General features: G+C 34.1%; 48 protein-coding genes, 1 tRNA gene and 1 rRNA gene (1 of these 50 running past the window's edge). 33 read left to right on the forward strand and 17 right to left on the reverse strand.

What is annotated here, in order from left to right:
- A 5S ribosomal RNA gene (gene rrf, locus BMY39_RS10045) occupies positions 1-92 on the forward strand; the annotation flags it as partial.
- 139 nt (positions 93-231) lie between these two features.
- Entirely contained in the window at positions 232-3,045 is a 2,814-nt protein-coding gene (locus BMY39_RS10050) for a T9SS type B sorting domain-containing protein (protein ID WP_092579244.1), read from the forward strand.
- 9 nt (positions 3,046-3,054) lie between these two features.
- Here the strand turns inward: BMY39_RS10050 and BMY39_RS10055 are convergent, their stop codons facing one another.
- The gene (locus tag BMY39_RS10055; RefSeq protein ID WP_092579246.1) at positions 3,055-4,197 is read right to left on the reverse strand and encodes an acyl-CoA dehydrogenase; all 1,143 of its coding nucleotides are present in this window, start codon (positions 4,195-4,197) and stop codon (positions 3,055-3,057) included.
- Positions 4,198-4,291: 94 nt separating this feature from the next.
- Between BMY39_RS10055 and BMY39_RS10060 the strand changes: the two genes are divergently transcribed.
- The 10 genes from BMY39_RS10060 (at position 4,292) to BMY39_RS10105 (ending at position 14,384) form a co-directional block, all read left to right on the forward strand.
- Positions 4,292-5,356 carry an anhydro-N-acetylmuramic acid kinase gene (locus BMY39_RS10060; protein ID WP_092579248.1) on the forward strand — a complete coding sequence of 355 codons (1,065 nt, stop codon included), beginning with the start codon at positions 4,292-4,294 and terminating at the stop codon, positions 5,354-5,356.
- 152 nt (positions 5,357-5,508) lie between these two features.
- On the forward strand, positions 5,509-6,735 hold the full coding sequence (locus BMY39_RS10065; protein ID WP_092579250.1) for a Glu/Leu/Phe/Val dehydrogenase dimerization domain-containing protein: 1,227 nt from the start codon (positions 5,509-5,511) through the stop codon (positions 6,733-6,735).
- 10 nt (positions 6,736-6,745) lie between these two features.
- On the forward strand, positions 6,746-8,137 hold the full coding sequence (gene nhaD, locus BMY39_RS10070) for a sodium:proton antiporter NhaD (RefSeq protein ID WP_092579252.1): 1,392 nt from the start codon (positions 6,746-6,748) through the stop codon (positions 8,135-8,137).
- Positions 8,138-8,288: 151 nt separating this feature from the next.
- Positions 8,289-8,987 carry a MotA/TolQ/ExbB proton channel family protein gene (locus BMY39_RS10075; RefSeq protein WP_092579254.1) on the forward strand — a complete coding sequence of 233 codons (699 nt, stop codon included), beginning with the start codon at positions 8,289-8,291 and terminating at the stop codon, positions 8,985-8,987.
- Between the two features lies 1 nt (position 8,988).
- Positions 8,989-9,384, forward strand: coding sequence for an ExbD/TolR family protein (locus BMY39_RS10080; RefSeq protein ID WP_092579256.1), 396 nt, complete (start codon positions 8,989-8,991; stop codon positions 9,382-9,384).
- A gap of 42 nt (positions 9,385-9,426) precedes the next feature.
- Positions 9,427-10,275 (forward strand): energy transducer TonB, encoded by an 849-nt coding sequence (locus BMY39_RS10085; protein WP_092579258.1) that lies wholly within the window; start codon positions 9,427-9,429, stop codon positions 10,273-10,275.
- Positions 10,276-10,278: 3 nt separating this feature from the next.
- Positions 10,279-11,496 (forward strand): bifunctional folylpolyglutamate synthase/dihydrofolate synthase, encoded by a 1,218-nt coding sequence (locus tag BMY39_RS10090; RefSeq protein ID WP_092579260.1) that lies wholly within the window; start codon positions 10,279-10,281, stop codon positions 11,494-11,496.
- Between the two features lie 63 nt (positions 11,497-11,559).
- A tRNA-Val gene (locus BMY39_RS10095) sits at positions 11,560-11,634 on the forward strand.
- A gap of 258 nt (positions 11,635-11,892) precedes the next feature.
- The gene (locus tag BMY39_RS10100; protein ID WP_092579262.1) at positions 11,893-12,663 is read left to right on the forward strand and encodes a helix-turn-helix domain-containing protein; all 771 of its coding nucleotides are present in this window, start codon (positions 11,893-11,895) and stop codon (positions 12,661-12,663) included.
- A 371-nt stretch (positions 12,664-13,034) separates the two neighbouring features.
- A complete protein-coding gene (locus BMY39_RS10105) occupies positions 13,035-14,384 on the forward strand; it encodes a DUF5723 family protein (protein ID WP_092579264.1) in 1,350 nt (449 codons plus the stop codon).
- Here BMY39_RS10105 and BMY39_RS10110 read toward each other — a convergent pair.
- On the reverse strand, positions 14,381-15,658 hold the full coding sequence (locus BMY39_RS10110; RefSeq protein ID WP_092579266.1) for a UDP-N-acetylmuramoyl-tripeptide--D-alanyl-D-alanine ligase: 1,278 nt from the start codon (positions 15,656-15,658) through the stop codon (positions 14,381-14,383). The two genes, BMY39_RS10105 and BMY39_RS10110, sit on opposite strands and share 4 nt — an antisense overlap.
- A 73-nt stretch (positions 15,659-15,731) precedes the next feature.
- Positions 15,732-17,405, reverse strand: a complete 1,674-nt coding sequence (gldJ, locus tag BMY39_RS10115) for a gliding motility lipoprotein GldJ (protein ID WP_092580241.1) — start codon at positions 17,403-17,405, stop codon at positions 15,732-15,734.
- Between the two features lie 266 nt (positions 17,406-17,671).
- On the opposite strand from gldJ, the gene porU reads away from it, so the two are divergent.
- The 11 genes from porU (at position 17,672) to BMY39_RS15255 (ending at position 31,895) form a co-directional block, all read left to right on the forward strand.
- Complete coding sequence (gene porU, locus BMY39_RS10120; protein WP_092579268.1) at positions 17,672-21,559, forward strand: type IX secretion system sortase PorU; 3,888 nt, start codon at positions 17,672-17,674, stop codon at positions 21,557-21,559.
- A 34-nt stretch (positions 21,560-21,593) separates the two neighbouring features.
- Positions 21,594-22,835: a type IX secretion system outer membrane channel protein PorV gene (gene porV, locus BMY39_RS10125; protein ID WP_092579270.1), complete on the forward strand. Its 1,242-nt coding sequence runs from the start codon at positions 21,594-21,596 to the stop codon at positions 22,833-22,835.
- A 102-nt stretch (positions 22,836-22,937) separates the two neighbouring features.
- Positions 22,938-23,420 carry a cytidine deaminase gene (gene cdd, locus BMY39_RS10130; RefSeq protein WP_092579272.1) on the forward strand — a complete coding sequence of 161 codons (483 nt, stop codon included), beginning with the start codon at positions 22,938-22,940 and terminating at the stop codon, positions 23,418-23,420.
- Between the two features lie 174 nt (positions 23,421-23,594).
- Complete coding sequence (pdhA, locus tag BMY39_RS10135) at positions 23,595-24,593, forward strand: pyruvate dehydrogenase (acetyl-transferring) E1 component subunit alpha (RefSeq protein WP_092579274.1); 999 nt, start codon at positions 23,595-23,597, stop codon at positions 24,591-24,593.
- A gap of 3 nt (positions 24,594-24,596) precedes the next feature.
- Positions 24,597-26,240: a pyruvate dehydrogenase complex dihydrolipoamide acetyltransferase gene (locus BMY39_RS10140; RefSeq protein ID WP_092579276.1), complete on the forward strand. Its 1,644-nt coding sequence runs from the start codon at positions 24,597-24,599 to the stop codon at positions 26,238-26,240.
- A 95-nt stretch (positions 26,241-26,335) separates the two neighbouring features.
- Positions 26,336-27,322, forward strand: a complete 987-nt coding sequence (locus BMY39_RS10145) for a M20/M25/M40 family metallo-hydrolase (protein WP_092579278.1) — start codon at positions 26,336-26,338, stop codon at positions 27,320-27,322.
- Positions 27,315-27,998 (forward strand): SDR family NAD(P)-dependent oxidoreductase, encoded by a 684-nt coding sequence (locus BMY39_RS10150; protein ID WP_092579280.1) that lies wholly within the window; start codon positions 27,315-27,317, stop codon positions 27,996-27,998. Before BMY39_RS10145 ends, BMY39_RS10150 begins: the two co-directional genes overlap by 8 nt.
- 237 nt (positions 27,999-28,235) lie before the next feature.
- Positions 28,236-30,197 carry a T9SS type B sorting domain-containing protein gene (locus tag BMY39_RS10155; protein WP_092579282.1) on the forward strand — a complete coding sequence of 654 codons (1,962 nt, stop codon included), beginning with the start codon at positions 28,236-28,238 and terminating at the stop codon, positions 30,195-30,197.
- A 4-nt stretch (positions 30,198-30,201) separates the two neighbouring features.
- A complete protein-coding gene (locus BMY39_RS10160; RefSeq protein ID WP_092579284.1) occupies positions 30,202-30,843 on the forward strand; it encodes an HAD family hydrolase in 642 nt (213 codons plus the stop codon).
- 117 nt (positions 30,844-30,960) lie between these two features.
- On the forward strand, positions 30,961-31,605 hold the full coding sequence (locus BMY39_RS10165; protein WP_245738250.1) for a glycosyltransferase family 2 protein: 645 nt from the start codon (positions 30,961-30,963) through the stop codon (positions 31,603-31,605).
- Entirely contained in the window at positions 31,599-31,895 is a 297-nt protein-coding gene (locus tag BMY39_RS15255; protein ID WP_245738252.1) for a hypothetical protein, read from the forward strand. Before BMY39_RS10165 ends, BMY39_RS15255 begins: the two co-directional genes overlap by 7 nt.
- Before the next feature lie 2 nt (positions 31,896-31,897).
- Here BMY39_RS15255 and BMY39_RS10170 read toward each other — a convergent pair whose 3' ends face one another.
- On the reverse strand, positions 31,898-33,373 hold the full coding sequence (locus BMY39_RS10170; RefSeq protein ID WP_092579286.1) for a glucosyltransferase domain-containing protein: 1,476 nt from the start codon (positions 33,371-33,373) through the stop codon (positions 31,898-31,900).
- Positions 33,370-34,146 (reverse strand): class I SAM-dependent methyltransferase, encoded by a 777-nt coding sequence (locus BMY39_RS15095; RefSeq protein ID WP_177176584.1) that lies wholly within the window; start codon positions 34,144-34,146, stop codon positions 33,370-33,372. The genes BMY39_RS10170 and BMY39_RS15095 overlap by 4 nt, the downstream gene beginning before the upstream one ends.
- A gap of 93 nt (positions 34,147-34,239) precedes the next feature.
- Between BMY39_RS15095 and BMY39_RS10180 the strand changes: the two genes are divergently transcribed.
- The 3 genes from BMY39_RS10180 to BMY39_RS10190 all read left to right on the forward strand — a co-directional run bounded on the left by BMY39_RS10180 (position 34,240) and on the right by BMY39_RS10190 (position 37,453).
- Complete coding sequence (locus BMY39_RS10180) at positions 34,240-34,848, forward strand: SprT-like domain-containing protein (protein ID WP_092579290.1); 609 nt, start codon at positions 34,240-34,242, stop codon at positions 34,846-34,848.
- On the forward strand, positions 34,841-35,920 hold the full coding sequence (locus tag BMY39_RS10185; RefSeq protein ID WP_092580243.1) for a mannose-1-phosphate guanylyltransferase: 1,080 nt from the start codon (positions 34,841-34,843) through the stop codon (positions 35,918-35,920). Before BMY39_RS10180 ends, BMY39_RS10185 begins: the two co-directional genes overlap by 8 nt.
- Before the next feature lie 66 nt (positions 35,921-35,986).
- Entirely contained in the window at positions 35,987-37,453 is a 1,467-nt protein-coding gene (locus BMY39_RS10190; protein WP_092579292.1) for a DUF389 domain-containing protein, read from the forward strand.
- A gap of 43 nt (positions 37,454-37,496) precedes the next feature.
- Here BMY39_RS10190 and BMY39_RS10195 read toward each other — a convergent pair whose 3' ends face one another.
- Positions 37,497-38,264 (reverse strand): ABC transporter ATP-binding protein, encoded by a 768-nt coding sequence (locus tag BMY39_RS10195; RefSeq protein ID WP_092579294.1) that lies wholly within the window; start codon positions 38,262-38,264, stop codon positions 37,497-37,499.
- Positions 38,264-39,001, reverse strand: coding sequence for an MlaE family ABC transporter permease (locus BMY39_RS10200; RefSeq protein WP_092579296.1), 738 nt, complete (start codon positions 38,999-39,001; stop codon positions 38,264-38,266). Before BMY39_RS10200 ends, BMY39_RS10195 begins: the two co-directional genes overlap by 1 nt.
- 109 nt (positions 39,002-39,110) lie before the next feature.
- Here BMY39_RS10200 and pafA point away from each other — a divergent pair, with 109 nt between their 5' ends.
- Both pafA and BMY39_RS10210 read left to right on the forward strand, forming a co-directional pair.
- Positions 39,111-40,733, forward strand: coding sequence for an alkaline phosphatase PafA (pafA, locus tag BMY39_RS10205; protein ID WP_092579298.1), 1,623 nt, complete (start codon positions 39,111-39,113; stop codon positions 40,731-40,733).
- Entirely contained in the window at positions 40,733-41,542 is an 810-nt protein-coding gene (locus BMY39_RS10210; RefSeq protein WP_092579300.1) for a DNA/RNA non-specific endonuclease, read from the forward strand. The genes pafA and BMY39_RS10210 overlap by 1 nt, the downstream gene beginning before the upstream one ends.
- A 135-nt stretch (positions 41,543-41,677) precedes the next feature.
- Here the strand turns inward: BMY39_RS10210 and BMY39_RS10215 are convergent, their stop codons facing one another.
- From BMY39_RS10215 to gcvP, 4 genes are all read right to left on the reverse strand, one after another.
- A complete protein-coding gene (locus BMY39_RS10215; RefSeq protein WP_092579302.1) occupies positions 41,678-42,535 on the reverse strand; it encodes a glycosyltransferase family 2 protein in 858 nt (285 codons plus the stop codon).
- A 2-nt stretch (positions 42,536-42,537) separates the two neighbouring features.
- Positions 42,538-43,059: a class I SAM-dependent methyltransferase gene (locus BMY39_RS10220; protein ID WP_092579304.1), complete on the reverse strand. Its 522-nt coding sequence runs from the start codon at positions 43,057-43,059 to the stop codon at positions 42,538-42,540.
- 2 nt (positions 43,060-43,061) lie between these two features.
- Positions 43,062-44,120: a 3-oxoacyl-ACP synthase III family protein gene (locus BMY39_RS10225; RefSeq protein WP_092579306.1), complete on the reverse strand. Its 1,059-nt coding sequence runs from the start codon at positions 44,118-44,120 to the stop codon at positions 43,062-43,064.
- Between the two features lie 102 nt (positions 44,121-44,222).
- Positions 44,223-47,072, reverse strand: coding sequence for an aminomethyl-transferring glycine dehydrogenase (gene gcvP / locus BMY39_RS10230; RefSeq protein ID WP_092579308.1), 2,850 nt, complete (start codon positions 47,070-47,072; stop codon positions 44,223-44,225).
- Positions 47,073-47,178: 106 nt separating this feature from the next.
- On the opposite strand from gcvP, the gene BMY39_RS10235 reads away from it, so the two are divergent.
- A complete protein-coding gene (locus BMY39_RS10235) occupies positions 47,179-48,027 on the forward strand; it encodes a UbiA prenyltransferase family protein (protein WP_245738253.1) in 849 nt (282 codons plus the stop codon).
- Here BMY39_RS10235 and BMY39_RS10240 read toward each other — a convergent pair.
- The 5 genes from BMY39_RS10240 to BMY39_RS10260 form a co-directional block, all read right to left on the reverse strand.
- Complete coding sequence (locus tag BMY39_RS10240; RefSeq protein WP_092579310.1) at positions 48,020-48,280, reverse strand: hypothetical protein; 261 nt, start codon at positions 48,278-48,280, stop codon at positions 48,020-48,022. The genes BMY39_RS10235 and BMY39_RS10240 overlap by 8 nt on opposite strands.
- A 2-nt stretch (positions 48,281-48,282) precedes the next feature.
- Positions 48,283-48,834 (reverse strand): sigma-70 family RNA polymerase sigma factor, encoded by a 552-nt coding sequence (locus BMY39_RS10245; protein ID WP_092579312.1) that lies wholly within the window; start codon positions 48,832-48,834, stop codon positions 48,283-48,285.
- A 141-nt stretch (positions 48,835-48,975) separates the two neighbouring features.
- Complete coding sequence (locus tag BMY39_RS10250; protein ID WP_092579314.1) at positions 48,976-51,012, reverse strand: M3 family metallopeptidase; 2,037 nt, start codon at positions 51,010-51,012, stop codon at positions 48,976-48,978.
- 154 nt (positions 51,013-51,166) lie between these two features.
- Positions 51,167-51,649, reverse strand: coding sequence for a 5-(carboxyamino)imidazole ribonucleotide mutase (gene purE, locus BMY39_RS10255; protein WP_092579316.1), 483 nt, complete (start codon positions 51,647-51,649; stop codon positions 51,167-51,169).
- A gap of 83 nt (positions 51,650-51,732) precedes the next feature.
- Entirely contained in the window at positions 51,733-52,887 is a 1,155-nt protein-coding gene (locus BMY39_RS10260; RefSeq protein ID WP_092579318.1) for a 5-(carboxyamino)imidazole ribonucleotide synthase, read from the reverse strand.
- Positions 52,888-53,016: 129 nt separating this feature from the next.
- Between BMY39_RS10260 and BMY39_RS10265 the strand changes: the two genes are divergently transcribed.
- The 3 genes from BMY39_RS10265 (at position 53,017) to BMY39_RS10275 (ending at position 56,190) form a co-directional block, all read left to right on the forward strand.
- Positions 53,017-54,132, forward strand: a complete 1,116-nt coding sequence (locus BMY39_RS10265; RefSeq protein WP_092579320.1) for an adenylate kinase — start codon at positions 53,017-53,019, stop codon at positions 54,130-54,132.
- 58 nt (positions 54,133-54,190) lie between these two features.
- Positions 54,191-55,189, forward strand: coding sequence for a GTPase ObgE (obgE, locus tag BMY39_RS10270; protein ID WP_092579322.1), 999 nt, complete (start codon positions 54,191-54,193; stop codon positions 55,187-55,189).
- A 278-nt stretch (positions 55,190-55,467) separates the two neighbouring features.
- The gene (locus BMY39_RS10275) at positions 55,468-56,190 is read left to right on the forward strand and encodes an ion transporter (RefSeq protein ID WP_092579323.1); all 723 of its coding nucleotides are present in this window, start codon (positions 55,468-55,470) and stop codon (positions 56,188-56,190) included.
- Here the strand turns inward: BMY39_RS10275 and BMY39_RS10280 are convergent.
- Positions 56,187-57,296, reverse strand: coding sequence for an alpha/beta hydrolase family protein (locus BMY39_RS10280; RefSeq protein ID WP_177176585.1), 1,110 nt, complete (start codon positions 57,294-57,296; stop codon positions 56,187-56,189). The two genes, BMY39_RS10275 and BMY39_RS10280, sit on opposite strands and share 4 nt — an antisense overlap.
- A gap of 63 nt (positions 57,297-57,359) precedes the next feature.
- On the opposite strand from BMY39_RS10280, the gene BMY39_RS10285 reads away from it, so the two are divergent.
- Positions 57,360-57,671: the 5' portion of a DUF4136 domain-containing protein gene (locus tag BMY39_RS10285; RefSeq protein WP_092579327.1), read on the forward strand. It continues 213 nt past the right edge of the window; the window shows 312 of its 525 coding nt (coding positions 1-312); it begins with the start codon at positions 57,360-57,362; the stop codon falls past the right edge of the window.

The raw sequence follows: 57,671 nt of genomic DNA on the forward strand, positions 1-57,671 counted from the left end.
ACGGGGCTCACCTCTTACCATTCCGAACAGAGAAGTTAAGCCCGTTAGCGCCGATGGTACTGCACTTGTGGAAGAGTAGGTCGCCGCCTTTTTTGAATCCCTTCATTAATCTTTAATGAAGGGATTTTTTTATTGAAGTAACTTAGCAAAGCAATTACTAACCTTTAGTTAAAACACCTGACTAAACACTGCAGAATCATTAAATTTGTTCAAAGAATAGGTGTTATTGCTATGAATTACCTTTTTATAAAGGCATACGAAGTATATTTAAAAGATTTGAGAGTCTTTTCATGTCTACGTAGAGAACTATTATTACTTTTTACTTTTTCTGTACTTAATAACACTACACACTTATTGGCGCAAAACAATACCAATCACTGGTATTTTGGAGAGAATGCAGGATTACTTTTTGATTTTCAGAATGATCCACAAGTACTTACTGATGGTGCCATGATTGCACAAAATCCTTGTGCAACTATGTCTGATAAAGATGGAAGCCTTTTATTTTATACAAACGGAACCAATATTTGGAATCGTAATCATAATATAATGGTCAACGGGGCTCTCGTTGGGACACTTGGTACTGGAGGACCAATTATTACGGAGCCTAATATTCTACTTAATGTTATAATTATTCCTGTTACTGATAATCCTGAATTATATTATGTGTTTACAATTACAACGGCTGATGGCTTGAGATATTCAATAGTTGACATGAGTCAGGGTAATGGCTTAGGCGAAGTTACTGTAAAAAATAGAACATTATTACCCGACGGGGGTATAGGAAAACTAACAGCAGTTCATCATTCAGATGGTAAATCTATTTGGTTAATGACCACTAAAAAGAATGAAGATGATGAATTTACTTCGTTTTATTGTTACAAAATAAATACAAATGGCGATATTGGAAGTCCCATAATCACAAATAATGTCTTTTATGAGGGTCTACAGGAAGGCCAAATGAAGTTTTCACCTGACGGAACGAAATTAGCGTGTGCCAATTATAGACCTCAATCTCTTAACAATCATTTATCAGTTTTTGATTTTAATTCGGAAACAGGAGTGGTAAGTTACAAAAGAAATTTGTTAACTTCTTTTGTGTTTTTTGAAGTGGTATCAGCTTTTGGTGTTGAGTTCTCGAATGATTCTAAATTTTTATACGCTACGCTAATTCGTCAGGGTATGTACGTTGAGAACTCTAATGAGTTTCAACCGGAAACTCTCAGAAAAAATTTGCTGTACCAATATGATCTCTCAAATTTCAATCCCCAGCAGAATTGGTTCTCTATTCATGAAGAAATTAACGCATTAACGGCAGCTGGATTACAACTTGCAAAAAATGGCAAAATATATAGGGCCTTAACCATCAAAGACATTCAAGGGATTTCGAATCTAGGAGTTGTTAATAGTCCAGAGCTTTTTGAGGTAGAGGCTAATTATGTTAATAATGCTATCAACTTGGGCTCAACTAAGTCACGGCTTGGACTTCCTACATTTATTCAATCTTATTTTAGAACTCGGATACTTGCAGAAAATGCGTGCCTAGGAGAAGGTATTCCTATGGAAATTGATACCTATGGAGAAATTACAGATGCCATATGGGACTTTGGTGATGGCACTACATCAAATATTGTTAATCCAGAGCATGTATATACTACGGCAGGGAATTATAAAGTAGAGGCAACAATTACTGTAAATAATTGTCCTATAACCATTACCAAAGATTTGAAGATATATGAACTGCCTAACTTGATAGAAAACCAAGAGTTAGTTCAATGTGACGTGGATACGGATGGGATCTCATTATTCAATTTAAATACCATAAAAAATAAAATTACGGATCCTTTGTTCAATGGAGAATTAGTGTTTTTTGAAAACAAAGCAGATGCAGAGTTGAATATACAGCCTATTGTAAATTCTGAAAGTTACACTAATACAATACCAAATCAAGAGGTGTTTGTTAGAGTTACGAACGAAAATGGATGTTTTGAAATTACCTCCTTTTTTATATCAGCAGTTTATGTTGATTTGGGAAATATTACAGAAATGTATGCTTGCGATAGTTCGGATTTAAATCAAAATGATGGATCAGGAGTTTTTCCATTGGGCTTTAAGAAGCAAGACATTCGTCAAGAAGTTAATTTATCCTTGTCTACAGACTTAAAATATTATCCTTCAATAGAAGATGCACTAACGGAACAAAATGAAATAACAGCTCGTTTTTTGACGTCTGAGTCTACGACAATTTGGGTTAGAGCGCAAGAGGAAAATTTAGCTTGTAGTGGGATATCTTTTTTTAAATTAATAGTAAATTCCTCACCAAAAATCAATATTGAAAACGAGTATTTAATTTGCGGTAATCAACCTATAGTATTATCAGGAGATGCTTCTAATGACAGGTATGAATGGATAAATATTGATACTGGAGATTTGATATCGACGCAAAGAGAGTTAAGTCTAAGCCAACAAGGATCTTATCAGCATGTAGCATATAAAAGCGAGAATGGAATAGAGTGTTCGAATACCTTCGATTTTAAAATAAATAGGACTCAACAACCAACTATCAATAATATTGGAGTAAGTAAAATATCTAAAAACACCCATTTAGTTACTGTTCAGATTAATGGCAGAGGTAGTTATGAATTCTCTATTGATGACATTAATTATTATCAAGGTCAAGGTTCTTTTAGTTTTGAAAATATTCCTGCTGGTAAGTATACAGTGTTTGTTAGGGATGTAAATCAATGTGAACCAACAATTCAGGAGGATTTGTATATTTTAGGATATCCAAGTTTCTTTACGCCGAATAATGACGGTATAAATGATTTTTGGACAGTAAAAGGATTATCAGGAATTGAGCTAGAAACAATTATAGTTAAAATTTATGACAGATTCGGTAAAATGATTGCTTACTTGAACAAAGAAAATAATTATAGATGGGATGGCACTTATAATGGTTTTGTTGTGCCACAAAGTGATTATTGGTATGAGGCTATTTTTGAGAATGGAAAAATTAATCGTGGACACTTCACATTAAAAAGGTAATCCTTTAATTTAGTCCCTCAAAATACTCCTAGAAATTACAATTTTTTGGATTTCAGAGGTGCCTTCGTAAATTTGAGTGATTTTTGCATCCCGCATTAAACGCTCCACATGATATTCTTTTACAAAACCATTACCACCATGAATTTGGACGGCTTCTACGGTTTGCTCCATGGCTACTTTAGAGGCATATAATTTTGCCATGGCACTTGATTTATCATAATTGTTACCTGCATCTTTATCGGTAGCGGCTTTCATTACTAGCATTCTGGCAGCTTCAATTTCGGTATACATATCAGCTAATTTGAAAGCTATGGCTTGATGATTGCAAATTTCAGTACCAAAGGCTTTTCGTTGCTTGGAATACTTGATAGCTAATTCATAGGCGCCTTGGGCAATACCTAATGCTTGCGCAGCAATACCAATACGACCTCCAGAAAGAGTTTTCATTGCGAATCTAAACCCAGATCCGTTAACGCCTATTCTATTCTCTTTTGGCACTTTTACATCATTAAATTGTAGTGTATGGGTATCACTTCCACGAATGCCCAATTTATCTTCTTTAGGCCCAACATGAAAACCTTCCATACCTTTTTCTACAATAAAAGCATTTATACCATGAGAGCCTTTATCTCGATCGGTTTGAGCTATTACAAGGTACGTATCAGCTCTACCTCCACTAGTAATCCAGTTTTTTGTACCGTTTAATATATAGTGGTCACCTTTATCTATCGCTGTTGTTCTTTGAGACGTGGCATCACTACCGGCTTCAGGTTCGCTTAGGCAAAATGCACCAACATGTTCGCCAGTGGCCAACTTGGTTAAATATTTTTGTTTTTGCTCTTCTGTACCGTAGGCCTCCAAACCATAACACACCAACGAATTATTTACCGAAACAATTACCGATGCCGAAGCGTCAATTTTAGATAATTCCTCCATAATAAGAACATACGAGATGGTATCCATGCCACTTCCACCATATTTAGGATCAACCATTATACCCATAAACCCAAGGTCTCCCATTTTCTTAACTAACTCATTCGGAAATTCTTGTTTATTATCTCTTTCAATTACTCCAGGAAGCAATTCGGTTTGGGCAAAATCGCGAGCGGCGTCACGAATCATTTTATGTTCTTCAGAAAGGTTAAAATTCATAATTCGTAATTAAAATGTTATTTTGATAAAAAATGTTTACAAATATAGCTTTTTAGTGTGAATTTTTCAATACAGATTATTAAATTTACATTCTATGTTAAAAGATGAATATTATGTAATTGGTGTGATGTCTGGGACCTCTTTGGATGGGCTCGACTTAGTATATGCTCAATTTAAAAGAGGAAGTAAATGGATATTTAATATAATTCATGCCGAAACAGTTTCTTATAATGGGTTTTGGATTGAAACATTAAAGGGTTTGGTAGATAAAACTACTGCCGAATTGGAAGCTATTGATGACAATTACACATTATTTTTAGCTAAAAAGATACAGGGTTTTATTAAAAAGCATGGTATAACTAATTTAGATGCCATATGCTCTCATGGTCATACGGCACTGCATGAGCCCGAGAAACAGTTTACATATCAAATAGGAAATAGAGCTATAATTTCTAAGTTACTGAATCGAAAAGTGGTATGTGATTTTAGAGTGCAAGATGTTGAGCTTGGTGGACAGGGTGCACCGCTGGTACCCATCGGCGATAAATTGTTGTTTTCTGAATACGATTTTTGTTTGAATTTAGGTGGATTTTCAAATATTTCTCTCGATTTTGAAGATAAACGGATTGCCTACGATATCTGCCCTGTAAATATTGTTTTAAATTGTTATATCAATCGGCTAGGTTTTGATTATGATGACCAAGGTAAAAAAGCTTCTATGGGAAGTATTAATAAAGATTTGTTAGTATTATTAAATCAGCTAGAGTTTTATCGTCTGCCCCCACCCAAATCGCTTGGCTTGGAATGGGTAAAATCTAACATATTTCCGTTAATAGAAAAGTATGGAATGGAAGTACAAGATATATTACATACGTTTTGTGAGCATATTGCAATACAGCTCTCAAAGGAGATTAATAAAAAGAATAATGCTTCGGTTTTGGTTACTGGAGGAGGCGTTTATAATACTTATTTAATGGAAAGATTACAGTTATATTCTACCAACAAAATTACTGTTCCAGATAAAACATTAATTGAATTTAAAGAAGCTCTAATATTTGCTTTTTTAGGTGTACTAAAACTTCGCAACGAGGTAAATTGTTTAAAAAGTGTTACAGGAGCTTTAAAAAATCACTCTTCAGGTGTAATTTTTTACCCTTAAATTAATATAAAATTAATCTTCTAAGGTCTCATAGTTTTTTATATTTGTTAGAATAATTTTAAATCACTTTATCATGACTCAACTTTAGCTGCACATTTTTGTTCACAAGAATTGTTACATGTGTTAGTTTAAAATGAATCAAATAAATAAAGATGAAAGAATTATTAGATAAGTTTGAAAATAGAGAACCAGAAATTGTTTTTAATTGGAAAGATTCTGAAACTGAAGCTGAAGGTTGGGTAGTTATAAACTCCTTAAGAGGTGGTGCTGCCGGTGGAGGTACAAGAATGCGTAAAGGCTTAGACATGAATGAGGTTTTGTCTCTTGCAAAGACCATGGAAATAAAATTTACAGTTTCCGGACCGCCCATAGGAGGTGCAAAATCTGGTATAAATTTTGACCCTAAGGATCCACGAAAAAAAGGAGTTTTAGAGCGTTGGTATAGAGCTGTTTCACCACTTTTGAAAAGTTATTATGGTACCGGAGGCGATTTGAATATAGATGAAACAAATGAAGTAATTCCTATTACAGAAGAAAGTGGTGTTTGGCATCCGCAAGAAGGCGTTTTTAATGGGTATTTTAAACCTACAGAAGCGGATAAAATAAATAGAATAGGTCAACTTCGTCAAGGTGTAATTAAAGTTATTGAGAATCCAGAGTATTCTCCAGATGTTTCAAAAAAATATAAAGTTGCCGATATGATTACTGGCTTTGGGGTAGCTGAAGCCGCAAAACATTACTACGATATTTATGGTGGTTCTATTAAAGGAAAACGCGCGATAGTTCAAGGTTTTGGAAATGTAGGTGCAGCAGCAGCATTTTACCTGTCCCAGATGGGTGCAAAGGTTGTAGGCATTATTGATATTGTTGGTGGAGTAATTAATGAAAAAGGTTTTACGTTTAATGACATAAGTCATATGTTTCTTGCTAAAAAAGGTAATATATTGCACGCTGAAAATTTGATTCCTTTTGAAGAAATAAACAAACGAATTTGGGGGTTGCAAACCGAGGTCTTTGCACCTTGCGCCGCTTCTAGATTAATAACAATTCATCAAATAGATGAAATGATTGATAGTGGTTTAGAAGTAATTTCATGTGGTGCCAATGTGCCTTTTGCAGATAAGGAGATATTTTTTGGTCCTATAATGGAGCATACCGATTATAAAGTAAGTTTAATTCCAGATTTTATATCTAATTGTGGTATGGCTAGAGTTTTTGCTTATTTTATGGAACGTAAAGTACAAATGACAGATGAAGCCATTTTTAATGATACATCTGAAACAATAAAAAAAGCTTTAGAAAAAATTTACAAGAAAAGTAAATCTAAAACAGGAATAAGCGCTACAGCATTTGAAATAGCGCTAAACGAACTCGTATAAAAATTAATTTATGGAAGCAGCAATTATTTTGGTATTTGTTATGGGCTATTTGGCCATAACCTTAGAGCATAGTATAAAAATTGACAAGTTAATACCAGCTTTGGTGATGATGGCTATATGTTGGGCACTAATCGCTTTAGGTTTAGAAAGCTTCCCGCAATGGTTCGATTCTGGTAAACATATGTTACTTGAAAATTTTGGGACATTTAGGCATGAAGAAAAGATGCACTTAATGGAAGAAACTCTACTGCATCATCTTGGAAAAACCGCCGAAATACTAGTGTTCCTGTTGGGAGCAATGACCATCGTTGAAATTATTGATTATTTTGATGGCTTCGCTACTATAAAAGGATTTATTAGGACTAAAAAGAAAACCAAAATTCTATGGATATTTTCAGTATTGGCGTTCATTTTATCTGCAATTATTGATAACCTTACAGCAACTATTGTGTTAATTTCTATTCTTCAAAAAATTGTAAAAGACAGAAATATTCGTATATGGTATGCTGGTTTAATAATTATTGCTGCAAATGCAGGTGGTGCTTGGTCTCCTATAGGAGATGTTACAACAACCATGCTTTGGATTGGTAAAAAAGTAACTACAGGTCATTTAATAGGCTATTTGTTTGTGCCTTCGTTATTGTGTATGGTAGTTCCATCATTAATTGCATCCTTTTTACCAGTATTCAAAGGAGAATTAAATATAGTTGAAGATAAAGAGAAAACGAAATCCAGATTTAGTGGTACTATGCTTTATTTAGGTTTGGGAGCCATTGTTTTTGTGCCGATTTTTAAAATGATTACACACTTGCCGCCTTATGTAGGAATGATGTTGTCCTTAGGTGTAGTTGCAACTTTCGCTGAAATTTACAGCAGTTCTAAATTTAGTATGACTGATTTTGACAGTACTGAAAGTGAAATGCATGCACATCATAGCCCTGTACACCAGTCATTATCAAAAATAGAATTACCAAGTATTTTATTTTTTCTTGGTATTTTAATGGCGGTTGCAGCTTTAGAATCTTTAGGAATTTTATTTGGTGCTGCCGATTGGTTGCGAGAAGCAACCCCTCAATTAGGAACAGAGCTGCATGAAGGAGGCGTATCTGATTTGGTAGTTATTTTGTTAGGATTTGGTTCTGCAGTTATAGATAACGTACCACTAGTAGCTGCAAGTTTAGGAATGTTCTCAGAACCTTTAGATCATGAATTATGGCATTTCATTGCATATTCTGCAGGTACAGGTGGGAGTATGTTGATTATTGGTTCCGCAGCTGGAGTAGTTGCGATGGGAATGGAGAAGATAGATTTCTTTTGGTACATAAAAAAAATATCTTGGTTGGCGCTTGCAGGTTTTTTGGTGGGTGCTGCTGCTTTTATGGTAACCAGAACGCTATTTTAAATAAAAGTATTTAGATTGGTATAAAATTTGAAAGATTAGTGTTTTTGCTAATCTTTCTGCTTTTTAAATACGTAAATAGAATTGAAAACTATAAATATTATACTTTAGCAACAAAACACACGTTATACTGTTGCAATTAACCTAAAATTTTATGCTAAACATATTATTACAAGACACCCAAGAGGGTACAGCATTAGCAGATGGGGAATCTGTTGAAAAAACACTTTCAATAATTGAATTAATAAGTAGTGGCGGATTAGCTGGTCAACTTATAATCGCTATTTTGTTTTTACTGCTTATTGTAGCAACCTATATTTATTTTGAACGATTATTTGCTATTAAAGCGGCTTCAAAAGTAGATGCTAACTTTATGAATCAAATTAAAGACCACGTTAGTAATGGGAAAATTGATTCTGCACAAATGCTATGTGCTCAAGTTAATTCTCCTGTATCCAGATTGATTAATAAGGGTATTACACGAATAGGAAAACCTTTAGCTGATATTAATACAGCCATAGAAAATGCCGGTAGATTAGAGATTTATAAGTTAGAAAAAAATGTGAGCGTTTTGGCAACCATTTCTGGTGCAGCTCCAATGATAGGGTTTTTAGGAACTGTAATAGGAATGATATTGGCTATTTTTGAGCTAGCAAATGCCGGTGGAACAATTCAAATGGATACCTTAGCAAGTGGACTTTACACTGCGATGACAACAACGGTAGCCGGTTTAATAGTTGGGATTGTAGGCTATATTGCTTACAATCATTTAGTGGTGAGAACTAATAAAGTGGTATATCAAATGGAAGCAAATTCCTTAGAGTTTTTAGATCACTTAAACGAACCTACTTAATATGGATATAAGAGGAAGAAATAAAGTAACACCAGAATTCAATATGTCGTCAATGACGGATATTGTATTTCTGTTATTAATCTTTTTTATGATAGCCTCTACTTTGGTAACTACAAACGCTATTGATATTTTATTACCAAAGGCTAGTGGTAAAACCGAAAATAAAAAGTCGGTTGCTGTTAGTATTAAAAAGGATTTAACGTATTATATCGACCAGAAAAGAGTAGGTGTAAGTGTTTTAGAAAATGAACTTTTAGCAGCATTGTCAAAAGAAGATAAACCAACAATTGTTTTAAGAGCTGAAAAATCAGTGCCAGTTGAGAATGTAGTTAAAGTAATGGATATTGCTAATAGAAATAAATTTAAGGTGATTTTAGCTGTAAAACCAAATAAGTAAGCTTAAGTTTTCTTCGGAACAACTATTGCGTATACTATTTATATGAAGTATTTAGAAACCAAACACGAACGTAATTCAGCAAAAATAACAGCATTACTTGCTATTATTTTATTGTTACTATTGTTTGTTGTTGGACCGCCTTATATGGATCCTCCAGAAGAATATGGTGTTGCTGTGAACTTTGGGAATTCAGATTTTGGGAGGGGCAATGTGCAACCTAAAAAACCGGTGAAGTCTGAGCCAAAAGTTGTGGAAGAACCGCCACAACCAGAGCCTTCTAAAGCAGAACCTACAAAAGCGGCGGAAGCTAAAGAAGAAGTTCTTACACAAGACAATGCTGAAGAAATAGCCATAAAAAAGCAAAAAGAAGCTGAAGCACGCGCAAAAGCTATTGCAGATGCCAAAGCTAAGGCAGAAGCTGATAGGATTGCCAAAGAAAAACGAGAGCAAGAAGAAAAGAAGAAAAAATTGGACGCCTTAATTGGGGGTGTGAGCAAATCTGAAGGTTCCGAAACAGGAAGTGAGGGTAATGATAACAAAGCAGGTGATAAAGGGCAATTAGATGGAAATCCTTACGCACCAAGTTATTTTGGTGGTCAAGGTACTGGAAGTGGCGGTGTTGGTTATGGATTAAATGGTCGCGGTAGAGCTTCGTTTAAAAGGATAAAACAAGATTGTAATGAGTCTGGATTGGTAATTGTAAAAATTATCGTAGACAGAAATGGAAACGTAATAGAAGCAGAACCTGGGCAACGAGGGACAACCAACACTGCTAAGTGTTTGTTAGATCCAGCAAAGAAAATAGCATTATCTCATAAATGGCCAGCCGATTCTAAAGCGCCGTCTCGCCAAATAGGATTTGTTAGTGTTAATTTCAAATTGAGTCAATAGTTTATGACGTATCAAGATACGCTAGATTGGATGTTTGCGCAACTGCCAATGTATCAACGCCAAGGTAAAACAGCCTTCAAAAAAGATTTATCCAATACTTTAAAATTAGCAGCACATTTAAATCATCCTGAACAAGGTTTTAAATCTGTACATGTAGCAGGAACTAATGGAAAGGGTTCAACAAGCCATATGATCGCTTCGATCTTACAAGAAGCAGGATATAAAGTTGGTTTGTATACTTCACCACATTTAAAAGATTTTAGAGAACGTATTAAGATTAATGGAAAATCTGTAAGTAAGCAGTTTGTTATTGGGTTTATAAAAAGGAATACATCTTTTTTTGAGAGTAACCAATTGTCATTTTTTGAAATGACTGTTGGAATGGCATTTGATTTTTTTTCAAAACAGAAAGTTGATATCGCTGTAGTTGAAGTAGGTATGGGTGGACGTTTGGATTCTACAAATATTTTAACTCCTGAAGTTTCGGTAATTACAAATATTGGGTTAGATCATACGCAATTTTTAGGCGATACTTTAGAGCTAATTGCTGGTGAAAAAGGCGGTATCATAAAACCAAATATACCTGTAGTGGTTGGAGAAACCCAAAAGAAAACTAAACCTGTTTTTGATGCATTAGCAGAAGCTAATACTTCAAAAATAGTATATGCTGACCAGGTAGTTCATGCGGTTTATCCATCAGATATGATGGGGTCGTATCAATCTAAAAATATAAAAACAGCATTTCAAACCATAAAGGAATTGCAGTTAAAAGGCTATAATATTTCAAATAAAAATATTGAACGTGGTTTTTTAAATGTAGTTAAGAATACAGGTTTATTGGGTAGATGGCAAGTTTTAAATGAAACACCAAAAGTTGTTTGCGATACAGGACACAATAGGGAAGGTTTAAGTTACGTGATGTCCCAACTTCAAAAGGAAAAATTTAGGAAACTTCATATTGTTTTTGGAGTGGTAAATGATAAAGATTTAAGTTCGATAGTTGCTTTGCTACCAAAAAGAGCCACCTATTATTTTTGTAAACCAGATATTCCAAGGGGAAAGGATGCTAAAGAATTAAAAGAAGAATTAGCGGTACATCATTTATTTGGAGAAACATATAGTTCTGTAAATGAAGCTTATAAAACTGCCTTTAAAAATGCCGCAAAAGATGACTTTGTTTTTGTTGGTGGCAGCACGTTTGTAGTGGCAGAAATTATTTAAATTTTTCTCAAAAAAGTTTTTGCAGTATTAAAAACTAGATTATATTTGCACACCTATTAATAAGGGCGCGTAGCTCAGTTGGTTCAGAGCACTTGGTTTACACCCAAGGGGTCAGGGGTTCGAATCCCTTCGCGCCCACATCAAGCATAATTCCGATTTGATTTTTCAAATCGGAATTTTTGTTTTGTATAATTACTGAGCTTACTCAAGATGTTTATGAAAAACAAAAATTTTGAAAGGTGCGAAAGCACTTTGAAATTGTATTTGCAGAAGTGGTTTTGTATTTGGGATATGTAATCCCTTCGCGCCCACAAAAGCTTCCATTTCTGGAAGCTTTTTTTCTTTATGCTTTTTTACCACTTCAATTTTCGCTATTTTTAAAAAAATCTCTCGTCTATGAATAGCAGTACTATTAAAGAAGCCTACAAAGAAATATTCAAATCTTATAACAACCCTTCCATAGAACAGCATATTCAAAAAATTATAGAGTTAGATAATTATCTTCCTTTTACATCAACCTTTTTTTGTATCACTAACACCCAAAATTTAAATTTTGAATACGTAAGTAAAAACATGAAGGCCTGTTTAGGATTAGATGAAAGTGATTTAAAAAAAGGGGGTATGCGTTATTTTTGGAGCAGGATGCACCCTGATGATGTTGATACTTGGTTAAAAGCACTTAATGGATTAATGGAGTTCACCTTGAGTGAAATTGAGGTTGAGAAGCGATGTAAAATGACATATACTTGGAATTACAGGCTTAAAAATGGAAATAATGAGTATATGAATATTTTACAAAATACATCGCCCCTAGAGTTTGATAATGACAATAAACCTATAATCGGGCTTGCTCATTATACGGTATTGCACCCAGATGTTAAGTTACAAATTTGTGCATCGGCTAAATTGCTTAATGATAATAACGAATATGAAACCGTTTATTTCAATAATTTCTCACAACAATTACTATCAAATGGCATTAGTAATAGAGAAAGAGATGTTATCAGGTTACTCGTATTAAATTATTCAAGCAAAGCCATTGCTGAAAAGCTAAATATTAGTTCTAATACCGTTGACACGCATAGAAGAAACATTCTTAAAAAGTTAAATTTAACTTCCACAGGAGAACTTATAGGAATGCTAAAAAACAATAAGAACTGGTTGTAATTTGACTTTTGTCGGTATAACTGATATTTTGAACGAAAAGCATTTAAAATACTCAATTTGAGTATTGTATCAATTGAGATGTTTTATGATATTTACATCGCTATTAATTAGTTCTTAGGGAGAATTAAAGAGTGCCCATTTAAAGATATACTTTTTCATGGGCATTTTGTTTTTTAAGTATCTTTGTTTAAATGTCAGTTTTAGGTATTGTATAATTATATACAGGATTATTGTTAGAAGTACTTTTTTAAGTAGGTAACTTCTAAAATAGTAATATTCCCAAATCAGTAAATATAACCAACTTATGTAGCTCTATTGCTTGTGTTTATGGCTGCTAACAATTGTTATTATTAACCAAAACCCAACCGTTTATGAAAAAAGTAGTACTTATTTTAATTTTGTTAATCGTCTCAATACAAAACTATGCACAAAGTTATATAGGGCATTTAGTAGATAATTATTCAGGTGTTCATGGATTGGTTCTCAATCCAGCCAATGTAGTTGACTCTCCGTTCAAGGCCGATATAAATATTATTTCTGCAAGTGCCTTTGGGGGTAGCGACTATTTTGGTATCAATGTTCAAGACGTTATAAATTCAGATGGCGGTTTTGATTTTGATGATGATATTGAAAAATTCCCCAAAGATGACAATAACTTCTTTTTTAATGCGGATATCTTGGGGCCATCGTTCATGTTCAATTTAAATAGAAAATCTAGTATTGGAATTACAACCAGAGTTCGTGCTTTTTTAAATATTAATAATATTAGCGGTGAACTATATGAGAGTTTAGCTGACGGTTTTGATCAAACCAACGATTTTGATATTAATATGAATAATTTTAACGGCACGATACATGCATGGGGAGAAATTGGGCTAACCTACGGTAGAATTTTAATGAAAAATGAGAAACATCTTTTAAAAGGAGGTGTCACATTAAAATATTTACAGGGGGCTGGCGCAGGGTTTTTTAATGCTCCGTTAATTTCTGGACAATATGATGCAACAGCTAATTCATTAACAACTGCCGGTAATTTGAGTTACGGACTAAGTCAAGAAGATTTTGATATTGACGATATAGAATATAAAGACATTACCTCTGGTTTTGGAGCCGATATTGGTTTTACATATCAATGGAATAGCAAAGATAATAGTATTGAAAACGATTCGATAAGAGTTAATTATACGCAATACAAGGTTAAAATTGGAGCCTCTATTACTGATATTGGATCTATAAATTATAAACAAAGCGAAATAACTCAATACAACTTAAATAATACGGTGGATGCTTCTATTTTTGATCAGGATGATACCGAACAAACATTAGAGGATAATTACAGCGGGGTAACAACAGTTACTAGTACAAAACTAAAATTACCGACAGCTTTTCATCTTTTGTTGGATTATAGAATAAAAAATAAGTTATACACCAGTTTTTCAGGGTCTTTTTCGTTGGTAAAAAATAATACAGAAACTGCTAATACTATTATAAATGCTTTTACAATAGCACCACGTTTAGAAACTAAATGGTTTAGTATCTATAGCCCTGTAAGCTTTAGGCAATATGGGGATTTAGCTTGGGGCGCAGGGCTACGTTTTGGTCCATTAATGGTAGGTTCTGGGTCCGTTCTTACCAATTTATTCTCAGACACTTCAAAAACTACAGATGTATATGTAGGGCTTAAGGTGCCTATTTATAGAAAATTAAATAAAACTTTTTAAATCAATTCCAAAACCCGCTCAAGTGCCATACCTCTAGAGCCTTTTATTAAAAACGAAGAATTTTCAATCTCTTTAATAATAAAGTCCTTTTCAAAGTTTGAATAGGACTTATATTTTTTAGCTTTTTCAGAATGAATTTTAGATTTATAAAAATTCTCACCAACAAAAATAACCTTATTAATATTTAAGGAGATAGCTAAGTCGGCAATGTTTTGATGTTCTTGTTTTGCGTCTTTACCTAATTCAAACATGTCACCTAAAATCGCAATCTTATAGCCCTCTTGTTTTTCAAAATTTAAAAGGGCCGCACGCATACTTGTAGGGTTTGCATTATAGGCATCTAATATTATTTTATTGGAGTCTTTTTGTATGATTTGAGAGCGATTATTAGCTGGCACATAATTTTTAATAGCAGATTTTATATCATTATCATTTACTTTGAAATAATTGCCAATTGCTATTGCTACTGCTATATTATTAAAGTTGTAGTCTCCAATTAACTGACTTTCAATTATTAAATTATTGTATTTAGATTTCACGAACGGTAAAGCATCTATAAAGTCTATGGCAACCTCAGGAATATTTTCACTGTAACCGAAAGTAAACGTATTACCGTTTTTAGCCTTTTCAACCTGTATAGGGTCGTTTATATTCAAGAAAATAGTTTTGTCGTGATTTATAAGATGCGTAAACATTTCGCTTTTCCCTTTGATAACACCTTCTACACCACCAAAACCCTCTAAATGTGCTTTACCAAAATTGGTAATTAAACCATAATCAGGAAGCGCAATATCGCATAAAAATTCAATTTCTTTTTGATGATTGGCACCCATTTCTACAATACCAATTTCAGTTTTCTTGGTCATTGAAAGTAAGGTTAACGGTACACCAATATGATTGTTTAAATTCCCAATTGTGGCTGTAGTTTTAAATTTTTTTGATAATACAGCATTAATGAGTTCTTTTGTGGTAGTTTTTCCATTGCTGCCAGTTAATGCAATTATTGGAGTTTTTAGATAGTTTCTATGGTAAGTAGCGAGACTTTGTAATGTTTCAAGAACATTATTAACCAAAATAGTATTCTCTGTTTTAAATTCTTCTTCATCAATCAAAGCATATTTCGCTCCCTTTTCAATAGCTTGTTGCGCATAAGAGTTGCCATTAAAATTATCGCCTTTAAGAGCAAAAAAGAGGTCTCCCTTTTCAATTTTTCTTGTATCAGTACTAACTGAATTACAATTTAAAAACAGGTGGTGTAATGTTTCAATATTCATAAAATAAATGTAAAAAAAAGTCCTGATTTAACATCAGGACTTTTTTAATTTATATTAAAAAGATACTAGCGTATTAACTCTTTTTCTTTTGTTTCATTTTAGATTTAGAACCTACACGAGACATAGCACATCTAAAGCCAATATAATCTGTAGCCATATCCTGTGGGAAGTAACGTCTTTGAGCAGGGTCTAACCAATATTCTCTATCTTTCCAAGAACCACCTTTATAAACTCTTACTTCATCATTAATCAATGACGTTCTAGTGTTAGATTTATCGTATTCTCTGATAATGTTTCCTGCAGAATCTCTCATGATGGTATGCTTAGGAGAGTTGTACATTTTTCTCGTTTCAGAATCATCAGCAGCCTCATCTTCATCTCCTTCCCCAAAACTTTCGAAATAGCGAGAAGAGCGACGATCACCGTCTCTAAAGTTAATATTATCAGCTCTATCAAAGTTTGGTCTTAAATATGTTTCGTTTTCATCAACAGGAACCTTAGCAATTTCACCTGGTAAGTTTCTGGCAACAATTTTTCCATTTGATAACGTATCGTAAACAATCTCGTCTGAAGTAATTACCTTAACAGTACCTTCTTCAGTAATTGCGTTTTTAGTATATACATTCCCTCTATAGTAATTGAAGTCGTTAAATTCATCATCAACAATAGGTCTGTAAACATCAGCCACCCATTCAGCAACGTTACCTGCCATATCGTATAAGCCATAATCGTTTGGTTCATATGATTTTACAGCATTTGTAATGTCGGCCCCATCATCACTCCATCCAGCAATTCCACCGTAATCACCTTTACCTTGTTTAAAGTTAGCTAACTGGTCGCCACGGTACTTGCGCTTTCCAGAACGGGTATATTGTCCATCCCAAGGGTATTTTTTACGTCCGCGGTATAAATTGTAGCTTCTTAATTCACTTAAACCTAAAGCAGCATATTCCCATTCCGTTTCGGTTGGAAGTCTATATTTTGGACCAATTACACCAGTTTCCATTGAAGCATAAACACCAGTTTCATTGCCATCGGCGTCTACTTTAACATTTCTGTTTCTTCTGCCATCGGTATCTCCATTGTCATATGCACTTGGATCTACTTTATATCTATCCGTACTAAAATAATTATCAGGATCTTGTTCACTTAAGGCAATATCGCGATAACCTTCTTTTTGCAAATTTAATTCGTTTACACGGTCTGTACGCCAGTTGGAGTACTCAACGGCTTGAATCCAACTTACACCAACCACTGGATATTCTGCATAAGCAGGATGTCTCAAATAGTTGTCTGTCATTACCTCGTTGTATCCTAAACGGTTTCTCCAAACAAGAGTATCAGGTAAAATACCGTTGTAAATATTTCTGTAAAGTTCATCGTCTGGTGGGTAAAGCTTCTTCATGTAGTCGAGATATTCTACATACATTAAGTTTGTAACTTCAGTTTCATCCATGTAGAATGATTGAACGTGTTGTTGTGTAGGTGTATTATTCCAGTCGTGCATTACATCATCTTGCACACGACCTTTAGTAAATGTACCACCTTCAATAAAAACTAAACCAGGGGCAGTTTCTTGCTCTTTGAAGTTTGTATTGTATTGAAAACCGCCATCTCTTCCATTTATCTGCCATCCTGTTGCTCTAGAACTATTTTTTGAACTAGATGATTTTTTACAGCTAAAGGCCATAACCGAAAGGGCTGCGATTAAGAATACTTTTAATATCGCTACATTTTTCATATTCATACGTTTAAGTAAGCTAAATTTTTGTTTTGGTGCTGCAATATAAGAATTAAACCTTATAGAACAAGCTATTTTTTGCATTTTGACGAAAAAAATATGTATTTCATCCTATTTTCAATGTATTTCGTCGATGATTTTGGCGCTTTTCGCTAAACTATCGCATAGAAATAACGCTACTTTTCATAAATTATTATTGTATTTTTGGAGCAAAGAAAAAAATTGTTGTTTTATTTGATAATATCTACTATTTGTCGACGTTATTTTAGCTCATGAAGAAGAAGTTTCTAGTTTTATTGTTTTTCGTAACCGGTTTAACTTTTAGTCAACAAAAAAGTTTTTCAATAGATTGGAACGGCTCTACAAGATTAACCTTTGGGTTAGATTCTATGGAGTTACCAGCTTTTAATCAGGAAAATTATAGTTACGACTTTAATGCTGGTTTACAATTTATGTCACAGTGGGAAATCTCAAACACAATCAATGAAGGCTCTGCGACAATAACTAATACGAGATATCAATCTATTTCAGAACAAGAGTTATTAGACATAGATAAATCGAAAATTACCAATAGTCTAAAGTTTAGCTTAAAGAATTCTACATCTAGAAACAAGCAATTCGCTTTTTTGGAAGTATCACCAATTGTTAGAGATGAGAATGGAGGGTACAAGAAGTTGGTTTCTTTTCAGATAAATTATAATTATTCATCTTCAACATCAAACAGAAGCTTAAGTTCAAGGGGTTTTATTGGTTCTAAAGTAATTTCAAACTCAGTTTTGAGAACTGGGAATTGGCATAAATTTTATATTGATACTACAGGAGTTTTTAGATTATCTAAGGGGTTTTTGCAGAGTTTAGGCGTAAATGTTAATGGTATAGACCCGCGAACTATAAAAATTTACGGCAATGGTGGCAATATGATACCCTATAGCAACTCAGAGCCTCAACCCTTCGATATTACTGAAAATGCTATAAAAGTAGTGGGGGAACAAGATGGCGTTTTTGACAATGAAGATTATATTTTGTTCTATGGGCAAGGGCCAAAAGGGTATAATGAAGAAAGTAATACGAATATAAATTGTTATACAGATAAAACATATTATTACGTTACAACAGGAGGCACCAATGGTAAGCGAATACAACCAATAATTCAGCCTACAGAACCAGTGGATTTATCTATTGATACTTATCAGGACTATCAATTTCATGAGAGAGACATACACAACATTGGTACTGTTGGCAGGCGTTGGTTTGGAGAACGTTTTAATGTTGATAATGAACAAGAGTTTACGTTTAATTTTCCAGATATTATTTCTTCAGAACCTGCAAGGGTAAGCGTATATGTTGCAGGAGTTTCATCGGTAAATACCTCAATGGAAGTACGTGTAAATGATGTTTTAGAACAGAATTTAAATTTTGGCACTACCAGTAATACAGTAATTGGTTCAGCAGCATTTTATTCAGGAGCGGTGAACTTAACAAGCAGTGATATTACGGTGAACCTAACTTATAACAATCAATCTAATCCAAGTTCTCAAGCTTATTTGGATTATATTTCTGTGGAAGCAACAAGATTACTAAAATTTAACAATAGGCAATTTCAATTTAAAAACAACAACGTAGCCAATAATTCAGGTGTCGCTCAATACAGTATTTCTAATGCATCTAAATTAGCAGAGGTTTGGGATATTACTAACATTTACGATATAAAAAATGTTGAAAATAGCGATGCGGAAACTATATTTAGCTTTACTTCAGAAATGGGTGAAGAGCGAATTTATGTCGCCTTATCGCCATCTGATTATTATCAACCAAAGCTCGATAGAGATACAACAGTAAGAAATCAAAATATAAAAGGCACGATTTTTAATGGCGATAATGGCAGTTTTCAAGATATTGATTATTTAATTGTTGCTCCTAACAACATGATAAATCAAGCTGAAAGACTAGCTGAGATTAATAAAAATCAATATGGTCTCAACGTTAAAGTAGTTGGACTAAAAGAAATATACACAGAGTTTAGCACAGGAAATCAAGATATTGCTGCTATTCGCAATTTGGTAAAATATATTTATGATAATGCTAGTGCCCCAGATAAAAGAATTAAATATTTATGCTTATTTGGAGATGGTTCTTACGATTATAAAGATAGAATTCCCAATAATACCAATATAGTTCCTTCATGGCATTCTTACAGTAGTTTGAATCTCACCAATTCGTTTGTTTCAGATGATTTTTTCGGTATGATGGATGATAACGAAGGTACTATGTCTAATAGTGACCGACTAGATATAGCTGTTGGACGTATTCTGGCAGATACGCCACAAAGAGCAAGAGAATTGGTAGATAAAATTGAGACGTATTATGCTAAAGAATCCTTTGGGCGATGGCGAAATAACTATGTGGTGGTATCTGACGATGTGGATAAAGATTGGGAAGGTATTATTCAAGAAACTACGGATAATGTCGGCAACCTAGTTACTGCAAATAAGCCATTTGTTAACGTAGTGAAAATACATGCAGATTCATTTAAACAAGAATCTTCTGCTGGAGGTGAAAGATATCCAGATGCGGTTGAGGAGTTTTCTAATGCTATAGATAGTGGAGCTTTAGTGGTAAACTATTTTGGGCATGGAGGTGAAGATGGGTTATCCGAAGAGCGCCTTTTAGATATTCCTTCGATAGAAAACTTTAAGAACTTTTGTAAGTTTAATTGCTTTGTAACAGTAACATGCGAATTTACGAAGTTCGATAATCCATTTAGAAAAACTGCAGGAGAATTTACCTATTGGAATAAACAGGCAGGTGCGATAAGTTTAATTACAACTACACGACAAGTTTTTGTTAATTTCGGTATAAACTTTAATAATACCTTGGGGCAATATTTATTTTCGTTTAGTGATAATGATACATACCAAGATTACGAATACCCATCTGCAGCTGAAGCTTTAAGACTAACAAAAACAGACCAAAGCATTGGTTTTGCAGGACAAAGGCGTTTAGTGTTTTACATTGGCGACCCTGCTATGAAATTAGCTTTTGCAAAACCAAATATTCGTTTAACAGAAATAAACGATGTACCTATTGCTCAGTCTACCGATACTTTAAAAGCACTTAGTAAAATAAAGTTTGCTGGAGAAGTTACCGATGTAAATGGTAATCTATTGAACAATTACAATGGAATAGTATCTACTACGATCTACGATAAGTTTATCGACAGAAAAACTTTGGCTAATGATGGTATCACAAACGGAGGGGAACTAGTAGTGATGGATTTTAAGACACTCGGGCCTATTGTATTTAGAGGGCAAGCTTCAGTTACAAATGGTCGATTTGAATTTGATTTTGTAGTACCCAAGGATATTGCCATACCTGTAGGTCTGGGAAGGGTAAGTTTTTATGCAAAAAACGAACAATTGTCTGAAGATCAATCAGGTGGAGATGTTGCCAATATTAGAATTGGAGGCGTTAACGAAAATGCCGAAGTAGATAACATTGGTCCAGTTATTACACTTTACATGAACGATGAAAACTTTGTTTCTGGGGGCATAACAAACGAATCGCCTACACTTCTTGCGAAGTTAGAAGATGCAAATGGCATAAATACCGCAAGTGGTATCGGTCATGATATATCAGCGATAATTGATGGTGATGAGACAAATCCTTTTATTTTAAACGATTATTACGAAACAGAAGTAGATGATTACCAAAAAGGAACCGTAAGTTTTCCGTTTAGAAATTTAGAACCCGGGTTGCACACGCTAACATTAAAAGCTTGGGATGTTTACAATAACTCGTCAACAGCTGAGATTCAATTTATAGTGTTTGATGAAAATCAGGAATTGGTCATCAATAATGTATTGAATTATCCAAATCCGTTTGTTAACTATACAGAATTTTGGTTTAATCACAATAGTTCGGAACCTTTAGACGTTTCTATACAAATATTCACGGTTTCTGGAAAATTGGTGAGAACGTTAAACGGACAAACATCTGGAGGTATAAAAGCAACAAGTTCTCTATCTAAAGACATTGTTTGGGACGGAAGAGACGATTTTGGTGATAAAATTGGAAAAGGTGTTTATGTTTACAAGCTAACCGTAAAATCTAATCTTCTCAATAAGAAAGTGGAGAAGATAGAGAAACTTGTGATACTGTAATAAAAAATTATATTTGCAACTATAAAACTCAACTATGAAGAATACACTAATAGCGTTATCTGCATTAGTATTTACGCTAAACTTAACCGCGCAAACCGTAATTATTCCTAATGAAAATGATTCTCGTGTTATTACTACAGGAGTGCCTTTCATATTAATTGCACCAGATGCACGGGCTGCTGCAATGGGGGATATGGGTGTTGCAACCTCAGTCGATGCATTTTCACAACAGTGGAACTCTTCGAAATATGTATTTTCTGAAGCTAAATCAGGTGTTGGTATTAGCTACACACCATACTTAAGTAAACTTGTAAACGATATATTTTTAGGTAACGTCACCTATTTTAATAGAATTGATGAACGTAGCTCTTTCGCAGCAAGTTTTAAATACTTTTCTTTAGGGGATATCGAGTTTCGAGCTGATGAGTTTTCTGAAGCCTTAATACAGCGACCAAACGAACTTACTATTGATGCGTCTTACGCCTTAAGGCTTTCAGATCAATTCGCAATGTCTGTAGCCATGCGCTACTTACGATCTGATTTACGATTGAATGTTGGTAATAACGATGCGTCTTCAGCAAATACATTTGGAGTAGATATTTCGGGATATTATCAAAGTGAGGAGACTGCCTATAACGATTTTAATGGACGTTGGAGGGGTGGTTTCGCCATACAAAACATCGGTCCTAAGTTTAAATATGATGATGGTGGTGTAGAAAATTTTCAACCTACATTATTAAGACTGGGAGGTGGATTTGATTTTATATTTGATGATTACAACAAAGTATCTGTAACGGCCGAAGTAGCAAAACTTTTGGTGCCAACCCCACCAATTTTGGGCGATGAATATGGGTTTACAGATAATAACGGCAACGGAACATACGAGGAAGATATTGATGATTTAGATGCAAACCCAACACGTGAAAATGTAATTTTTCAAGGACAATCAGATGATGTAGGTTTCTTATCGGGGATGTTCCAATCCTTTGGTGATGCTCCTGGCGGTTTCAGTGAAGAATTAAAAGAATTTACGTGGTCGCTTGGTGCAGAATATTTATACCAAGACTCATTCGCTTTTAGAGCAGGATATTTTAATGAAGCCGAGGAAAAGGGGGCAAGAAAGTTTTTAGCTCTTGGTGCTGGCTTCAAATACAATGTTATAAATATAGATTTATCTTATTTGTTCTCAGCGTCGAGGGTACAAAGTCCTCTTGAAAACACGTTAAGGTTCTCGCTTACTTTCAATATTGGAGCTGGCGAGTATTTTGAATATTAGAAAACGTCTATTTTTAATTAAACAAAAAAACTATTGTTCTTTGGGCAATAGTTTTTTTTGTTTAAAAAGGAATTGTATTTTTAAGTACAGCTTAGTTTACTTATGAAAAAAATAAAAATTGAAACAGCATTATTTGTTTTTGAAAATGAAAATCAGTTACCACCGCAAGTAAGTAAATTGATAAATTCAGCAAAAAAAGCACGTTTAGATGCACACGCACCATACTCAAATTTTGCAGTAGGCGCAGCGATATTGTTGGATAATGATGAGGTAATCACTGGTAATAATCAAGAAAATGCATCATATCCATCAGGTTTGTGTGCAGAACGAACGGCGATTTATTATGCAGGAGCAAAATACCCAAAAGCTAATTTTTTAAAAATAGCAATCGTTGCCGGCTCATTAAAAGGTAAAACGTCTCAACCTATTCCTCCTTGTGGAGCTTGTAGGCAGGCTATTGCAGAATATGAGGTTAGGCAAAAATCACCTATCGAAATTTATTTTATGGGTACTTCAGGGAAGGTCATGAAATCCAATTCTTTAGAAAATTTGTTGCCTCTAATTTTTGATAAATCTCAATTATAGGGCATTTATTATTTTAAAATTTTAGTTGATTTTTATTGAATTAAAAGATTCGTCTAAAAAAAGATATAATTTCTAGTTTTTTCACATTTTTTCCACTTTCAGTCATAAAGGGTTTTTCCAATACCTAGTAAAGTATTACTTTTGTGTTTCGCAAATAACCATAAAAATTCGTTGATGCAAAAAATCACAAAAGAGGTTTACCTCAAATGGTACGAAGACATGTTATTCTGGAGGAAGTTTGAAGACAAACTTGCCGCAGTATACATACAACAAAAGGTAAGAGGATTTCTTCATTTATATAATGGTCAAGAGGCTGTGTTAGCAGGTGCTTTACACGCTATGGATTTGACTAAAGATAAAATGATTACTGCCTACCGTAATCACGTTCAGCCAATAGGCATGGGGGAAGATCCTAGGCGAGTTATGGCAGAATTGTACGGCAAAGCAACAGGAACTTCAAAAGGTATGGGAGGCTCTATGCATATTTTTTCCAAAGAATACCGTTTTTATGGTGGGCATGGTATTGTTGGTGGCCAAATTCCATTAGGAGCAGGAATTGCTTTTGGCGATAAATACCATGGTAGTGATGCGGTTACTTTATGCTGTTTTGGAGATGGAGCAGCAAGACAAGGGTCTTTGCATGAAACGTTTAATCTTGCAATGCTTTGGAATTTACCGGTAGTATTTGTTTGTGAAAACAATGGTTATGCTATGGGAACTTCAGTAGAACGTACAGCAAATCATGATGATATCTGGAAGCTAGGTTTAGGATACGAAATGCCTTCCTCACCGGTTGACGGAATGAATCCTGTGAAAGTAGCAGAAGCTTTTGATGAAGCTATACAGCGGGCAAGAAAAGGTGGCGGACCAACATTTTTAGAATTAAAAACATACCGTTATAGAGGACACTCCATGTCTGATGCGCAGCATTACAGGACAAAGGATGAAGTAGAGGAATATAAAAAAATTGACCCAATAACACAGGTTAAAGATGTTATCCTTGAAAAGAAATACGCTACTGAAGACGAGATAAAAGAAATTGATAAGCGTGTAAAGGCTAAAGTTGCCGAATGTGAGAAGTTCGCAGAGGAATCTCCATTCCCAGAAGTGCAGCAATTATACGATATGGTTTACGAGCAGGAAGATTATCCATTTATACCACACAAATTATAAGATATGGCAATAGTTGTAAATATGCCGCGTTTGAGCGACACCATGGAAGAAGGAACGGTCGCAACTTGGTTAAAAAAAGTAGGAGATAAGATTGAAGAAGGTGATATTTTAGCTGAAATTGAAACAGATAAGGCTACTATGGAGTTTGAGTCTTTCAATGAAGGCACTTTATTACATATAGGCGTTCAGGAAGGTGAAACCACAAAAGTGGATGAACTTTTGGCCATTATCGGTGAAGAAGGTGAAGATATATCTGACATTTTAAATGGAGGAGGAACTGATTCGACTGATAAGACCGAAGAAGCTCAGACTGAAGATCCTCCAAGTGCCGCTGCTGAAGAATCTCAAGAAAGTGGAGCTACTACTGCAGCTACTTCTCAAGAATTGCCAGAAGGTGTTATAGTTGTTACTATGCCACGTTTAAGTGATACCATGGAAGAAGGAACGGTAGCTACTTGGTTAAAGAATGTTGGAGATACTGTTGAAGAAGGCGATATTTTGGCCGAAATAGAAACCGATAAAGCCACTATGGAATTTGAATCATTCCAATCAGGAACTTTATTAGAAATAGGATTGAAAGAAGGAGAATCTGCAAAAGTAGATTCACTTTTAGCTATTATTGGTCCTGCAGGCACGGATGTTTCTGGAGTTGCTGCGAATTTCTCAGCATCATCAGCACCCGCTAATAAGGAAGAAGCGCCTAAAGCTGAAGTTAAACCAGAAGCTGCAAAAGCTGCACCAGCCAAAACAGAAACAAAAGCCAAAGCACCCGCGCCAACTCCTGTTACGGAAGATGGCCGTGTTTTTGTATCACCATTGGCTAAGAAATTAGCTGAAGAAAAGGGAATCAACTTAACCAAAGTTCAAGGTTCTGGTGAAAACGGACGTATTATTAAGAGAGATATAGAGAATTACGAACCTGCAGCAGGGGCAGCAGCAGTTGGTAAATTTGTACCATCTGGTCAAGAAGATTTTGATGAGATACCAAATTCTCAAATGCGTAAAGCTATTGCGAAGTCTTTAACTAAATCTAAATTCTCTGCGCCACATTATTACTTGGCGGTTGAGTTTGATATGGATAATGCCATTGCTTTTAGAACACAGTTCAACTCTATTCCTGACACGAAAATATCATTTAACGATATGGTTGTTAAGGCGTGCGCCTTAGCATTAAAACAACATCCGCAAGTAAATTCGCAGTGGTTTGATGATAAAATGCGCTTAAACAATCATGTACATATTGGTGTTGCGGTTGCAGTGCCTGATGGATTGGTTGTACCTGTAGTGCGTTTTGCAAACGAGCAAAGCTTACCACAAATAGGAGCTGAGGTAAAAGAACTTGCTGGAAAAGCGAGAAATAAAAAATTAACTCCAGATGAAATGTCTGGTAGCACATTTACAGTATCTAATTTAGGTATGTTTGGTATAGACTATTTCACGTCGATTATTAATCAGCCTAATTCAGCAATTTTATCAGTTGGAGCCATTGTTCAAAAACCAGTAGTTAAAAATGGAGAAATTGTAGTTGGAAATACTATGAAGTTAACATTGGCCTGTGACCATAGAACGGTTGATGGTGCAACAGGTGCTCAATTCCTTCAAACCTTGAAGGGTTATATTGAAAATCCTGTAACTATGTTGGTGTAATCAATATTACCCTGTTTACAGTAAAAAGGGTAAAAGCAAATATTTAAAACCTGTTTCAATAAGATTGAAGCAGGTTTTTTATCTTTAACATAAAAATGAAAAGTATAAAAAAATATATCTCACTTTTGTTTTTAATACTAATAGCGTCTTGTGCTATTAGAATGCAAGGAAGAGATGGGCAAGATGGTAAAGATGGAGTAAGTGTTAATACTAACGCTAATTTAGAATCTGTAAGGCAGAGTATGGCATATTTGGCTTCAGATGAACTAAAGGGTAGGCAAACAGGAACGGCAGGCATAGAAAAGGCAGCAGTATTTATTGAAACCTTTTTTAAAGACAATAAAATTCAACCGTATTTTAAAACCTATCGCGATAGCTTTAATGTTAAAGATATTATTGGATACAATATTGTTGGGTATTTAGAAGGAAACGACCCATATCTAAAAAAAGAATTTATAATTCTTGGTGCGCATTACGATCATATAGGTAAAGGAAAAGAGGTAAATGGTGACACCATTGCAAACGGCGCAAACGATGATGCCTCAGGGACTGTGGCTGTTTTAGAATGGGCTAAATATTTCGCAAAAACTAAAAATAGTAAGCGGAGTATATTATTCACACTATATGCAGCGGAAGAAATGGGTTTAAAAGGATCTTATCATTTAGCTGAACGCCTTAAGGCCACTGATATCGATTTGTATACAATGATAAATTTTGAAATGATTGGTGTACCTAGGGCTGAAAATGAAATTATGGCTTACGTTTCTGGTTATGGAAAATCTAATATTGCAGATCAGTTGAATAGATATGCTGGTTCAGAAATTATAGGTTTTTTACCTAAAGCAAAGCAGTTTCAATTATTCATGCGTTCTGATAATTACCCATTTTATAAAGCGTTTAATGTTCCGGCACATGCTATTTCAACCTTTGACTTTACAAATTTTGAATACTATCATCATGTAGATGACGAAACGGATAAAATGGATTTTGAACATATGACAAATTTTATAAATAAGATGATTCCTGCAATAGAGGGTATGGTAAATGTAGCATCAAAAGAAATTAAAATGAATTATGAGTAAGAATATTATAATTACAGGAACAAGTAGGGGTATTGGATTTGAATTGGTACAGTTATTTTCAAAAGCAGGACATAATGTGTTGGCACTTTCTAGAAATGAAAAACCTGTCCAAAATTTAAAATTAAATAATGTGACTTGTTTTTCTTTTGATTTAAATAATAACAATTCATACGAAGCAGTAGAGAATTTTGTTAAAACAGAGTGGAAAACGGTAGATATTCTCATTAACAATGCTGGCGCACTGTTAAACAAGTCTTTTTCACAGACTACAATAAAAGATTTTGAAAATGTTTATAAAACTAATGTCTATGGCGTTGCTGAGCTTACGAGAATTGTTTTGCCTTTTATGGAAAACAAAAGCCATGTGGTAACTATAAGTTCAATGGGAGGCGTGCAAGGTAGTATGAAGTTTCCCGGGCTGGCAGCATATAGTTCTAGCAAGGCAGCAGTAATTACATTAACAGAATTATTGGCTGAAGAGTATAAAGAGTCAGGAATCTCATTTAACGTTTTAGCCTTAGGCGCGGTACAAACCGAAATGTTGGAAGAAGCCTTTCCAGGCTACGAAGCACCAATAACAGCTTTAGAAATGGCGCAATATATTTTTAATTTTTCATTAACTGGAAATAAATACTACAACGGGAAATTATTACAAGTTTCTAATTCTACACCCTAAGTAATTCACAAATAATTTATCAAATTTAACCATTATTGTAGGCGTTTAACGATAATAATATATTAGAAATAACGCGTTCTTTAATATTGCGTTATTCAACTAACAAGTAAATTCAAAAAAATACAAACCTTAAAACTATATATAGCCCTAAATGTCAATTACCGATTAGTTGTTCTTTATACAGCTTTAATCTGTATATCTTTAAGTTTTGCCCAAACACCTCTATATTCAGATGTTTTGGTAAGTGACGTTGCGCATACTAGTAATTCCATAGGTCAAGCAAATACTAGCAGAAATATTGCCATTAATAAAGAAGGTGAAATATATGTTGTTTATAGTGGGACTTCGGGAATTAGGGTTGCTAAAAGTGCAAATAGGGGTCAAAGCTTTTTACCTAGTGTTTTAGTGGCTAATGCGATTGGAGAAACTGAAATTGCGGTAAATGATAGAGGTGATGTATTTGTAGCTTGGTTACAAGGGACTTCAATTCTTTTTTCAAAAAGTACTGATGGAGGAAATACATTTAGCCTACCTGTAACTATAGGTAGTGGAGGAGGGGATGCTGTACACATGACTACCTATAAAAACATGGTATATATTATTGATAGGTTAGGGTCTGTAGTTTATGCTAATGATAATTATGGCGAAGGTGTTTTTAGATCACGTAGTTTTCCTGGCTATATTTATGCGGATGTAAGAACAGATAAAAATGGCGTAGTTTATGTGCCTGCAGATGATCCAACATTATATCTTTTCAAGAGTTTAGATTCAGGTGTTACATACCAACCTGTTAGTTTTCAAAATGTGCCCAGAATTTTTTTCTCAAGTTACGCCTTAAGTGAAGGACCTTGCGGTGATTTTATTTTTGTTGGTGGTGGGGGTGAGACAAACGATATTGGATATAAAATAAATGTCAATACAGGTGAAAATTTTTTAGTGTCTTTAGGAGTGAATGATGGTAAGGAAAATGGAAGAACTTTGGTTGCAGATGATAGAGGCACTTTGATTGATGGTTATAAAAATGCAGCAGGGGAATTATTGTTTAATGTAAGCTACGATCAAGGAGAAACATTTGATTCGCCTGTGATAGTGGCCTTGGGCGACAGCCATAATTTAGAAATTAATCATACCTATAGTGATGTTGTTGTCGTATATTCAAAAGAAGGGCAAATTTTTACTTCAGTATATGATAATATTCTTAAAGGTATTACTATAGATAGCCAAATATCTCAACCTTTGTGCCCAGGAAGTAGTTTTGATGTGTCTTACACGCTTTTGGGTCAGTTTTTGCCCAACACTACGTTTTCTATTTATTTGAGTGATGGTGAAGGTAATTTTAGCAACGCTACTTTGTTAGAAAGTATTTCATCTAATACAAGCGGTTCAATTTCGGTAACCATACCGGAGGACTTAATTAATAGCGATTTGTATAGGGTTAAGTTGGAATCTACTGAAAACTGTACAGAAAGTAACTTTGTTGAACTCTCGGTTCAAAGGCCAGAAATTGAATTGCAGGACGAGTATTTAATTTGTAATTCAGACCCATCAATTTCTTTAAGTTTAGACCCTGCATTTCTTACATGGGAATGGATGTATGAGGATGGTACCTTAATTTCAAATACATTTGAAGCCGATATAGCATTAATTGGTGAATATTCAGTAACAGTATCGAGTGATGTTGGAGGGGTTATATGTGAAAATTCGTTTAAATTTAGGTTGGAGCAATCACAACCACCTGAAATTGGAGATATTAAAATTAATGAACTATCTGATGCTAATTATATTGAGATCATACCAAAAGTAAAAGATGCACTAGAATATTCATTGGATGGCATAAGGTATCAAGATTCAAACATATTTAATGATTTGGTAGGAGGGGAATACACCGTTTACTACAAAGATAAAATAGGTTGTGGTGTAGGTTCACAAACCATTATTTTAGTGGATTATCCAAAATATTTCACGCCCAACGGTGATGGTATAAACGATACTTGGCAAATTAAAGGCTTACAGAAATTCCCTAATGCTAAAGTGTTAATTTACGATAGGTATGGAAAGCTAATTAAACAACTTGCTGGAAATAGTAAAGGTTGGGATGGAACATTTAACGGGAAACAATTGATGACTTCTGATTATTGGTTTGTTGCTAAATTGAACAACGAACGTGAAGTAATTGGTCATTTTACGTTAAAACGGTAAGATTATGAGTAAAAGCTATAAGTGTATTATTTTTGATTGTGATGGGGTTTTGATAGATAGTGAATCTATAGCCATTGGTGTTTTAGTTGATATGGCAAACGAATTGGGTGCCAATATGGATTTTAAAGAATCTCTTATAGATTTAAAAGGAAAAGCGCTTAATTTATGCATGCATGTTATTTCTGAAAGAATTAACAAACCGTTACCAATACATTTCGAACAAGATTATCGAATTAATACCTTTGAGGCTTTTAGAGAGAATATTAAGCCTATAAATGGTATAATAGATGTAGTTAAAAATTTGGAAATTCCGTTTTGTGTTGCCTCTAGTGGGCCAGAAAATAAAATAAGATTAAACCTTGAGGTTACAGGATTATTACCTTATTTTGAAGATAAAATTTTTAGCTGTTACGCCATACAAAAATGGAAGCCAAAGCCTGATGTTTTTTTATGGGCAGCAAAAACAATGGGTTTTAATCCAAATGAATGTTTAGTTATTGAAGATAGTATTTCAGGCGTCAAAGCTGCTCTGGCCGGAGGTTTTGATGTATTTGGGTATACAGAACACGATTATAAAAATGAGTTGGAAGCATTGGCTACTAAAACTTTTAAATCTATGTCACGACTTATAGAGATTATTCAATAGCTGCTTTTTTTTAAATTTAATCCAATTGTCTTTAGGGGTTTTTTATATATTATAGAGTGTAAATTGTGATGCTAAATTGGTTGTTTCAAATAATTACTAATTTTTTTAAAAATGAAAATGGATTCCAAAAAAGATATAACTGCAAGTATTGTAATTCCTTGTTATAATGAAGAAGGTAATATAGTTGAGTTATATAACAAGATCAAGTCTACTTTAGACAAGAAACAAATTGAATTTATTTTTATTGATGACAATAGCAACGACAGTACGCTTTCGATTATTGAAAAATTATCAGCTAGTGATAAAGCTGTTAAATACATATCTTTCTCTAGAAATTTTGGTCATCAAAGCGCATTAAGAGCTGGTTTAGAAAATGCATCAGGTAATTGTGTAATAACTATGGATGCTGATTTGCAACATCCACCAGGAGTTTTGAAATCTTTGATAAATAAATGGAAAGAAGGCTATGATATTGTTTACACTGTTAGAAAAGATAATTTCACAAATCCTTTTAAGCGTTTGTCTTCAACTCTTTTTTATAAGCTTTCAAATTATCTTACAGATGTAAAATTAAAAAAGGGGTCGGCAGATTTTAGACTTTTAGATGAAAAAATAGTCGATATACTTGTTAAAGATATATCTGAATATCATTTGTTTTATAGAGGTTTAGTCAGTTGGGTAGGTTTTAAGCAAATCGCGGTTGAGTATAATTCTGATAAACGGTTTACAGGAAAACTAAATATTCATTTAAGAAAATGTTGAATTTTGCAACAACTGGCATTACCTCATTTTCTGTAAAACCACTACGATATGCAGTATTATTAGGCGCTTTTATTTCTTTTTTTACTGTAATTTATTCCATTTATATATTATATGTTTCAAGCTTTACGGATAAGACTATTGAGGGTTGGACTTCTGTGATTTTGAGTGTGCTTTTTATTGGAGGTGTTAATATGATTTTACTAGGGATTATTGGAGAGTATATTGGTAAAATTTACATGCAGAGTAAAAACAGACCACATTATTTGGTTAAAAAAACAAACATTGAATAGTTTTACTTTTTAGGAATTTTTATTATAAATAACTCTTCAAGGTTTATAGTGTTTTTGGGGTTTCTATTTTTTAAATTTTCTAGTGTAGAAACAGTTATATTCCCAACAGGAAATACTTCTTCTTTTGTTTTAGTATTTTTTTGCTCCCATTTTATTTGAGAAAATAAATGATTTGGTGCCCAAATTTTTGCTGAAGATAAACGCCCAAACTCATCTGAAAAACCATTTTTTAAATTTCCGTATTTTTGTAAATGGTCATTTTTAGGTATGATAATGGTTAGTTTGTCAACATTATTTATATCAAAGCTTTCAAATGATTTTTTTAATATAAGGTACTCTTTATGTTGCAAACCAGCAACATATTTTTTTTGGTTAAACAAAGATAAGACTAGTATCGAAATAGTTAAAAAGACTAGTCCAAATTTTAATTTTTTATATTTCAATGCTAAATATCTTAAAAAATAGAATTGATAAAAAAGTACGACTATTGCAGTAGTGGAAATTGTTCTTAATGAAAAATAGTTTTGACCGGACAATAGGTATGGCGAATAACAAAATAGTAGGACCAAAATTAAACTGGATAAAAAATATAAACCTATTTTTTGCTTCTTTTTAAGAATGAAAAACCCACAAAAAGAAACTATGCCAATTACCAATGATAATTTAGGAAGTATTAAAAAACCACTATTTTTCACTAAAGTTCTGAGTTCAAAAATAAAAAACTTAATAATTTTTTTAGTAAAAACTAAGAGGTTAGGCGATGTTCTATTAGCTGCTTCGAGTCCTGAAATGTTTATGGTAAGCTTAAAAATTAGGTAATAAAATAGATAACAAAAAAAAGTAAAGACAATATATTTTTGAACAACCTTTAAATCAAATTCGTTTGTTTTAATAGTTTTTATTAAGAATGGTAAAATAAAAGTTGTAGCAGTAGACTGATACAAAAACATAGATGTAACTATGATTAAAAGACTTACAATAACAGGTACCCATAAAACTCTTTGTTTGTTAAAACCTTTAAGTAATTGTTCTCCTGCGTAAAAATTAGTTATAAGTAATAAAGGTATTTGTGAAGTTGTACTCCAGGCAAAATATACTGTAAACGTGGGTAATGCTAAGACTAAAAGTGCGAAAACCCCAGATTCGTATGTTTTAAACCCTATACTAATTAAAAACTTAAATAGTTGGGTAGAAAAAACAATACAACATAGAGTGGCAAAAGCCCTAGGCCATTTTAATTCGGTAATAGTTTCAAAAAAATAGCCATACAAATACTCACACCAAATACCGTATAAGGGTCTTCCATTTTCGATAAATAAAGAATAAAAATTGTCGACTCTATCGGCGGTATATATTAATTCGTAAGCATCTAAAAATGCATAGTCTTTAAATATATCTAGATTTAGTCCAAAGCAGATTAATAATGCTGTACAAAAGTAGGTTAAGATTGTTTGCGTATTGGTGAGCGTAAAATTCATTTAATAGATTTAAGATATGCTTTGGCTCTTTCTATGTTAGGATTTTTACTTTCATAGAATCTATAAAATCCAATATTTTTACTTATACCGAAAACTTTGCAAATATTGGTGCCGTAAAAATAGTTTAGTATTTCATCCACGTCATTTGCGTTGTTTACATGTTCATGTTTCATAAGATTTGAATAATCTAAACCATACTTTAATTTAAATTCTATACTTGTAGTTAGTTTCCAACCTAAAGTCCATAAAAAAGTTCCTTCATTAGGAATACTAGTGCGTAACGTTCCATTATATTCCATTAACAAGCATGATTTAGCAACTACTTTTGGTAAATCTAAAATATGCTCAAATGTTGCTACGGATGTAATACGGTCGTATTTTTTTTCTAAATCAATGTCATCAATATCTTCATATATAGTGCTGATATCTTTTAAAAAAGGAGAATCCTTATATAGTGCTTCAAACGGTTCAATTATATCATAATGGCTGGATTTTTCGTATTTGAGTTGGTTTAATGTTCCAGCACCAATTTCTAAAGTTTTTTTTGAATGTATTTTATCAACATCTTCGCTAACTTTTTTATGAAGCCATTGCTCCATTTTTTTAGCTATTCCAGATGCTGCAGTACTGCCATTTCTGTTAGATTTATAATGCTTGATATAGATATTTTCAATTTCTTTAGAGAGTGGAAGTCGTTTTTTTGGATAATCTTCAAACATTATAAAAATATAAAAAAGTTGAATTAAATTTCGCTTGTAAATATAACAATTCATAAGCTAGAAACTTTATATTGTTCCTTAAGAAACTAGTTTTAATTCAGGCTGATTCATTAATTTATTTTTAAACTTTCTTTTATTTTTGTGATGATGCAAAACCAAATCCAAAATCACATTCCAACACAAGCAATTCCGAAGGTGAATTCGCTTTTAGAGCATGATAATTTGGTTGTGAAAATAAAAAAGGAACGTAAAACCAAACATGGAGACTACAAACCTTTACCTAATGGCAAACACCAAATCACTATAAATTCAAATTTAAACCAATATAAGTTTCTTATTACTTTAATTCACGAAATTGCTCATTTTGAGGCGTTTCAAAAATATGGGAGGTTTATCAAACCTCACGGTGTTGAATGGAAGCGAACATTTCAGCATTTAATGTTACCCTTTTTAAATCCTGAGATTTTCCCAAATAAGCTACTACCATTGCTAGCTTCACATTTTAAAAACCCAAAAGCTAGTAGTGATACTGATATTAAATTGGCATTGGCCTTAAAAGAATTTGATATACTCAATAATAAAACTTATATTTTTGAAATTCCGTTTGGAAGACTATTCAAATTACATAACGGTAGAATATTTAAAATGGGTAAAAAACGTGTAAAACGTTTTGAATGTATTGAAGTCAATACAGGAAAACTATACCTGTTTAATCATAACGCAGAAGTAGAACTGATAAATGAAAACAATGAATAAAAATTATTACGCCATATTAATGGCAGGAGGTGTTGGATCTAGATTTTGGCCTGTAAGTACTCAGGATTTTCCAAAACAATATCATGATATGTTAGGGACAGGTGATACTTTGATACAAAAAACATTTCAACGATTATCACATTTAATTCCAAAAGAAAATATTTTAATTTTAACCAATGAGCGTTATAATGACTTGGTTTTAGAGCAACTACCAGAAGTTGAGCAAAGACAAGTTGTTTTAGAGCCTGCAATGAGAAATACAGCACCATGTATTTTATATGCATCCTTAAAGATTCAAAAAGAAAATCCTGATGCAGTAATGATTGTGGCACCAAGTGATCATTGGATTGAAGATGAAGTTACCTTTTCTAAGAACGTAAAAGAAGCTTTTGATTTTTGTTCAGAAAATGATGCATTAATGACGCTTGGTATCCATCCAACTTTTCCAAATACTGGATATGGTTACATAGAGTTCGATAAAACTTCAGATAGTTCTATAAAATCGGTGAATCAGTTTCGTGAAAAGCCAGATTATGAAACTGCAAAGAAGTTTATCGCTCAAGGTAATTTCCTGTGGAATGCAGGTATTTTTATGTGGAGTGTAAAAAGTGCCGTAAATGCTTTCAAAAACAATCAACCTGAGTTATTCGAACTCTTTGAAAGCGGTGTCGGGTATTACAATACAAATTCTGAGAGCAACTTTATCAAAGAGAATTACCCTAAGGCTGAAAATATCTCAGTGGATTATGCCATTATGGAGAAATCGGATAATGTTTTTGTAATAGCTGCAGAATTTGATTGGAACGATTTAGGAACCTGGGGTAGTTTGTATGATAAATTAGATAAAAATGAGTCTAATAATGCCATTGTTAATGCTCGAACTTTAATAAACGATGCTTCGGGAAATATGATTCGTACTGCCAATAATAAAATTGTTGTTCTTGACAGTTTAGACGATTACATTATCGTAGATAAGGAGGATGTTTTACTGATTTATCCAAAATCAAAGGAACAAGATATCAAGAAAACACTTAAAGCGGTAAAGGATAAATTTGGGGAAAATTACGGTTAGTACTTGGGTATAACCTATTCTATTTTGTATTATATTCGTAATGAATGGATATAACTTAAATACAGAATGGAAGAAAATAAGTTTAATTTTTCTGAAGAGGAGTTAAAAAAGGAACATAATGTTGAGCAATCTAAAGAAGAGGTAAAAAAAGATGCTCAAGGTTTGTTGACGAGCACAAAAAAATTCTTAAACGAACTTCTTGATTTTCGAGAGGACACTGATAGAGATGCAACTATTCAAGCAATTAAGGGTGATATCTCCTTTAAGGGAGCAACGGCTTGGATTCTAATTTGTTCAATTTTTGTAGCTTCAGTAGGTTTAAATGCAAATTCTACGGCAGTAGTTATTGGGGCCATGTTAATTTCTCCTTTAATGGGGCCAATTCTTGGTGTTGGGTTATCCATAGCAATTAATGATGTGGATACTTTAAGGCGTTCTTTAATAAACTTGGCAATTATGATTGTACTTAGTTTATTAACAGCATTTCTGTTTTTTCGTTTTTTTCCACTTAGTGAAGATACTTCTGAACTGTTAGGTCGTGTAAAACCTGATATTAGGGATGTGCTAATCGCTTTTTTTGGAGGGTTGGCACTTATAATTGCAAGAACCAAAAAAGGGACTATAGCGTCAGTTATTTTTGGAGTAGCTATTGCCACGGCATTAATGCCCCCACTTTGTACTGCTGGCTACGGATTAGCAAAAGGCAATTTGGTGTACTTTGGACAAGCAATGTATTTATTCACGATCAACACCATTTTTATTGCTTTAGCAACCTTTATTGTTTTAAAGCTTTTAAGGTTTCCTATGTTGCGATACGCTAACTCCAAAAAACGTAGATTAATATCTAGAATAGCTACGGTTTTGGCAATTATCGTAATGATTCCTGCTAGTTTTACTTTTGTTGATGTTTATAAGGAAAGTAATTTTAAAAGAGATGCGGCATTGTTTGTGGATAAGGAATTAAGTGCATTGCCTCACGCAGAGTACATTAAAAGTAATTCTACATATAAATACGGAGGCAATAAGGATAATATGATTCTTTTAAATTCTTTCGGATTGGATGAAATACCAGAGACCACAATCGATGTATTAAAAAGTCGTTTATCTGGATATCCTGCATTAGCTGAGGGTACACAACTTATTTTTAATCAAAGTAAAAGTCAAGGTTTAGATAATTTCAAATATATGAAAGAGTTAAGAGCTAGAGACTCTCTAGATTTATTGTCGCAAACCGAGAAAATTAGATTTCTTGAAAACAAGGTTAAGCAACTTACGCTCTTAGAAAAAAATTACCTTGCATTTGATGAACTTACAAAAGAAATAAAATTAAATTATGATGCAATAGAAAAGATTTCTTACTCGAATGTTATTTCTTCAAATTTTGAAAGAATGGATACAATATCAGTTTTTGAAATTAAATGGATAGATTCCCTTTCAAATGAAGCATCAAGAACAAAAGACAAAAAAAGGTTTGAGAATTGGCTTAAGTTTAAACTAAAATTGGATACGTTAATTGTAAAGCGTTTGAATTAGGTGGGATTTAGGAAGTCTTAGAAGGTAATAATTATAGTTTCGTTTATTCATTTTCTTCCAAGTACATTTTCCTAACTTTTTTAAACAAATTCGAAGAATAAACAAAATCGGTTACCGATTCGTTATCCGTTTTAAAAATGGTTTTATTTGAACCTTCCCAAGCTTTCAGGCCATTTTTTAAAAAAATAATTTTCTCACCAATTTCCATCACAGAATTCATGTCGTGGGAATTAATTACCGTTGTGATTTGATATTCATCGGTAATTTCCTGGATTAAATTATCAATAACAATTGCTGTTTTAGGGTCCAAACCAGAATTTGGCTCATCACAAAATAAGTATTTTGGATTATTTACAATGGCACGTGCAATGGCTACACGTTTTTGCATTCCCCCAGAAGCTTCACTAGGCTTTTTTTTATGGGCATCAGGTAAATTCACGCGTTTCAACACAAAATTAGCCCGATCCTCCATTTCACTTTTGGTCATTTTCGTAAACATCCGTAATGGGAACATCACATTTTCAGCAATGGTCATGGAATCAAATAGTGCGCTTCCTTGAAACACCATACCAATCTTGGCTCGTAAATCGCGTTTTTCACTTTCTGTTAACTTAGAGTAAATTTTTCCATCATAAGAAATAGAACCCGATTCGTAATTAAATAACCCTAATAAGCATTTTAAGAATACTGTTTTTCCTGAACCACTTTGTCCAATAATCAGGTTGGTCTTCCCTTTTTCAAAGGAAGTTGTAATGCCTTTTAAAATATGGGCATCCCCGAACGATTTATGTAAATTTTCAACTTCTATCATTATCCAAGCAACATACCAGTTATTATATAGTTCAACAAAATAATCACAACGCTCGTCCAAACAAAAGCAGTAGTACTTGCTTTACCTACTTCTAAGGCACCACCTCTCATGTAATAACCGTAAAACGAAGGTATGGTAGCTAAAACGAATGCGAAGACAAATGTTTTTATAAACGCATAAATTACATGAAATGTATCAAAATCAGTTTGAATGCCTAAAATATAATCAGTTAGGGTTGCGTAGCCACCAAAAACACAAGCAGCCATACCACCAAGAATGCCTAAAAACATACCCGTTGCAATAGCAAAAGGGTACAGTAATAATGCCACTGTTTTAGGGAAAATTAGATAATTTAATGAATTTATTCCCATAACCTCTAGAGCATCTATTTGTTCGGTAACTCGCATTGTCCCAATACTGGAAGTAATATAGGAGCCTACTTTACCCGCCATTATAATAGACGTAAATGTAGGGGCGAACTCTAAAATCACAGACTGTCGAGTAGCAAAACCCACTAGATATCTTGGGATTAAAGGGCTATCTATATTCAATGCGGTTTGAATAGTAATAACACCACCAACAAAAAACGAGATAAAAGCAATAATGCCTAATGAGCCTATAATGAGATCATCAATATCCTTTAAGATTAATTGTTTCATAACGGACCACTTCGTCGGTTTCCGAAACATTTCAACTATCATTAAAAAATAAGCTCCAATATTATGAAGGTACTTCATATATAATTTTCTTCTTGCTAAAGTAAAAAAAACTTAGAGGTATTTAACCTTAATTTTAAATAATGATAGTTAATATATGTATTTTTGAATACTATTAAATGTTAATAAAATGAAGTACGTAATCATCCTATTATTTGTCGTAAACTTTAGTTTTCATGGCATTGCCCAAAATGAAAAACCAAAATTGGTAGTGGGTATTGTGGTGGACCAAATGCGTTATGACTATCTAACACGTTTCTATGATAAATATGGCGAAGGTGGTTTTAAACGTATGATGAATGAAGGTTTTAATTGCAAGAACAACCATTTTAACTATGTTCCAACGTATACTGGTCCCGGACATACGTCAGTTTATACAGGAACAACCCCAAAATATCATGGTGTAATAGGTAATAATTGGTACGATAAAGAAACAAAGAAAATGGTGTATTGCGCGGGTGATGACGGTGTTTCAGGAGTTGGAACAGCATCAGACGTTGAGCGTATGTCTCCTCATAGAATGAAAACAACAACCTTCGCAGATGAAAATAGACTGTTTACTCAAATGAGAGGAAAAACTATTGGGATTTCAATAAAAGACAGAGGAGCTGTTTTACCAGCAGGACATACAGGGAATGCGGCTTATTGGTTTAGGGGAATGGATGAAGGTAATTTTGTAACGAGTACCTATTATATGGCGGAGTTGCCTAAGTGGGTGCAAGATTTTAATGCTTCTAAAATAGTAGAATCATATTTAAAAGATTGGAATACACTTTACGATATTTCAACCTACGTAGAAAGCGGACCAGACTTGAACAACTTTGAAGGGGGCTTTAAAGGAAAAGAGACAGCTACCTTTCCATACAATTTAAAAAAACTAGCCAAAAAGAATGGTGGGTTTAATATTTTAAAAGTAACCCCTTTTGGGAATAGCATTGTTGCAGACTTTGCTATAGCAGCAATAAAGGCTGAAGCACTGGGAAAAGATGAAGTAACAGATGTGCTGGCGGTTAGCTTTTCCAGTACCGATTATATTGGTCATAATTTTGGCGTGAATTCTAAAGAAATTGAAGATACTTACATAAGGTTAGATAAAGATTTAGAACGACTGTTTAAAACGTTAGATGCCGAAGTTGGTGTTGGTGAGTACACCGTATTTTTAACAGCAGACCATGGCGCTATTGAAGTGCCTTCGTATTTACAATCGGCTAAAATACCAGCAGGATATATAAATCGCTCAGAACGAAAGGAGCAGTTCAACAAATTTTTAATGGATACCTATGGTACGCTTGAAATTGTAGAAAATATAAGTAACAATCAAATATTTTTGAATAGGGATATCGTAAAAGCACTCGATTTAGATTTAGATGACGTTCAAGAAGATATGGCGAACGAACAACTTAACTATAAAAATGTATATAAAACATATACAGCTACAACAATGAGTAGTGTATACTTTGATGATGGTATTGAAAATCTGTTACAAAAAGGCTTTAATCAAAAGCGATCGGGAGATGTGATAATACTGGACGACCCCGCATTTATAGCTTACGGAAAAACAGGTTCAACACATGGCAGCGGTTTAAATTATGATACGCATGTTCCGCTATTGTTTTTTGGAAAAGGAATAAAACAAGGCTATACGTTTAAAAAAACTGAGATTACTGATATTGCACCAACTATTTCGGCACTTTTAGGCATTAGCTTTCCCAATTTTGCGATTGGGCAACCTCTAGATTTTGTTATGGATTAATGAAAAGACGTTCTTGGTTTTCTGTTTTAGCAGTTGCGATAGTACTCTCTGTTTATGCATATGATTATTTTCTAGCAGCGGAAGAAAAAGCTGAATTGGTTTCAGAAGGTAAAAAGACCAAAAACAATACAAACGAATATTTTTTGCCTTCAAGTACAACGCATCAAGTGGTGCACCATAATGGTTATTCATTATCTTATAGCGAGGCCCATGAACAAGCAGAATGGGTAGCTTATGAATTGAAATCCTCTCATATTTCAAATACAAATCACAAACGCCCCTATTTTGAAATAGACAAAGCGGTTAAAACAGGAGCAGCTAGTTGGAGAAATTATAAAAATTCAGGTTATGATAGAGGGCATTTATGTCCTGCAGCAGACAGAAGATATTCTAAAGAGGCGCATGACGAAACGTTTTTAACTAGTAATATTACACCACAAGAGCACGAGTTTAATTCGGGTGTTTGGAATAGGCTAGAACAAAAAGTGCGTTATTGGGCACGTAAGTATAATGGTGTTTTTGTAGTAACTGCAGGTGTTTTAAAAGGTGAAATGGAAACAATTGGAAGTGAACAGGTATCAGTGCCTAATCAATTTTATAAGGTTTTGATTGATAATAATTCAGGCGACACTAAAATGATAGCATTTTTAGTGCCCCATAAAGATTCTGATAAACCTTTGTATGAATTTGTTGTTCCTGTGGATGAGGTTGAAGCATTAACAGGTATTGATTTTTTTCCAGAACTTGAAGATGCGATTGAAGATAGGTTAGAAGCTTCTAGTAGTTATAAAGGGTGGGTTTTTGACTAATGTTTTTTGTAATTCACCACAAACAATTATTTTGAATGCATATGCTTGGTATCTAATTTCAAAAAACAAAACTAAGCCCTTCAGGTTTCAAAAGCCTAAAGATGTTCTAAAAATTTTATATGACATTTGGAATTTTTAATTTGATTTTTGGAATTTATTCATAATCCCTTTCCAACGCAGTTGTCTTATAAATTTACCTTCATCTTCTGAAACTAAAAACTCTAGTTTTTCCTTTTTAGCTTTAAAATAACCGGCGATATAATCTTTGAATAAAGTAAAACTCCCTTTTTTATAAGCCAACTTTGTGGCTGAAATTAGCGTGATAATAAACCCATAGCGCATTTTGTACATAGCTTCACCTTGCATGTGTTTTGAAGCCTTGTTATAACTAATACCAGTAGGCTTTAAATGTTTTACATGAAGCGTTTCATCGGTTAAAATTTCCCAGCCATAATATTTAGCCAATAATTCGTCAACGGTGTCCCAACCCATAGACCGTTTTAATTTTCCTATTTGGTGAAAACAGTCTTTTCTATAAGCTTTTAAGGCACCGCGAATATGATCTTTTCTTGTGAGGTTTTCTAAAACCCAGCTACCATTTTTTTCAATATAACAGAAACCTGAGGCCATTCCTAGTTTTGGATCTGCATTGAATAGCTTAGCAAGTTCTTCAAGGTAATTTTCTGGAAAAATCAAGTCTGCATCAAATTTGCAAATCACATCAAAGTTATCGTCAAGGGTCTCGTAACCTTTATAAAAAGCATTGATGATTTTAGATCCAGGTAAATGCGCATTCGAGGATGTTACATTAACTAGTGAAATAAAATCATGCTTTTCGGTGTAACCACCAACAACCGATTCAGTTTCGTCAGTAGAATTGTCATTTACAACTATAACTTGTTTAGGCTGTAATGTTTGGTGCACTAAGGAATGCAATGTTAAACCTATTGTGTGTGACTCATTATGCGCAGGTATGACGATGTAGAAATTCAAGCCTAAACTTTTTCAGCATAAACAATGTAATATCTAGGTGTAAACCATCTTAAAATAGGGCGAATGCCTATTTTTTTAGTAGGATTAGTCCATTTTTGTCGGTCAATAATTTTCCAACCAGTCTTTTCAAGTAGCCAATCGAATTGCCAATCTTCAAACTCATGATAATGTCTATCTAGCATATCGGTTTTACTTCTATAGGCCGACGAAAACCATAATTTTAAAGGTACGCTAGCCACCAATTTATCAGCTTTAATGGCATTTAAAACTGTAAAAGGCGAAAGAAGATGTTCAAATATTTCAAAAGCGGTAACCACATCTGCGTTTGATAATGTTATGTTTGACGTGTTTATATCTAAATCTTCACCTTTTGTGTTTTCTACACTATAACCATGTTGTTGCATGATTTCAGAAAACGGATTTATAACGCCTAAATCTAAAATTTTTTCAGAAGGAGAAACGTGTTTTTGTAAAAATTCAATAGTATGTTTAAAACGCTTGTTAGGAAATGTGTTTTCGTACATTGTTATTGTTTGTAAACAATAGCATTAATATTCATTCCTGCGCCTACACTGGCAAAAATAATTACATCACCAGTATTTATTTCTTGTCGTACCATGCCTCCGTTCAATATTAAATCATATAACGTTGGTACAGTGGCTACACTAGAGTTTCCTAGTTTTCCGATGCTCATTGGCATAATACCTTCTGGCATGTCCATCTCATGTAATTGATAAAAACGCTTTACTATAGCTTCATCCATTTTCTCATTAGCCTGATGAATCAATATTTTTTTAACATCAGTAATATTATATCCACTTTTATCCAAACAAGATTTCATGGCGAGGGGAACATTGGTAAGTGCGAATTCATAAATTTTCCTACCATACATTTTTATATAACGTCTGTTGTCTTTTATTTCAGGATTATTTGTTTCACCAAAAAATATAAAATGGGCTTCATCTAAAGCGTAAGTCGCCGTTTCATGTGAGATAATGCCACCTTCATCTTCGGTAGCTTCAATAACTACAGCCCCGGCACCGTCGCTGTAGATCATAGAGTCTCTGTCGTATGGATCTATAACTCTAGACAATGTTTCAGCTCCAATAATCAAACATTTTTTTGCAATTCCAGAGGAAATAAAGGCGTTAGCTTGAATAACCCCTTCAACCCATCCTGGACAGCCAAAAAGTAAATCATAAGCCACACATTTTGGACTTTTAATACGCAGTAAATGCTTTACCCGAGAGGCAACACTTGGTACAGTATCACTTTGTTGACTATCATGCCTAACGTCTCCATAATTATGGGCAACAATGATATAATCTAAATCTTCACGATTGATGTTTGCATTTTCAATAGCTTTTTCAGCAGCAAAAGATGCAATATCCGAAGTGTTTAAATGGCTTTTGGCATAACGACGTTCGTCTATACCCGTAATCGCTTTAAATTTCTTAACAATTACTTCGCTAGGCGCTTTAATGGAAGAACCATCAGCATTTAAAAATTCGTGATTGTGGAAATCTTCATTCTTTTCAATATTAGAAGGAATATAGCTTCCTGTCCCAGTAATTTTAACATTCATAAATCCGAAACGTACTTTTAATTAATTCTTAAGAGCAATATAAAATGATTTGTAAAAGCAACAACGAATTTCTGAACAAAATTACGATGTTCAAACTATATTTTACGCCTCAGCATAATCCTCAATCGGTGCACAGGTACAGATTAAATTTCGGTCGCCATAGGCATCGTCTACACGTCTAACCGTTGGCCAGAATTTATTAGAACGTATATATTCCAAAGGAAATGCAGCTTTTTCTCTTGAATAAGGAAAATACCATTCATCTGAAGTTATCATCTCCAAAGTATGCGGTGCATTTTTTAGAACATTATTAGGTTCATCTGCAGAAACAGTATCAATTTCATATTTGATGGAAATCATAGCATCACAAAAACGATCAATTTCTTCTTTGCTTTCGCTTTCTGTAGGCTCAATCATCATGGTTCCTGCAACAGGGAATGAAACTGTAGGCGCATGAAAACCATAATCCATTAAACGTTTGGCAATGTCTGTAACCTCAATGCCATGTTCTTTGAATGGTCTGCAATCAATAATCATTTCATGCGCAGCTCTACCTTTTTCACCAGAGTATAAGGTATTATAATGCCCTTCTAATCTATGTTTTATATAATTTGCATTTAGGATGGCAACTTTGGTAGATTCAGTTAACCCTTGTGCTCCTAACATTTTTATGTAACCGTACGAGATCAAACATGCCAGAGCAGAACCAAAAGGTGCCGCGGAAATTGCGGTAATGGCATCTTTCCCGCCAGTTTCAATAACTGGATTTCCAGGTAAAAATGGCGCCAATTGTTTTGCAACACAAATAGGTCCAACACCAGGGCCACCACCACCGTGAGGAATGGCAAAAGTTTTATGAAGGTTGAGGTGACAAACGTCTGCGCCTATATTTCCAGGGTTTGTTAATCCCACTTGGGCATTCATGTTGGCACCATCCATATACACTTGTCCGCCATTATCGTGGACAATTTGAGTAATCTCTCTAATGGCAGATTCATAAACGCCATGAGTTGATGGATATGTTACCATTAAAGCAGCAAGATTATCTTTGTGCAATTCTGCTTTTTCCCGTAAATCATCAACATCTATATTGCCTTCTTCTGTAGATTTGGTAACTACCACTTTCATACCGGCCATAACAGCACTGGCAGGATTTGTACCGTGCGCAGAGGAAGGAATTAAGCAAATATTTCTATGATGATCCCCACGTGATTCATGGTATGCTTTTATCACCATAAGTCCAGCAAATTCACCTTGAGCTCCAGAATTTGGTTGCAAGGATGTGGCTGCAAAACCTGTAATTTCGGTCAATTGGTCTTCTAAGGCTTTTAAAACTTCTAAATATCCTTTAGCTTGTTTCAACGGTACAAAAGGATGAATATTTGCCCATTTAAAAATGCTTAACGGCAACATCTCAGAAGCGGCATTAAGTTTCATGGTGCAAGAGCCCAATGAAATCATCGAATGATTTAATGCCAAATCCTTACGTTCTAAAGATTTGATATAGCGCATTAATTCGGTTTCAGAATGGTATTTATTAAAGACTTCCAAGGTTAGGAATTCTGAAGTTCTCGCCACTGTGTTATCAATATTATTTGCAGAAGAAACTTCAGAAATTTCAATAGTGTCTTTTTCTGCTGCTTCAGCGAAAATTGATATTAAGTAATTGATGTCCCTAATAGATGTAGTTTCGTTAATTGAAATTGTTACCGTGTCTTTATTAGGATACCATAGATTAACTTTCTTTTCAGAAGCAATCTTTTTTATTTTTTTTGCTCTGGTTTTGATTTGAAGTGTGTCAAAAAACGATGTATTCATCTGTTCGTAGCCCAACGATTTTAAAACTTCAGCAAGTTTTGATGCTTTGTTATGAACATTGTTGGCAATAAATTCTAATCCTTTCGGACCATGATATACAACGTACATACTTGCCATAACCGCAAGTAAAACCTGTGCGGTACAAATGTTTGAAGTAGCTTTATCGCGTTTAATGTGTTGCTCACGCGTTTGTAATGCCATACGTAAGGCGCGTTTGCCATCTGTGTCTTTGGTAACACCAATAATACGACCTGGAATATCACGTTTATACGCTTCTTTAGTAGCAAAATATGCAGCATGAGGCCCACCATAGCCCATTGGAATACCGAAACGTTGGGTAGTTCCAACAACAACGTCTGCGCCAAATTTCCCCGGAGCTTCCAGTTTTACTAAACTTAAGATATCTGCAGCAACAGCTACTTTAATCTCTGCTGCGTTAGCTTTTTCAATAAAGGTTTTAATATCAGTAATTTGTCCATCTTTACCTGGATATTGTAAAATGGCCCCGAAAAATTCTGAAGAAAATTCAAAATCAGTTTCTTTTCCAACAACCAGTTCAATCCCAATAGGCGTTGAACGTGTTTGAAGAAGCGATAAGGTTTGAGGCAAAATTGCATCAGATACAAAAAACTTATTGACACCAGCTTTCTTCTGGGAACGACTTCTAACAGCAAATAATAAACTCATGGCTTCTGCGGCCGCTGTACTTTCATCTAAAAGAGACGCATTAGCTAGCTCCATTCCGGTTAAATCGGTTACCATGGTTTGGAAGTTTAAAAGCGCTTCTAATCTGCCTTGGGCAATTTCCGCTTGGTAAGGTGTGTAGGCTGTGTACCATCCTGGATTTTCCAAAATATTTCTTTGAATAACCGCAGGCATCACAGTTGGATGATAGCCTAAACCAATGTATGTCTTGCGAGCCTTGTTCTTTTTTGATAGTTCATGAATATGCAATAAATACTCATATTCGGTCATAGGCTCTTCTAAATTTAAGCCCTCTTTCAGACGTATGTCATCAGGAATCGTTTCATTTATTAACTCATTTAAAGTATTTAAACCTATGGCTTCTAACATTAGTTTTTGGTCATCTTCACGCGGACCAATATGTCTCAGAGCAAAAGCATTTGTATTCATTCAAAGCAAAATTTATTATATAATTTGCAAAATTAGTGAATATCTGAAAGGTTTTATTGCAGAAAATCGAAAGTTTTTAACCATCCGATGCATTTATTAACACATTATGTATTTTTACAAAGTGAAGGTCTTTAAACAAATTTTTAATTTTTACATAAATGCTAGTATTCATGTAGCATTAGCAGTATATGCACTTACATATGTTACCTTGTTGGAGTTTGGTATTCCATATGATGAACCTGTGCTTTATTTTGTGTTTTACGCTACAATTACTGGATATAATTTTGTGAAATTTTTTGGGCTAGCTAAGTTTTATCACCGAAGTTTAGCGGGATGGTTAAAAGCTATACAGGTATTTTCGTTGTTATGCTTTGTTTTGATGTGCTATTACGTGGTGCAACTGCCTTCTAAAATATTAATTTATGTTGCTTTTTTTGGTATCATCACTTTTTTTTATGCTATACCGTTTCTGCCAAAACGGATATTTATTGATAAGCACCATAACTTAAGAAGTATTAGCGGTTTAAAAGTGTATGTAATTGCTTTGGTATGGACGGGTGTAACAGTGTTTTTGCCAGTGCTGAGTAATGATTTACCGATTAATACTGATATTATTATAACCGGAATTCAACGTTTCCTTTATGTCATTATTCTAATGTTACCTTTTGAAATTCGAGATTTAAAATTTGATAATTTAAGACTTTCTACAATACCTCAAAGCATAGGAGTAAGAGCCACAAAAATTATGGGTATAGTATTAGCGATTACCATTTTTTTAATGGAATTTTTTAAAGACGATTTATCTAAAAAATACATTTTGCCACTGGCACTCACCTTAACTCTAACGGTAATTCTGGTACTGTACTCAAAAGTAAATCAAGGTAAATACTACAGTGCGTTCTGGGTAGAGGGTTTGCCAATAACGTGGCTACTGGCTGTGTTATTTTTTAGTTAGAAACTTCGTTTAGAACTTTCTCAAATTCTTTCTTCATTTTAGTTTTTGTCGAAACGTCTAAACACTCAACATCAGCTTTTTTAATAGTTTTGGTAAGCTTGCTGTTGTTTGCAGTATATTTTCTGCAAGCCCTACAGTAAATTAAATGGATGTTTAGCTTAATTTTTTCCCATAGCGTTGCATCATTATATTGTGTTTTATCACATGTATGGTTTGCTTCATCACAGGGCATTAAAATTTTAAACTTACTCATAATTAAAACCAATTTGTCTTAAGGCAATCTGCCATAGCAGTTCTTGCTCTATGGATAATTACCCAAAGGTTAGACGCTGTAATATTTAATTCATTACAAATCACCTCGGTTTCATAGTTTAAAATAGTTTTCATTTTAAACACATCAGCTTGTTTTTGTGGTAACTTGCCCAAACAGTCGTGTATGGCATCTCCTAACTCGCTGTTCTGTAAAGTGTCTTCAGCAGTTTTGTCAAAAGGATCTGCAACACGTTCCTCTAACCAATCGCCTTCACTTTCGTCATCAGTATAATTAATTCTTACTTCAGCTTTTCCTTTATTCGAATTAATTTTGCGGTAATGGTCGATAATTTTGCGCTTTAAAATAGAAATCAACCACGTGCGCTCACTGGCTTCACCCTTAAAGTTTTTCATAGACTTTAACCCAGCCAAAAACGTTTCCTGTACCAAATCTTGTGCAATCTCTCTATCACTAACACGCGTAATAGTGTAGTTAAAAAGGTAGTCGGAATAAAGGTCAATCCACTTATTAGGATCAATTTTATGGTCTGGCATTCGTGTAGCTCTTTTTTTGAAACCCAAAAATACACTAAAAAAAATGAATATTAAACACTCTTTGTAAAATGATTAATTAGATAAAAGTAGTTTAGGAACATACAATACTTTTACAAGAACATGAATGAAGTTCCTATGAAACTATTTCAACAACCCCGCCCGTTTTAACAAAGCCTCAGGTTTAGGTTCTTGCCCTCTAAAACGTTTGTAAAGTGTCATTGGGTTTTCCGTACCGCCTTTACTTAGCACATTATCTTTAAATTTAACTGCTACCGCTTTATTGAAAATGCCCTTTTCCTTAAAATACTCAAAAGCATCGGCATCTAAAACTTCGGCCCATTTATAACTGTAATAGCCTGAAGAGTAGCCACCTTGAAAAATATGCGAAAAGGCAGTACTCATACAGTTTTCTGCAACATCAGGATAGAGTTTGGTGTTTTCAAAAGCTTTAGTTTCATGTGCTTTTACGTCCTTAATATGGCTTGGGTCTGCACCATGCCAACTCATGTCTAGCAATCCAAAACTTAGTTGTCGTAAGGTTTGCATACCTTCATGGAAGGTGGCAGATTCCTTTATTTTCTCGACTAAATCCATGGGGATAACTTCTCCGGTTTCGTAATGTGTAGCAAACAATTCCAAAGCTTCTTTCTCATAGCACCAATTTTCCATGATCTGACTTGGTAATTCTACAAAATCCCAATACACATTCGTTCCAGATAGACTAGGGTAGGTAGTATTTGCCAACATACCATGTAACGCATGTCCGAATTCGTGAAATAGCGTTGTAACTTCATTAAACGTTAGAAGTGAAGGTTTGGTTTTCGTTGGTTTTGTGAAATTGCAAACTATGGAAATGTGTGGTCTGCTATTTTCTCCATTTTTAACGAATTGTGGCTTGTAAACCGTCATCCACGCACCATTTCGTTTTCCTGGTCTTGGGAAATAATCAGCATAAAAAATGGCTATAAAATCACCTTTTGAATTTGTGACTTTATATGTCAATACATCTTCATGGTATTTATCTATGGTATCAATTTCTTCAAAATGTAAATCGAATAATTTCTCTGCTATTTTAAAAGAACCATTAATGACATTTTCAAGTTTGAAATAAGGTTTTAATTTTTCATCATCTAGATTAAACAGTTTTTGTTTTAGTTTTTCAGAGTAATAGGCACCGTCCCATTTTTGAAGTTGTTCAATGCCGTCTGAATCTTTAGCAAAGCTTTTTAAATTTTTAAATTCTCGTTCTGCTGCAGGTTTAGCCTTTTCTAAAAGTTCATTTAAGAATTTTTGAACATTTTCAGGAGTTTCTGCCATACGTTCTTCTAAGACAAAATGCGCATGAGTACTGTAGCCTAAAAGATTAGCGCGTTGATGTCTCAAGTTTGCTATTTGCAAAACATTATTTTGATTGTCTAAATCATCCCCCTTAAACGCCTTGGCACCTGCCGCAACTGTTATTTTTTGTCGTAGTTCTCGATTATCGGCATAGGTAACAAACGGAATATAACTTGGGTAATCTAACGTAAATAACCAGCCTTCTTTCTCTTTGCTTTCTGCCAATTGTTTCGCAGCTTCTTTAGCGCCATCGGGCAATCCTGATAAATCGGCTTCATCGGTAATTAGCATTTCAAATTTGTTGGTTTCTGCTAAAACATTTTCTCCAAACTTCAATTTTAATTTACTTAACTTTTTATCTATTTCTCTAAGTTTTTCTTTCTTGTCTTTAGATAGATTGGCACCATTTCTAGAGAAACTTTTATACTTTTTATCAAGTAAAGTTATCTGTTCTGTAGTTAAATTAAGTGTTGTTTTTGAATCATAAACTGCTTTAACACGTTTAAATAAATCTTCATTCAACGTAATATCATTGCTAAATTCAGAAAGTAATGGTGATACCTCCTGAGCTATCTTTTGAATAGTTTCATTGGTTTCAGCTGAATTTAAATTGAAAAAAATACTCGAAATTCTTTCAAGTTTCTCTCCAGAAAAATCAAGTGCTTCAATGGTGTTTTCAAAAGTTGGCGGCATCTTGTTGTCAACTATAGCATCAATTTCTGCTTTGGCGTCGGCAATAGCCTTTTTAAATGCAGGTAAATAATGGTCAGCTTTAATTTTAGAAAAAGGTGCAGTGTTATATGGTGTGTTAAAACCGGTTGTCGATGAATACGCAATCATAGTTTGATAAAAAAGTGTTAAAATTTAGATGTGTTATGCGTGCACAGTAATTTATTCGTAGCTTCGCGCTGATTTTTCAGAAGAGTTAAACTTTTAGCTCATAAGAATTATTGTTAATAGCTAATGAAACCTCGGCTTTTTTGTCGAGGTTTCTCTATTTTAAATCCTTTGCTGATTCGTGCACTTTTATTTTAAGCCCTTCTTTGTAAGCTACGACTTTATCTAATACACATTTATCGTGAGAACCAATAATTTGAGCAGCTAAAATCCCCGCGTTTTTTGCACCGTTTAAGGCTACTGTGGCAACGGGAACACCACCAGGCATTTGCAAAATGGACAGGACTGAATCCCAACCATCAATAGAGTTGCTGCTTTTTACAGGAACGCCAATAACAGGCAATGGCGATAGGGAAGCTATCATTCCTGGCAAATGTGCTGCACCACCAGCGCCAGCAATAACAACGCTAAAACCTCGGGTATGTGCATTTTTACCATAATCGAATAGTTTTTCGGGCGTGCGATGCGCTGATACAATATCAACTTCAACTTCAATATCAAAACCTTTTAAGATGTCTATCGCATCTTGCATTACAGGAAGATCACTCTTGCTTCCCATAATTACACCTACTTTGCTCATAAATTCAAAATTTTAAAATTCTAAAGTCCAAAATCCAAAGAATACCATTAGGTGATTGGAATTTGGTTTATAGTTGTTGTGATTTACTCACTAATTACTTTTATCGATTGTTTTACTTCTTCAGCAACGCGACGCGCTTCATTTAAATTCTCATTCACTATAGTAACATGTCCCATTTTTCGAAACGGTCGGGTTTGTTTCTTGCCATAAATATGTGGCGTAACGCCCTCCATGGTCATTATTTTTTCTATATTTTCATATACTACATTGCCTGTATGGCCTTCAGCACCTACTAAATTTACCATAACGCCCCCAACTTTACTATCGGTTCTACCTAAAGGCAAATCTAAAATGGCTCGTAAGTGTTGTTCAAATTGAGAGGTGTAACTTGCCTCTATAGTTTGGTGGCCAGAATTGTGTGGTCTTGGAGCAACTTCGTTTATTAAAATAGAATCGTCTTTAGTTTGAAACATTTCGACTGCTAATAATCCCACATGGTTAAAAGCTTTCGAAACATTAAGCGCTACTTGTCTGGCTTTATTAGCAACGTCATCAGAAATTCTAGCGGGACAAATCACATATTCCACTTGATTAGCTTCTGGATGAAATTCCATTTCTACCACGGGAAACGTTTTTGTGTCTCCAGATGCATTGCGCGCCACAATTACCGCCAACTCGTTCTTAAAAGGCACAAGTTCTTCAGCAATACATTCGCCCTTTGGCAAGTTTTCTAAATCTGATAATTGGCGCACTACTTTTACACCATTGCCATCGTATCCAAATTGGGCTGCTTTCCAAACGAATGGCAATTCCAATCCACCATTATTTATTGCATCTTCAATTTCAGATAAATAGGCAAACCTAGAAAAAGGCGCAGTAGGCAACTCGTTATCAACATAAAATAATTTTTGTTTTGCTTTATTCTGGATGGTGCGTAATGTTCTGGATGACGGATATACTTTTATGCCTTCTTTTTCGAGAGCTTCCAAAGCATCAACATTTACATTTTCAATTTCAATGGTTAAAACATCAACCTGTTTTCCAAAATTATAAACGGCATCATAATCCATTAAGTCACCCAAATGAAATTCATCACAGGCAATTTTACATGGTGCAGCATCACTAGCTTCCAACACACAAGTATAAATATCAAACTTTCTTGTGTTGTACAATAACATTTTGCCTAATTGTCCGCCACCGAGAATGCCTAATTTAAAATCTGAAGAAAAATAATTCATTAGTAACTTTAAAATAACAGGTTAAAGATGCACAAAAATACACTTAAATAATAAATTGTGTAACCAAATCGTAAATCAAAACCTCGCAAAACGCAAATCATTTATTTATCTTTGCATTTTTCAAACCAAATGAACGTAATAAAACTTCACGATAAATATTTTAAGCCGTTTATATCTGCTAAGGAAATTGAAGCCGCAGTGGATAGCATGGTTTCTGAAATTGCTAATGATTTAGGTGATGAAATTCCTGTTTTTGTTGGCATTTTAAATGGTTCGTTTATGTTTGCCAGCGATTTTGTGAAGAAATATCCAAAACCTTGTGAAGTCACTTTTATAAAATTGGCATCGTATGAAGGTGTGAAGTCTAGCGAAGATATTCAGCGCTTAATTGGTTTAACGCAAGATTTAACAGGGCGAACAGTAATCATTTTAGAAGATATTATTGATACCGGAAAAACCTTGGCAGAAGTGCACCGAATTTTTAAGAATGAAAAGGTTAAAACACTTAAAATAGCAACACTTTTCTACAAACCAGAGGCTTACAAGAAAGATTTTAAGCTGCATTATGTAGGTATAAAAATCCCTAATAAGTTTATCGTTGGCTACGGTTTAGACTACGATAATTTGGGAAGGGATTTACCAGAAGTATATCAAATTAAACAAACACAACACATGACAAATTTAGTATTATTTGGCCCTCCAGGAGCGGGAAAAGGTACACAAGCTAATTTTTTAAAGGAAAAGTATAACCTTGTTCACATTTCAACGGGAGATGTTTTTAGATACAATATTAAAAATGAAACGGCCTTAGGAATGCTAGCAAAATCATTTATTGATAAAGGGGCACTAGTTCCAGATCAAGTTACTATTGATATGCTTAATGCTGAAGTTGAAAAAAATGCCGATGCTAACGGATTTATTTTTGATGGTTTTCCAAGAACCAACGCCCAAGCTAAAGCATTGGATACATTAATGGATGAAAAAGATTCGCAAATTAATGCAATGATAGCTCTAGAAGTTGATGATGAGGTTTTGGTAAAGCGTTTACTTGAGCGAGGTAAAACTAGTGGAAGAGCCGATGATGCTGATGAGTCTGTGATTAGAAACAGAATTAAGGTATACTACAATGAAACTGCAATACTTAAGGATTACTATACTGCCCAAGAGAAGTATTTTGGTGTTGATGGCGTAGGAAGTATAGAAGAGATTACCGAGCGATTAAGTACGGTAATTGATAAACTCTAATAACTTCGCAAAAAGAGTTTAAACTTTAAATTTTAAACTTGAAACTTTAAACTCGAATATGACAGAGGGAAATTTTGTTGATTACGTAAAAATGTATGTTGCCTCTGGTAAAGGAGGTCAGGGTTCTGCACATTTGCACAGGGAAAAATATATTACTAAAGGCGGGCCAGATGGAGGAGATGGTGGTCGTGGAGGGCACGTCATAATTAGAGGGAATTCAAATCTTTGGACATTATTTCATCTAAAATTTAAAAAACACATTCGTGCTGGTCATGGTGGCAACGGCAGTAAGAGCAGAAGTACTGGGGCCGATGGTGAAGATGCTTTCGTTGATGTTCCTCTAGGCACAGTTGTTAGAGATTCTGAAACTAACGAAATTCTCTTCGAAATTACAGAACATGGTGAGGAAAAAATTATCGTAGAAGGCGGTAAGGGTGGCCTTGGAAACTGGCATTTTAAGTCGTCAACGAACCAAACACCAAGATATGCGCAACCTGGTATGCCCATGCAGGAACAATACATCACCATGGAACTTAAAATATTGGCAGATGTGGGCTTGGTCGGTTTTCCAAACGCTGGAAAATCTACGCTACTGTCAGTTATTACTTCGGCAAAACCTAAAATTGCGGATTACGAGTTTACTACTTTAAAGCCCAATTTGGGTATTGTAGAGTATCGTGATTTTCAAACCTTTGTAATGGCCGATATTCCTGGTATTATTGAAGGTGCAGCAGAAGGTAAGGGCTTGGGGCATTACTTTTTGCGACATATAGAACGCAACTCTATTTTGTTGTTTTTAATTCCTGCCGATGCTGACGACATCAAAAAACAATACGATATTTTATTAGATGAATTGCGACGTTATAATCCAGAAATGCTAGATAAGGAGCGTTTAGTAGCGATTTCAAAATGCGATATGTTGGATAACGAGCTACAGGCAGAACTAAAAACAGAGCTGGATAACGAACTTCCAATTCCATATGTTTTTATATCTTCTGTTGCGCAAAAAGGCATTACAGAACTTAAAGATAGACTCTGGAAAATGTTGAACTCTTAATTTATTTTTGGGCGCTACCCTGTCGGGTCGGGCTTTCACTACTCAATCCCTCCTTCGTCGGGGATTTCAAACATGCCGTTCAATCCCTAACGCGGTGCAAATTTGCTAAAACCCTTATTAACCCAACCTACATTACTTCTAAGCTAAAGTGTAGATTAAGTATTTATAAATATTCGAATTTCAGAAATTAGCCAAAGACTCAAGAAAACCTTGAATACTTGCACTTAATTTTCAAATCCATAAATTTTTCGTTTTTTTACAATAAGAAAAGTTTCTTTATGAAGCAGTATATCAAGAGTATTGTAGAAATTAATGATAATAAGAAAAGCAGATATTTTGCCTTTTTTATTCAAGCGCTAATTTTAGTATCCATCATTACTTTTTCCATTGAAACCATTCCGAACTTAAAACCTGAAACCAAAACAATTCTTCAAGTTATTGAATGGTTTAGTGTCATCATATTTTCATTAGAATATGTTCTAAGAATATATGTAGCAGATAGTAAGCCAAAGTTTGTTTTTAGTTTTTTTGGAATTATCGATTTACTAGCCATTTTACCGTTTTATCTCTCCTTTGGTGTAGATTTACGTTCGTTGAGAGCGTTACGCTTTTTAAGGCTTTTTAGAATATTAAAGTTGGTAAGATATAACAGAGCAATGAATCATTTTACTTCCGCTATAAAATCAGCCAAGGAAGAGATTTTTCTATTCATATTTATAACACTTATTTTAATTTACTTCTCCGCAGTTGGTATTTATTATTTTGAAAATGAAGCACAACCAGAACATTTTTCATCCATTTTTGATAGTTTGTGGTGGGCTATTATCACATTAACTACCGTGGGTTATGGCGATGTATACCCTATTACAGTTGGTGGAAAAGTATTTACTTTTATTATCTTGATGATTGGTTTGGGCATTGTCGCAATTCCTACGGGTATTATTTCCTCGGCGCTCACAAAATCTGTAGATAAAAAGCATACTACTTCCGAGGACAACTAGAACCTCTCATTAATCCAATCTGCAATGAGTTGTAATGCAGAAGGGGCAAAAGTTTCTTCAATAGTTTTGTATTCGTCAACATTTCCAGTTTCAGCAGTTTGAAACAAATGGTTCAAGTTTTCTAGTTCTTTGATAGTAACATCAGTATTTCCAGAGGCAGATAGGGCTTTTTCTATTTCAGGTAAGTTTACTTCAGGTAACACTTGTACATCTTTGGTACCATTTAAAACTAAGATGGGGCAGGTTGTTTTTTCTAAATACGGTTTAGGCTCAATTCTTATGAATTCCAACAACCATTTAGATTCTAAAATTTTGAATTGCTGTTCAATTAAAACGGGTGTAATCGAAGGAGAAACCATCGACATTGGGTTTTGTGCTTTAAAATCATTTAATCCCTTTGTGATTTTAGATTTAATGGTGTCGGTATTTTTATATTGCTTTATGGCGTCATAAATTATGGTAGTTAGTTTTTCATTTTCATCAAGCATCATTTTTTGTGCTCCTCTTAGTTCCATCATTTTTCTGGATTGGGTTTGTAGAATTTTACCACCGTCCACACCGGTACCTGCTAATAGCACTACAAAAGCAACATCTTTATTTTTAGAAGCCACAATAGGTGCAATTAATCCACCCTCGCTATGGCCAATAAGTCCAATTTTGTTTGCGTCAATATCATTTCGAGCTTTTAAAAACTGTATCGCAGCATTCACATCACTTGCAAAGTCAAAAGAAGTCGCATCCTTAAAGCTACCTTCAGATTCCGCAATACCTCTATCATCATACCTTAATACCGCGATTCCATTATTGGTTAGGTGATTCGATAAGACTAAAAATGGCTTGTGGTTGAATTGTTTTACCTCTTCATCTCTATTTTGAGGGCCAGAACCACTAATTAGAATTGCTACAGGGGGATTTTTAATATCTTTTGGTAAAGTGAGTGTACCTGCTAATTTAATACTGTCGGCTTCACTATTAATAAAAACTACATTTTCAACACTATATTCAAAAGGAGCTTTTGGTTCTTGCGGTCTTGCATTTTGCGCAACACTTAAATTGGAGTAAAAGCATAAAATTAAAGTAAGGCAAAACGCTAGTTTTTTCATCATGTTTGTGGAATATGTGCGCAAAGGCATAATTTTTGATTAAATTTATTCAAAAAAATCAATGTAATGAAGCAATTCTTATCAATACTTACAATACTGCTTGTTGTGTCATGTGCGCCAATTTATGTGAACTATGACTATGACAAGGCGGTAGACTTTTCAAAATATAAAACCTATCAATATTTTGGAGATATGGAAACTGGTTTAAGTCAACTAGATACAAAACGCCTCTTGGATGAATTGGATAAAAAAATGCAGGCTAAGGGATTTACAATTTCTGAAAATCCAGATTTTTTAATCGATATAAAAAGTGAAGCATTTCGCAACGCGCAGCGAGAGACCGTTGGCGTAGGCGTTGGCGGTGGAAGTGGTAATGTA

It is taken from the genome of Hyunsoonleella jejuensis (assembly GCF_900111025.1).
Lineage (GTDB): Bacteria > Bacteroidota > Bacteroidia > Flavobacteriales > Flavobacteriaceae > Jejuia > Jejuia jejuensis.

Coding starts and splice junctions, on each gene's coding strand:
- BMY39_RS10140 (WP_092579276.1), top strand. CDS start 24,597: ATGGCAATAGTTGTAAATATGCCGCGTTTGAGCGACACCATGGAAGAA.
- BMY39_RS10220 (WP_092579304.1), bottom strand. CDS start 43,059: ATGTACGAAAACACATTTCCTAACAAGCGTTTTAAACATACTATTGAA.
- BMY39_RS10080 (WP_092579256.1), top strand. CDS start 8,989: ATGGATATAAGAGGAAGAAATAAAGTAACACCAGAATTCAATATGTCG.
- pdhA (WP_092579274.1), top strand. CDS start 23,595: ATGCAAAAAATCACAAAAGAGGTTTACCTCAAATGGTACGAAGACATG.
- BMY39_RS10250 (WP_092579314.1), bottom strand. CDS start 51,012: ATGATTGCGTATTCATCGACAACCGGTTTTAACACACCATATAACACT.
- BMY39_RS10200 (WP_092579296.1), bottom strand. CDS start 39,001: ATGAAGTACCTTCATAATATTGGAGCTTATTTTTTAATGATAGTTGAA.
- BMY39_RS10110 (WP_092579266.1), bottom strand. CDS start 15,658: ATGAATATTGAAACATTACACCACCTGTTTTTAAATTGTAATTCAGTT.
- BMY39_RS10075 (WP_092579254.1), top strand. CDS start 8,289: ATGCTAAACATATTATTACAAGACACCCAAGAGGGTACAGCATTAGCA.
- BMY39_RS10105 (WP_092579264.1), top strand. CDS start 13,035: ATGAAAAAAGTAGTACTTATTTTAATTTTGTTAATCGTCTCAATACAA.
- BMY39_RS10280 (WP_177176585.1), bottom strand. CDS start 57,296: ATGATGAAAAAACTAGCGTTTTGCCTTACTTTAATTTTATGCTTTTAC.
- BMY39_RS10160 (WP_092579284.1), top strand. CDS start 30,202: ATGAGTAAAAGCTATAAGTGTATTATTTTTGATTGTGATGGGGTTTTG.
- BMY39_RS10265 (WP_092579320.1), top strand. CDS start 53,017: ATGAACGTAATAAAACTTCACGATAAATATTTTAAGCCGTTTATATCT.
- BMY39_RS10180 (WP_092579290.1), top strand. CDS start 34,240: ATGCAAAACCAAATCCAAAATCACATTCCAACACAAGCAATTCCGAAG.
- BMY39_RS10060 (WP_092579248.1), top strand. CDS start 4,292: ATGTTAAAAGATGAATATTATGTAATTGGTGTGATGTCTGGGACCTCT.
- pafA (WP_092579298.1), top strand. CDS start 39,111: ATGAAGTACGTAATCATCCTATTATTTGTCGTAAACTTTAGTTTTCAT.
- gldJ (WP_092580241.1), bottom strand. CDS start 17,405: ATGAATATGAAAAATGTAGCGATATTAAAAGTATTCTTAATCGCAGCC.
- BMY39_RS10195 (WP_092579294.1), bottom strand. CDS start 38,264: ATGATAGAAGTTGAAAATTTACATAAATCGTTCGGGGATGCCCATATT.
- BMY39_RS10240 (WP_092579310.1), bottom strand. CDS start 48,280: ATGAGTAAGTTTAAAATTTTAATGCCCTGTGATGAAGCAAACCATACA.
- BMY39_RS10055 (WP_092579246.1), bottom strand. CDS start 4,197: ATGAATTTTAACCTTTCTGAAGAACATAAAATGATTCGTGACGCCGCT.
- BMY39_RS10150 (WP_092579280.1), top strand. CDS start 27,315: ATGAGTAAGAATATTATAATTACAGGAACAAGTAGGGGTATTGGATTT.
- BMY39_RS10235 (WP_245738253.1), top strand. CDS start 47,179: ATGTATTTTTACAAAGTGAAGGTCTTTAAACAAATTTTTAATTTTTAC.
- nhaD (WP_092579252.1), top strand. CDS start 6,746: ATGGAAGCAGCAATTATTTTGGTATTTGTTATGGGCTATTTGGCCATA.
- cdd (WP_092579272.1), top strand. CDS start 22,938: ATGAAAAAAATAAAAATTGAAACAGCATTATTTGTTTTTGAAAATGAA.
- BMY39_RS10090 (WP_092579260.1), top strand. CDS start 10,279: ATGACGTATCAAGATACGCTAGATTGGATGTTTGCGCAACTGCCAATG.
- BMY39_RS10190 (WP_092579292.1), top strand. CDS start 35,987: ATGGAAGAAAATAAGTTTAATTTTTCTGAAGAGGAGTTAAAAAAGGAA.
- BMY39_RS10065 (WP_092579250.1), top strand. CDS start 5,509: ATGAAAGAATTATTAGATAAGTTTGAAAATAGAGAACCAGAAATTGTT.
- BMY39_RS10100 (WP_092579262.1), top strand. CDS start 11,893: ATGAATAGCAGTACTATTAAAGAAGCCTACAAAGAAATATTCAAATCT.
- BMY39_RS10260 (WP_092579318.1), bottom strand. CDS start 52,887: ATGAATTATTTTTCTTCAGATTTTAAATTAGGCATTCTCGGTGGCGGA.
- BMY39_RS10210 (WP_092579300.1), top strand. CDS start 40,733: ATGAAAAGACGTTCTTGGTTTTCTGTTTTAGCAGTTGCGATAGTACTC.
- BMY39_RS10145 (WP_092579278.1), top strand. CDS start 26,336: ATGAAAAGTATAAAAAAATATATCTCACTTTTGTTTTTAATACTAATA.
- BMY39_RS10185 (WP_092580243.1), top strand. CDS start 34,841: ATGAATAAAAATTATTACGCCATATTAATGGCAGGAGGTGTTGGATCT.
- gcvP (WP_092579308.1), bottom strand. CDS start 47,072: ATGAATACAAATGCTTTTGCTCTGAGACATATTGGTCCGCGTGAAGAT.
- BMY39_RS15255 (WP_245738252.1), top strand. CDS start 31,599: ATGTTGAATTTTGCAACAACTGGCATTACCTCATTTTCTGTAAAACCA.
- BMY39_RS10170 (WP_092579286.1), bottom strand. CDS start 33,373: ATGAATTTTACGCTCACCAATACGCAAACAATCTTAACCTACTTTTGT.
- BMY39_RS10245 (WP_092579312.1), bottom strand. CDS start 48,834: ATGCCAGACCATAAAATTGATCCTAATAAGTGGATTGACCTTTATTCC.
- BMY39_RS10050 (WP_092579244.1), top strand. CDS start 232: ATGAATTACCTTTTTATAAAGGCATACGAAGTATATTTAAAAGATTTG.
- BMY39_RS10225 (WP_092579306.1), bottom strand. CDS start 44,120: ATGAATGTTAAAATTACTGGGACAGGAAGCTATATTCCTTCTAATATT.
- porV (WP_092579270.1), top strand. CDS start 21,594: ATGAAGAATACACTAATAGCGTTATCTGCATTAGTATTTACGCTAAAC.
- BMY39_RS10275 (WP_092579323.1), top strand. CDS start 55,468: ATGAAGCAGTATATCAAGAGTATTGTAGAAATTAATGATAATAAGAAA.
- BMY39_RS10165 (WP_245738250.1), top strand. CDS start 30,961: ATGGATTCCAAAAAAGATATAACTGCAAGTATTGTAATTCCTTGTTAT.
- obgE (WP_092579322.1), top strand. CDS start 54,191: ATGACAGAGGGAAATTTTGTTGATTACGTAAAAATGTATGTTGCCTCT.
- porU (WP_092579268.1), top strand. CDS start 17,672: ATGAAGAAGAAGTTTCTAGTTTTATTGTTTTTCGTAACCGGTTTAACT.
- purE (WP_092579316.1), bottom strand. CDS start 51,649: ATGAGCAAAGTAGGTGTAATTATGGGAAGCAAGAGTGATCTTCCTGTA.
- BMY39_RS15095 (WP_177176584.1), bottom strand. CDS start 34,146: ATGAATTGTTATATTTACAAGCGAAATTTAATTCAACTTTTTTATATT.
- BMY39_RS10085 (WP_092579258.1), top strand. CDS start 9,427: ATGAAGTATTTAGAAACCAAACACGAACGTAATTCAGCAAAAATAACA.